Genomic DNA, 45,546 nt, shown 5'->3' with positions numbered 1-45,546 from the left:
GTTGGGCCGCGTCCGCGGCGGTGGTGTGCAGGTCCACCGGGCAGTCCGCGTCCCGGGCGGCCTCCAGCAGCAGCTGTACGTACCCGGCCGGGTCCGGGTCCAGCTCCGGGCAGCCGCCGGCCGCGGTGGCGCCCAGCTTGAGGGCCTCGCGCAGCTGGGCGCGCCCGTCCGCGCCGGCCCGGCCGGTGAGCAGCCGGGGCATCGCCACCGCCTGGAGTTCGGCCAGGCCCCGCAGTGCCTGGCGGGCGGTGAGCACCGCCTCCAGCGGGCGCAGCCCGTGCACGTCGCCGATCCGTACGTGGGTGCGCTGGGCGGTGGCGCCGTAGCCGAGCGAGGTGAGCGCGGCCTCGGTGACCCGGCGGGTGAGGTCGGCGGGGGTGTCCGGCGGCGGGGCGGGCAGGGCGGCGGAGAAGGCGGAGTCGTAGTGGGCGTGCGCCTCGGCGGGGGCCGGGAGCAGCAGGTAGCCCTTGAGGTCGATCCGGGCGCCGGTGGTGACGGTGGGGGTGCCGGGCAGGGCGGGCAGTGGGCCGAGGCTGCCGACGGTGCCGACCGCCTGGATCCGGTCGCCGCTGATCCGGACGTCCACCACCCGCCCGTCGGCCAGTCGGGCTCCGGTGAGCAGCAGGACCGGGCCGTGCCCGAGCGGGTTGGCCGCCGGGCCGGGCCCTGAGTTCGGCCCGTCGGCGGCTGCGCTGTCCATCGCCGGCTCCTTCTCGCGCTGGCCAGTGGGCCCAGTGGGGGGATCGGCCGGTGCCCCGGCCAATGAGCGTCGAGCCTATGGCGCACGGGGGCGGGGTGCCGGGAGGCAAGCAATAGTCGTATCGGCTCGGGGCGCCCGGCTTCGGGGGCGATCGAACGCCCGGCCTTGGATCGTCCGTCCGTGCACCGCGCCGACCTGCGGTCTTCGCCTCGGGATACGGATTTCACCTCTGGGCGCGGAACGTGTAATCTCTTCCTCGTTCGCCCCTATAGCTCAGTCGGTAGAGCGTCTCCATGGTAAGGAGAAGGTCTGCGGTTCGATTCCGCATGGGGGCTCTGGTGAAAGGCAGTCAGCTTCGGCTGTGCTGCTGATCACTGTGGCGGTGTAGCTCAGTTGGTAGAGCAAGCGGCTCATAATCGCTGTGTCACCGGTTCAAGTCCGGTCACCGCTACCCCGCGTAGTCGGTCGGGAGATCGCACTCCCGGTCGGCTACTCTTGTTGTGTTCTTATTCGTTGTCCAAGGAAGGCACTCCCGTGGCTGCCACCGACGTCCGCCCGAAGATCACGCTGGCCTGCGTGGAGTGCAAGGAGCGGAACTACATCACCAAGAAGAACCGGCGTAATGACCCGGACCGTCTTGAGATGAAGAAGCACTGCCCCCGCTGCAACTCGCACACCGCTCACCGCGAGACCCGCTGACCCTGTCGCAGGGCGCCGGGCCTGTGTGAATCAGGTCTTCGACTCCGGGCCGCATCCCTCAACAGGGGGTGTGGCCCGGAGTCTTTTTCGTATCCGTCCGTGTTTCCATCCCGCGTTTCCATCCGCGTTCCGAGGAGCTGCCATGGCGCTCGACCCCTCCTTCATCGGGCGTAGTTACCCGCCCACCGAGCCGTACGAGGTCGGCCGGGAGAAGATCCGCGAGTTCGCGGTCGCGATCGGGGACGCCAACCCGGCGTACACCGACGCGGAGGCCGCGAAGGCGCTGGGCCACCGGGACGTGATCGCCCCGCCGACCTTCCCGTTCGCGATCGCCTTCCAGGCGGCCGGCCAGGTCGTCGAGGACCCGGAGCTGGGCCTCGACTACAGCCGGGTGGTGCACGGTGACCAGAAGTTCCGCTACAGCCGCCCGGTGCAGGCCGGCGACCGGCTGACGGTCGCGGTGACCATCGACAACATCAAGTCGCTGGCGGGCAACGACGTGCTCACCGTGCGCGGCGAGGTGGCGGACGAGAGCGGCGAGCACGTGGTGACGGCGATCATGACGCTGGTGGCCCGGGCCGCCGACGAGACGGGGGAGTGAGCGCGATGGCGATCGACTACGACGAGGTCGAGGTCGGCACCGAGCTGCCGGCGCAGTCCTTCCCGGTGACCCGCGCCACACTGGTGCGCTACGCGGGCGCCTCCGGCGACTTCAACCCGATCCACTGGAACGAGAAGTTCGCGCTGGAGGTCGGTCTGCCGGACGTCATCGCGCACGGCATGTTCACCATGGCCGAGGCGATCCGGGTGGTCACCGACTGGGTCGGCGACCCGGCCGCGGTGGTCGAGTACGGCGTGCGCTTCACCCGGCCGGTGCCGGTGCCGAACGACGGGGTCGGCGCGGTGATCGAGGTCTCGGCCAAGGTCGCCAAGAAGCTGGACGACCGCAAGGTGCAGGTCGACCTGCTGGCCACCTCGGGCGGGCAGAAGGTGCTGGGGATGTCCCGGGCGGTCGTCCGGCTCGCCTGAGTCACCCGCTTTCCGGCGCGGACCGCCCGGCAGCCCGTTCCGCGGGCCGCCGGGCGGTCCGTCGTTCGGGGCGGTTCGGGCGAAGGCCTTGCGGAGATAGTGATTGGTCACTAACTTTGATCCCGTGGCGAAGACGAGCATGCGGATGAGTGCGGAGGAGCGGCGCGAGAGCGTCATCCGGGCCGCGATGATCGAGTTCGCCAGGAACGGCTACCGGGGGACGTCCACCGAGGCGATCGCCCGCCGGGTGGGCGTCTCGCAACCGTACCTGTTCCGGCTGTTTCCGGGCAAGCAGGCGATCTTCACGGCCGCCGCCGAGCGCTGCATCGAGGAGACCTGGAAGGTCTTCGACGTGGCGTCGGCCGGGCTGACCGGCGAGGAGGCCGCCGCCAAGATGTCCGAGGCGTACATGGGCCTGGTCGAGGACGGTGAGCAGCTCATGATGCAGATGCAGCTCTACGTCTCGGTGTTCGCCTCCCGGATGGCCGGCGAGGACGAGATCGGCGAGACCGCCCGGCGGCTGTGGGGGGAGCTGTTCGAGCGGGTCCGGGAGCGGGTCGGCGGCGATGTGCAGGGAACCACGGAGTTCTTCGCCTACGGGATGCTGATCAACACGCTGGTGGCGTTGGGCTTCCCCCGGGAGCACCGGATCTGGGACGGCTTCGGCGAGCACGAGGAAGCCGAGTAGCGGGTCGCACGGCGGAGTCCGTGCGGCCTTTTCTCGGCCCGTGAAAGTTAGTGATCAATAACTATTCAGGAACCCTGGGGGACGTCATGACGGAGAAAACGGCGGAGAACACAGCCGGGAGCACGACCGGGAAGGCGATATCGACGGCGGCCGGGGCCTCGGCCGCCGTCGCGACGGAGAAGCCGGGCCTCGGCCGCACCGGCGTCTGGACCCTGGTGATCACCGCCCTCGCGGGCTTCATGGCCGCGCTGGACAACCTGGTCGTCACCACCGCGCTGCCGTCCATCCGCGAGGAGCTCGGCGGCGGACTGTCCGACCTGGAGTGGACGGTCAGCGCCTACACCCTCTCCTTCGCCGTGCTGCTGATGTTCGGCGCGGCGCTCGGCGACCGCTTCGGCCGCCGCCGGATGTTCCTGATCGGGCTCACGCTCTTCACCGCCGGCTCGGCCGCGGCGGCGCTCTCGCCCGGCATCGGCGAGCTGATCGCCGCCCGCGCCGTCCAGGGCGTCGGGGCCGCGGTGTCGATGCCGCTCACCCTCACCCTGCTGACCGCCGCCATCCCGGCGGCCAAGCGCGGGATGGCCTTCGGCATCTGGGCAGGCGTCAACGGCCTGGCCATCGCCACCGGCCCGCTGGTCGGCGGCACCCTGACCGAGAACTTCTCCTGGCAGTGGATCTTCTGGGTGAACGTCCCGGTCGGCATCGTGCTGGTGCCGCTGGCCGCCCTGAAGCTGCGTGAGAGCCGGGGCGCCAACCCGGCCCTGGACGTGGTCGGCACCGTCCTGGTCAGCCTCGGCCTGTTCGGCGTGGTGCTCGGCCTGATCCGCGGCAACCCGGACGGCTGGACCAGCCCGCTGGTGCTGGCCGCGCTGGCCGGCGGCGTGGTGCTGCTGATCGCCTTCGTGCGGTACGAGCAGCGCGGTGCCCGGCACCCGATGCTGCCGATGCGGCTGTTCCGCAACCGGACGTTCACCGCCGTCAACGCCTCCGGCCTGCTGATGTCCCTCGGGATGTTCGGCTCGATCTTCCTGATCAGCCAGCACCTGCAGACCGTCGGCGGCTACACCCCGGAGGAGGCCGGCATCCGGATGCTCCCGTGGACCGGGGTCGGGCTGATCGTCGCGCCGCTCGCCGGCATCCTGGCCGACCGCTTCGGCGGCCGGCTGATCGTGGTCCTCGGACTGGTGCTGCAGGGCGTCGGCCTGGCGCTGTACGCGGCGATCAACGCCGGACTCGGGCACTACGCGTACGGCCCGGTGGTGCCCGCCGTGGTGATGTGCGGGATCGGCATGTCGATGTACTTCGCGCCGACCGCCGCGATGGTGATGGACAGCGTCCGGCCCGAGGAGCAGGGCATCGCCTCCGGGGCCAACAACGCGCTGCGCGAGGTCGGCGGCGCGCTCGGGGTGGCCGTGCTGGCGGCGGTCTTCTCCGAGCAGGGCGGCGACGGCTCGGTCGGGACCTTCGTGGACGCGATGGTGCCCGCGCTGTACGTCGGCGCCGCGGTGGTGCTGGCGGCCGGGGCCTGCGCGCTGCTGCTGCCGAGCCGGTCGAAGCCGGTCGGGTCGGTTGGGTCGGTCGAGTCGGTCGAGTCGGTCGCGGTGGTCGAAGCCGAGCAGGCCGCGGCGATCGAGCGGGCCGTCGAGGCCGAGGAAGCGGCGGCGGGCGTCACGGCGGGCGTGGCGGCCGGCCAGGACGGGGCGGTCACCGGGCCCGAGGACGGGCAGCCCGTCCCGGTCGAGGCCGCGAAGGCCTGAACGGCGGGCGCGGGTCACGGGGGCGGCCGGGCGGTTGCCCCCGTCCCCGTACGCTGGTGGGCGTGCTGGTAGAAAACGACGCCCCCCTCGCCCCGCTGACCACGCTCCGGCTCGGCGGCCCGGCCCGCCGGCTGGTGACCGCCCACACCGACGACGAGGTGATCGCCGCCGTCCGCGAGGCCGACGCGGCCGGCGAGCCGCTGCTGGTCCTCGGCGGCGGCTCCAACCTGGTGATCGGCGACGCCGGCTTCCCCGGCACGGTGCTGCGGATCGCCACCACCGGCTTCGCCATGGCGGGCACGGTGCTGGAACTGGCGGCCGGCGAGGTGTGGTCGGAGGCGGTCGCCCGTACGGTGCGCGAGCACGGCCTGGCCGGGATCGAGTTCCTGGCCGGCATCCCCGGCTCGGCCGGCGCGACCCCGGTGCAGAACGTCGGCGCGTACGGCCAGGAGGTGGCCCAGACGGTCACCGAGGTGGTCGCGTACGACCGCACGGCGGGCGAGGTGGTCACGCTCGACAACGCCGGCTGCCGCTTCTCCTACCGGCACAGCCGCTTCAAGGCCGAGCCGGACCGCTACGTGGTGCTGCGGGTGCGGTTCGCGCTGGCGGACCACGCGGGGCTCTCCACCCCGGTCAAGTACGCGGAGGTGGCCAGGCACTTCGGCGTCGAGCAGGGCGAGCGGGTGCCGCTGGCCGAGGCGTACGAGGCGGTGCTGGGGCTGCGTTCCGGCAAGGGCATGGTGCTGGACCCGGCGGACCACGACACCTGGTCGGCCGGCTCCTTCTTCACCAACCCGGTGCTCACGGCGGCGCAGTACGAGTCCTTCCGTACCCGCCCGGGGGCCGAGAACGCCCCCGCCTATCCGGCCCCGGAGGGCTGTACCAAGACCTCGGCGGCCTGGCTGATCGACCGGGCGGGCTTCGGCAAGGGCTACGGCGACGGCCCGGCGACGCTCTCCACCAAGCACACCCTGGCGCTCACCAACCGCGGCGCGGCCACCGCCGAGGACCTGCTGGCCCTGGCCCGGGAGATCCGGGACGGGGTCCGCGAGGCCTTCGGGGTGGAGCTGGTGAACGAGCCCGTGATGGTGGGCGTCAAGCTCTAGGTCCGTCTTCGGACCCTAGGCGGTGCTCCCGGCCGGCACCGGGGTGCCCACCAGCCAGGCGTCGATGTCCGCCAGCAGCTCCTTGCGGACGGCCTCCGGCGCGCACGAGCCGCGCACCGACTGCCGTGCCAGCTCGGCGAGTTCGGCGTCGCTGAAGCCCAGGGCGTCCCGGGCCAGGTCGTACTGGGCGGCCAGCCGGCTGCCGAACAGCAGCGGGTCGTCCGCGCCGAGCGCCAGCGGCACCCCGGCGTCGAACAGCCGGCGCAGCGGCACCTCCTCGGGGCGCTCGTAGACGCCGAGCGAGACGTTGGAGGCCGGGCAGACCTCGCAGGTGATCTGGCGGTCCGCCAGCCGGGCCATCAGCCTGGGGTCCTCGGCGGCCCGGACGCCGTGGCCGATCCGGCCGGCGCCCAGGTCGTCCAGGCAGTCCCGGACGGACTCCGGGCCGGCCAGTTCGCCGCCGTGCGGGGCGGCCAGCAGCCCGCCCTTGCGGGCGATCTCGAAGGCCCGGTCGAAGTCCCGGGCCAGGCCGCGGCGCTCGTCGTTGGAGAGGCCGAAGCCGACAACACCGTGGTCGGCGTAGCGGACGGCGAGCCGGGCGAGCGTCCGGGCGTCCATCGGGGACTTCATCCGGTTCGCCGCGACCAGCACCCGGATGCCCACCCCGGTGGCCGCCGCGGCGTGCTCCACCGCGTCCAGGATCAGCTCCAGCGCGGGGATCAGTCCGCCGAGCCGGGGCGCGTAGGAGGTCGGGTCGACCTGGATCTCCAGCCAGCGGGAGCCCTCCCGCCGCTCGTCCTGGGCGGTCTCCAGGACCAGCCGCCGGATGTCCGACTCGTCCCGGAGCACCGAGCGGGCGGTGTCGTAGAGACGCTGGAAGCGGAACCAGCCGCGCTCGTCGGTGGCGCGCAGTTTGGGCGGCTCGGCGGAGCTGAGGGCCTCCGGCAGCCGGACGCCGTGCTTGTCGGCCAGCTCCAGGAGGGTGGCGGGCCGCATCGAGCCGGTGAAGTGCAGGTGCAGGTGGGCCTTCGGGAGGCCCCTGACGTCTCGCGGGTTCAACAGGCGTTCCATTCGCCGATACTGCCGTATCCGACCCCCAAACGGGAACCGCCCCCTTTCCGTCCCCCGAAGGGGTGAAAGAGGGCGGTGCGGCCATGCGCCCGCTCGCCGGTGCGGCGGGTGAATCCCGGGTGCCGGGTTGACCGGTGAGGTCAGTCGCGGGCCTCGCCGAGCAGCTTCTGGACCCGGCCGACGCCCTCGATCAGGTCGGCGTCACCGAGCGCGTAGGAGAGCCGCAGGTAGCCGGGGGTGCCGAAGGCCTCGCCCGGGACGACCGCGACCTCGGCCTCGTCCAGGATCAGGGTGGCCAGCTCGCCGGAGGTCTGCGGGCGCCTGCCGCGGATCTCCTTGCCCAGCAGGCCCTTGACCGACGGGTAGACGTAGAACGCGCCCTCGGGCTCGGGGCACAGGACGCCCTCGATCTCGTTGAGCATCCGCACGATGGTCTTGCGGCGGCGGTCGAAGGCCTCCCGCATCTCGGCCACGGCGTCCAGGTCGCCCGCGACGGCGGCCAGCGCGGCGCGCTGGGCGACGTTGGAGACGTTGGAGGTCGCGTGCGACTGCAGGTTGGTCGCGGCCTTGATCACGTCCTTGGGGCCGATCACCCAGCCCACCCGCCAGCCGGTCATCGCGTAGGTCTTGGCGACGCCGTTGACGACGATGCACTTGTCGGCCAGCTCGGGCAGCAGGGCCGGCAGCGAGGTGAAGGTCGCGTCGCCGTAGACCAGGTGCTCGTAGATCTCGTCGGTGAGCACCCACAGGCCGTGCTCCAGCGCCCAGCGGCCGATCGCCTCGGCCTCGGCCTTGGTGTACACCGCGCCGGTCGGGTTGGACGGCGAGACGAACAGCACCACCTTGGAGTTCTCGGTGCGGGCGGCCTCCAGCTGCTCGACCGAGACCTTGTAGCCGGTGGTCTCGTCGGAGAGGACCTCCACCGGGACGCCGCCGGCCAGCTGGACCGACTCCGGGTAGGTGGTCCAGTACGGGGCCGGGATGATGACCTCGTCGCCCGGGTCGAGGATCGCGGCGAAGGCCTCGTAGATCGCCTGCTTGCCACCGTTGGTGACCAGCACCTGGGAGGCGTCCACCTGGTAGCCGGAGTCGCGCAGCGTCTTGGCGGCGATCGCGGCCTTCAGCTCGGGCAGGCCACCCGCCGGGGTGTAGCGGTGGTTCTTCGGGTCGCGGCAGGCTTCGACGGCCGCCTCGACGATGTAGTCCGGCGTGGGGAAGTCGGGCTCGCCGGCTCCGAAGCCGATCACCGGCCGGCCGGCGGCCTTGAGGGCCTTGGCCTTGGCGTCCACGGCGAGGGTCGCGGACTCGGCGATCGCGCCGATCCGGGCGGAGACCCGGCGGTCGGCGGGGCGGATGGACTGGTCGGGCTGCGGGGTGGAAGCGCTCATGCCTGCATCGTCGCAGAATCGGGACGGACCGGGCAGGGCGGTTTCATCATCCGTACGGCTCCGTCCGCATCGCGGTCCCCGGCGATCCGCCGGTGACCGCCCCACCGGGCCGGAGATCCGCCGGGCGGTCGTCGGCTCCGGAAGAAGAGGTTCGACCAAACACCCCTCGACCACGTACACTCGCTCCTCGACGGCCCACCGGAAAAGACCGGAGCTTTCACCGCCTGTACAGACAGCGGGGGGAGATGCGGTAGGTTGGTCGCCACCAGGAGCCGCGAGGTTCTGTAGGGCAATAGCTCAATTGGTAGAGCACCGGTCTCCAAAACCGGCGGTTGGGGGTTCGAGTCCCTCTTGCCCTGCTGCTTGACCCGTATTCAGCCCGTTCGCTCCACAGAGCGAGCGGGCTTGATGCGGAGAGGGCACCGATCAGCACCGCTTAAGCCGACCGCTCGTGCCTGAAACGGGTACGCAGGTGATGTTCGGCCGGACCCGGATTCAGGTGAGGACGAGTGACGGAGACCACGGGCTCCACCGCAACGCCTGAGAGCGGCAACCCCGAGGGGGCCGACGGCGCTGCCGAGACCACGTCTGCCGAGGGCGACAAGAAGTCCGGCAAGCAGAAGAAGTCCGGCAAGCGGGCCAAGATGGGTCCGTTCGCGCGGATGGGCCTCTTCTACCGCCAGATCATCGCCGAGCTGCGCAAGGTCGTCTGGCCCACTCGGAGCGAGCTCACCAACTACACCACGGTCGTGGTGACCTTCGTCGTGGTCATGATGGGCTTCGTCGCCGGCCTCGACTACGGCCTCTCCAAGCTGAGCTTCCTCGTCTTCGGCTGATCGAGCCCGCACCTCCGAACCACCCCCCCGACCCGGGCCGAATCATCGGTCCGGGTCGAGCTGTCGGCGGCGGACGTACGCGCGCGTACCGTGGACTCGGTACTGTTGAAGTCTCCGAGACCTCTCCTGGCGCCCGCGCGAGCGGCCGCGCGCCGGTCCGGTTTCGGAGCGCGCCACCTTCACCATCTCCAGGAAAGAAGCAGCCACCGTGTCTGAGTCCCCCCTGTACGACGCCGACGAGACCGTCCGCGAGGCGGATGTCGCCGCCGAGCTGGACGCGGCCGAGCTGGCTGACGACACCGAGTCCGCCGAGCAGATCGTCGACGCCGCGGACGGCGACGAGGACGAGGTCGAGGCGTACGACGAGGCCGAGGCGGGTGAGCCGGCCGAGGAGGCCGCTCTGCACGTGGAGGGCGAGGAGGAGCCCGTCGCCGAGGAGTCGGCCGACGAGGAGCCCGCCGAGGACGAGACCGCTGAGGACGAGGCCGCCGAGGAGGAGGCCGAGGTCGACCCGGTCGCCAAGTTCCGCGAGGACCTGCGCTTCATGCCGGGTGAGTGGTACGTGATCCACACCTACGCCGGCTACGAGAACCGGGTGAAGCAGAACCTGGAGCAGCGCGCCGTCTCGCTGAACGTCGAGGAGTACATCTTCCAGGCCGAGGTGCCGCAGGAGGAGGTCGTCCAGATCAAGAACGGCGACCGCAAGACCATCCGCCAGAACAAGCTCCCCGGCTACGTCCTGGTGCGCATGGACCTCACTCCCGAGTCCTGGGGCGTCGTGCGCAACACCCCCGGTGTCACCGGCTTCGTGGGCAACGCCTACGACCCGTACCCGCTGACCCTGGACGAGGTCGTCAAGATGCTCGCCCCGGACGTCGAGCGCCAGGCGGCCAAGGAGGCCGGCAAGCCCTCGCCGGTCAAGCCCAGCGAGATCCAGGTCCTGGACTTCGAGGTCGGCGACTCGGTCACCGTCACCGACGGCCCGTTCGCGACCCTCCAGGCGACCATCAACGAGATCAACCCGGACTCGAAGAAGGTCAAGGGCCTGGTCGAGATCTTCGGCCGGGAGACCCCGGTCGAGCTCTCCTTCGACCAGATCCAGAAGAACTAGTCCCACGGTCTTCGGATTCGGGGCAGGGCTGAGGCCCTGCCCCGAATCCGTTTTGGTCCAGCGGCGCGGACGCGTTAGCCTGGTCTGATGTGTGTGCTGGCGGCCGGGAGTCGCCCCGGTTCCGCACGCACCAGCAATCACCTCTCGGAAGGACCCGGAGAGACATGCCTCCCAAGAAGAAGAAGATCACGGGGCTTATCAAGCTCCAGATCAACGCCGGTGCGGCCAACCCGGCGCCGCCGGTCGGCCCCGCGCTGGGCCAGCACGGCGTCAACATCATGGAGTTCTGCAAGGCCTACAACGCTGCGACCGAGTCGCAGCGCGGCATGATCGTGCCGGTGGAGATCACGGTCTACGACGACCGTTCCTTCACCTTCATCACGAAGACGCCGCCGGCCGCGCGCCTCATCCTGAAGGCTGCGGGCGTCGACAAGGGCTCCAGCGAGCCGCACAAGACCAAGGTCGCCAAGCTCACGAGCGCCCAGGTCCGCGAGATCGCCACGACCAAGATGCCCGACCTGAACGCCAACGACCTGGACGCCGCGGCGAAGATCATCGCCGGCACCGCCCGGTCGATGGGCATCACCGTCGAGGGCTGACAGCCCCTTCGTCCTCTGTGGTAGGGCCCGCGCAGGCCCGGGACACCACAACTCCATTCACCATTCAGGAGCAGCTATGAAGCGCAGCAAGGCCCTGAAGGCCGCGGACGCCCAGGTCGACCGCGAGCGCCTTTACGCCCCCCTCGAGGCCGTCCGCCTCGCCAAGGCGACCAGCACCACCAAGTTCGACGGCACCGTCGAGGTCGCCATGCGTCTGGGCGTCGACCCGCGCAAGGCCGACCAGATGGTCCGCAGCACCGTGATCCTCCCGCACGGCACCGGTAAGACCGCTCGGGTCCTGGTCTTCGCGACCGGCGAGCGTGCCGAGGCCGCGCGTGCTGCGGGCGCCGACATCGTCGGCTCCGACGAGCTCATCGACGAGGTCGCCAAGGGCCGCCTCGACTTCGACGCCGTCGTCGCCACCCCGGACCTCATGGGCAAGGTCGGCCGCCTGGGCCGCGTGCTCGGTCCCCGTGGCCTGATGCCGAACCCGAAGACCGGCACCGTGACCCCGGACGTGGCCAAGGCCGTGAACGAGATCAAGGGCGGCAAGATCGAGTTCCGCGTCGACAAGCACTCGAACCTGCACTTCATCATCGGTAAGGCCTCCTTCACCGACGAGCAGCTGGTCGAGAACTACGCCGCCGCGCTGGACGAGGTGCTCCGCGCCAAGCCGTCCGCCGCCAAGGGCCGCTACATCAAGAAGACCGCGTTCTCGACCACCATGGGCCCCGGCATCCAGGTGGACCCGAGCCGCACCCGCAACCTCCTCACCGAGGAGGACCCGGCCGCGGTCTGAGCCCCAGTGCTCTAGAGCTGTCCGCACGGCGGGCCCGTACCCCCTTCACCGGGGGTGCGGGCCCGCCGTCGTTCGTTCTCCGGGGCCGCCCGAACGGTTGCCGGATCGGGACACGGAGGAATGGGAACGCGTGCCCGAGTCGTCGTACGCTCTGCCGGTCAGATCATGTGGAGAACCTGTGACCGCCGGAGTGTGCCGTGCCGCCCGCCCTTCGCCCCGCCGCGCTCGCGGCGGCCCTGCTGCTGCTCGGCGCCTCCACCGGATGCAGCGTGCTGGCCGCCCCGGGCACCCGCGTTCCCGGTGCGCCGGCGCCGATCCCGCCCAAGCAGGTGGTGCTCGCGGCCGCCCAGGCCCTGGACGACACCGGCGGCGCCCGGATCGACCTGGTACGGGAGGGCCCGGACGGCCGCCGCACCGCCGACGGCACCCTGGTCTGGGGCGACCGGGACGAGGCCGCGCTGACCGTCACCGACGAACTGGGCACCGCGCGGCTGGCCCTCCGGGACGGCGGGCTCGACCTCGCCTACCAGGGGGGCGCGGCCAAGCACGCGGAACGCGCCACCGCGGAGTCGCTCGACCCGGCGGCCGGCACCGACCCGGCCGGCTACGCGGGCGGCTGGATGACCGCGCTGGTCACCAATCCGGGCAGCCGGGCGTACGCGATGGCGCAGACCGACCGGCTCGGCTCGCTCGGCGGCGAGCAGCTCGACGGGACGACCGTCGCGCACTACCGGGGCACCGCCCCGGTGGCCGACTACTTCGGCGCGGACCGGGAGTTGACCCCCCAGCAGCTGGCCGTGGTGGTCGGCTGGTACCGGCAGCGCGGGGTCACCGAGATCGGCTACGACGTCTGGGTCGGCCCCGGTCAGCGGCTGCTGAGGCTGCGTGAGAGCGCCCGGGGAAGCGCCGGAACCACGGTGACCACAACGGATGTCTCAGCCGCCGGGGAGGGGGAGACGACACCCGCCGCCGCCGGGTGACGGGAGCGGGATATCCGGTGCGGGCCGGACTTGGCGATCCGTTAGAGTCCGGCTGAGAAGAAGCTGAGGATCGGCTCTTCCGAAGAACTTACGGGGGTACCTCCATGCGTGCTGTCCGCCTCGCCTCGACCGTCGCGACCGCCGCCGTCCTGCTGGCCGCCCTCACCGCCTGCGGCAGCAAGGGCGGCGACAGCAAGGCCACCGCCAACGACGCCAAGGACGCCGGCGCGGCCGCCGCCGCGGCCGGGCTGAGCGCGGACCCGAAGGCCGCGCTCGCCGCCGCCGCCCTGGTGATGCAGAAGGCCGGCAACGGCAAGGTCGCCATGACCTCGCCGGACGCCTCCAGCCCGGGCGGCAGCGGCACCGCCGACTGGAAGGACCCGGGCAAGGTCGCCCTGGACGTGGCCAGCGACATGGACGGCAAGAAGCTCAAGATCCGGGTGATCGGGGCGGACGCCTACGTCGGCGGCGACGACGCCACGACCGCGGCCCTGCAGGGCAAGCACTGGGTCAAGGTGCCCTCCTCGGAGGAGATGGGCGGCGCCTTCGTGGTGATGGGCCAGATGATGAACCCGGTCGCCCAGCTCACCATCGCGGCCGGCAGCGGCAAGCTCAGCAAGGTCGGCCAGGAGAGCGTGGACGGCGTCCAGACCACCCACCTGCGGGCGGTCGAGGACACCGCCACCCTGGTGGCCGGGATGACCTCGCTGACGGCCGAGCAGCGCCAGTCCGTCCAGAAGACGCTGGAGGAGGACGGCAAGACCCTCACCATCGACTTCTGGCTGAACGGCAAGCAGGAGCTCGTCAAGTACCAGGAGTACGGCGACACCAACGGCGAGCAGAAGGCCGTCACCGTCAAGTACTCCGACCTCGGCAAGGGCACCAAGATCGAGGCGCCCGCCGCGGGCGACCTCGGCTCCCAGGCCGACCTCCTCAAGCTGTTCGGCTGATCCGGCCGAACGCTCGAACCGGAGCCCCGCCGGCTCCACCCGCCGCAACACCGGCTACCACCCCGGGCGCGTCGCGCGCCCGGGGGTTCTCAAGGGGGGAACACCATGGCTGGAACCCAGAAGACCGCCGTCGCCGTCGTCCTCGCCGCTCTGGCGCTGACCGCGACCGCCTGCGACAACAACGACTCCGGCGGCAAGAACGCCGCCCCGGCCGCGCCGGCCGGTGCCGCCGCCGCGACCTCCGCCGCCGCCCCGGCCGCCCCGCCGGCCAAGGTGAGCCCGGCGGTCTTCCTGGAGCAGGTCACCAAGAAGACCGGCGCCGCCAAGTCGGCCAAGGTCGCCGAGGAGATCACGATCGGCTCCGTCTCGATGAAGGCCGGCGGCGCGCTGGCCTGGGGCGACGGTCTCCAGGGCGACATGACGATGGACATGTCCGGCACCCCGGGCGCCGAGAAGATGGCCGGCAGCATCGGTGGCACGGCGTTCGTGTACCGGTTCGTCCAGGACGGCATGTACATGAAGCTCGGTGGCGACGCCCTGAAGGCCTCCGACGGGCGGCACTGGGTGCACGTCGGCTACGACGACATGGCCAAGCTGCAGGGCGGTGCCGGCGGCGCGGGCAGCGCCGACCAGCTGAAGAAGGCCGACCCGGTGGAGGCGGTGCGCTCGGTGATCGCCTCCGGCAGCGTGACCGAGGTCGGCCAGGAGACGGTGAACGGCACGCCGGCCACCCACTACACCGGCACCTTGAAGGTGTCCGACCTGGCCGCGGCCAACGCCAACCAGCTGACCCCGGAGCAGCTCGACCACGTGAAGAAGTCGATGACCGCCGCGGGGGTCACCAGCGAGACCGTCGACATCTGGGTGGACGCCGACCAGCTGGTGCTCAAGCAGGCCGCGCAGGCCGACACCAAGGCCGGCGCGATGAAGTTCGCCGTCACCTACTCCGACTACGGCACCCCGGTCGCCACGACCGCGCCGGCCAAGTCCGACACGATCGAGATCGCCGAGCTGGCGCAGCTCGGCAAGAACGCCGCCGGCAGCTGACCCGGCTGCCCGGTCCGGTGCCCGACTCGTCCGTCCCGGTGGACGGGCCGGGCCCGGTGGGGCTCGGCCAGGGGGCCGCCACCGGCCGAGCCCGGTCCGGATGGCAAGGTGGCCCGGTGAGAGAGGAACGGACGATGGCGGGACGGCAGCGGCTGGCGGCACTGGCCGTCGTCGCCGTGCTCGCGGGCGGGCTGACCGGCTGCGGCGGGGGCGAGGACGCGCCCGCCTCGCCGTCCACCGGCTCCAGCGCGAGCAGCGCCCCCGCGACCGCCGCCACCCCGACCGGGCCGGCCAAGCCCACCGACCGCTCGCCGCACGGGGTGCTGCTCTCCGCCCAGCTGGCCATGCAGACCGCCCGCCGGGCCAAGGTCAGCTACCGGCTGGGCGCGGACGCCGGGTCCGGTCCGCTGTTCTGGTCGCCCAAGACGGCGCTGCAGATCAAGCGCTCCACCCCGGGCGACGCCGAACAGCTGATCGTCGTGGACACCGTCGCCTACCAGGGCGGCGACGCCGCCACCGCGGCCAAGCACGGCGGCAAGCACTGGGAGCGCTTCTCCGTCCCGCCCGACCCGGACGGCCACAAGGACGTCCCGTACGCGGGGCTGATCGACCTGCTGAACCCGGTCGAGGCGCTGGCCGCGGCCACCGCCGACGGGGTCGACCCGGCCTTCGTCGGCGAGGAGAAGTACGAGGACTCGACGGTCGAGCACTACCGGGTGACCACCACCGCCGAGCGGTACGCGGCCGCCCAGACCCAGCTGACCCAGTCCCGCCGGGACGGCCTGCGGGCCGCACTGGCCCCCGGCGGCTCGATCTCGCTCACCGTGGACCTCTGGCTGAACGACAAGGACCAGCTGGTCCGGCTCCAGCGCACCGGCAACGGGGACAGCGGCCGGGCGGACGACTCGGTGCTCTACGCCGACCTCGCCGGTCCGCTGCTCTCGGCCCAGGCCCCGGCCGAGACGGACACCGTGGACACCGGGGTCCGGACGGTCTCCCCGCTGGCCCGCTGAGCCCGGTCCGGGCCCGGCGGTTCACCCGTCCGAGGGCGATTTGCTTCGTACGGACGGGTCCGGTTACTGTTGCGGAAGCCAAAGACCGCTGGTTGTCGCCCCGCCCCCGTCAGGGAGTTGGGTGGCCGAAGGATCTGCGATTCGTCGCAGGCAGCCCGCGCAGGTGTGTCTGGAGCTTCGACTTCCGGGTGCCGCGTTCGCGCGAATGCCCGTTGAGGTCGTTTCGAGCCCCGTGCGCCTGCGCACCGGGGCTCATTGCATTTCGCAAGGGCTTTCCTTCCGTCCGGCCGGTTCGAGGCGTGAATGGTCGACTTTCGCGGTCGGCCGGACTTCGACATCACGGAAGGAGGCGTAAGCCTATGGCCAGGCCCGACAAGGCTGCCGCCGTCGCCGAGATCACGGACAAGTTCCGTGGCTCCTCCGCGGCGCTGCTCACCGAGTACCGCGGTCTCTCGGTGAAGCAGGTCAAGACTCTGCGTCGCTCGCTCGGCGAGAACGCCGAGTACGCCGTGGTGAAGAACACGCTGACCAAGATCGCGGCCAATGAGGCCGGGATCTCCGAGCTCGACGACCTGTTCAACGGTCCGACGGCTGTTGCCTTCGTCACCGGTGACCCGGTGGAGTCGGCGAAGGCTCTGCGTGACTTCGCCAAGGAGAACCCCGCTCTCATCATCAAGGGCGGTGTCCTTGACGGTAAGGCGCTGTCCGCCGATGAGATCAAGAAGCTCGCGGACCTCGAGTCCCGCGAGGTGCTGCTCGCCAAGCTGGCGGGTGCCCTGAAGGCCAAGCAGTCCCAGGCTGCCGCGCTCTTCCAGGCCCTGCCGTCGAAGCTCGTCCGCACTGTGGACGCGCTGCGCGACAAGGTCGAGCAGGGCGGTGCCGGTACGCCGGCTCCCGCCGCCGAGGACGAGGCCGCCGAGTAATTCGGCAGGCTCACGCCTCGCTGCGGGCCCGTACGCCCGCCAACCCGTACATCCGGCACCACCTGCCGATTTAGTGGAAGGACGCCAATCATGGCGAAGCTGACCCAGGACGAGCTGCTCGCGCAGTTCGAGGAGCTCACCCTCATCGAGCTCGCTGCCTTCGTGAAGGCCTTCGAGGACAAGTTCGACGTCACCGCTGCCGCTCCGGTCGCCGTTGCCGGCATCGCCGGTCCGGGCGCCGTGGCCGAGGCCGTTGAGGAGCAGGACGAGTTCGACGTCATCCTCGACGGTGCCGGCGACAAGAAGATCCAGGTCATCAAGGAGGTGCGCACCCTGACCTCCCTCGGCCTGAAGGAGGCCAAGGACCTCGTTGACACCGCTGGTGCCAAGGTCCTGGAGAAGGTTGCCAAGGACGTTGCCGAGAAGGCCAAGGCCGCCCTCGAGGGTGCCGGCGCCAAGGTCACCGTCAAGTGACTTCTCGCCCCCTCTGAGGGGGCCTGAGGCCGGGCCGATCACCCATGCGGGTGGTCGGCCCGGCCTTTTGCGTTCCGGGGGCCGGCGGCCTTCGCCCGCCCGGACCAGCGAGGCCACCGGAGTGGCCGATTGCCCACTCGGTACTGTCGGCCACGAGGAGTATGGTGATCACCGTCATCGACGGTGGCCCCCACCACGGCTTCTGTAACGCGGAGGGGCTTCGGTCCGATGAACGGGTCGAGGTCCGCCCCCGTCGGCGGGCCCTTGACGAACCCGGCGAGGCGCGCGATTCTCAAGGCGCGAGTCCGCCCCGGTTGGTCTGCTGCTGGATGCATAACCAGCGGCTCCGGCGGGAAATGACTCCACGTGAGTTAGAGCAGTACCCGGTGGGCGTCCGCGCCCCCGGCTACCGGGAGGAGTCTCCGATTCGGTTTCCGAATCAGAGCTGGACAGCAGTGTGGCCTTTGGCTACACTGTCCCTTTGCGCTGCCTGTTAGCTGCTCCGTGACTCGTCGCCCGGAGTTTGCGTTGCCCTGAAGGGGTCTGGCACCGCCTCCGCAAAGCGGCTCTGACCTGGGGTTTCGACCCCGGCGGAGGCCAGTGGCGAGGGAGACGGAATCCAGGCTCAAGCAGGCCCGGCTGGTACGCGCGTAGTGAGCTCCGAGCCCTCGGAAGGACCCCCCTCTTGGCCGCGCCGCGCAACGCCTCGAACAATTCCGCCGCATCCACCGCCCCGCTCCGCGTCTCGTTCGCGAAGATCAAGGAGCCCCTCGAGGTCCCCAACCTCCTGGCCCTGCAGACCGAGAGCTTTGACTGGCTGCTCGGCAACGCGGCCTGGAAGTCCCGGGTCGAGCAGGCGTTGGAGTCTGGTCAGGACGTCCCCACCAAGTCCGGTCTGGAGGAGATCTTCGAGGAGATCTCCCCGATCGAGGACTTCAGCGGGTCGATGTCCCTGACCTTCCGCGACCACCGTTTCGAGCCGCCGAAGAACTCGATTGACGAGTGCAAGGACCGCGACTTCACGTTCGCGGCTCCGCTCTTCGTCACGGCCGAGTTCACCAACAACGAGACCGGTGAGATCAAGTCTCAGACGGTCTTCATGGGCGACTTCCCGCTCATGACCCACAAGGGCACGTTCGTGATCAACGGCACCGAGCGTGTCGTCGTGTCGCAGCTCGTCCGCTCTCCGGGCGTGTACTTCGACTCCACCCTGGACAAGGTGTCCGACAAGGACATCTACTCCTGCAAGGTCATCCCCTCGCGTGGTGCCTGGCTGGAGATGGAGATCGACAAGCGCGACATGGTCGGCGTCCGCATCGACCGCAAGCGCAAGCAGTCCGTCACCGTGCTGCTGAAGGCTCTCGGCTGGACCAACGAGATGATTCTCGAGGAGTTCGGCGAGTACGAGTCCATGCGCAACACCCTGGAGAAGGACCACACCCAGGGCCAGGACGACGCGCTGCTGGACATCTACCGCAAGCTGCGTCCGGGCGAGCCGCCCACGCGCGAGGCCGCGCAGACGCTTCTGGAGAACCTGTACTTCAACCCGAAGCGCTACGACCTGGCCAAGGTCGGCCGGTACAAGCTCAACCGCAAGCTGGGCAACGCCGAGTCCCTGGACTCCGGCGTGCTCACCGAGCCCGACATCATCGGTGCGATCAAGTACCTGGTGAAGCTGCACGCGGGCGAGACCGAGTGGCGTGACGAGACCGGCCGCGACATCGTGGTCGAGGTCGACGACATCGACCACTTCGGCAACCGCCGCCTGCGCAACGTCGGCGAGCTCATCCAGAACCAGGTCCGTACGGGTCTCGCCCGTATGGAGCGCGTCGTGCGCGAGCGCATGACCACCCAGGACGTCGAGGCGATCACGCCGCAGACCCTGATCAACATCCGGCCGGTCGTCGCCTCCATCAAGGAGTTCTTCGGCACCAGCCAGCTGTCGCAGTTCATGGACCAGACGAACCCGCTGTCGGGCCTGACCCACAAGCGTCGTCTGTCCGCCCTCGGTCCCGGTGGTCTCTCCCGTGAGCGCGCCGGCTTCGAGGTCCGTGACGTGCACCCCTCGCACTACGGCCGCATGTGTCCGATCGAGACCCCGGAAGGCCCGAACATCGGTCTGATCGGGTCGCTGGCCTCGTACGGCCGGGTCAACGCCTTCGGCTTCATCGAGACCCCGTACCGCAAGGTCGTCGACGGTGTCGTCACCGAGAAGGTGGACTACCTCACCGCCGACGAGGAGGACCGCTACGTCATCGCCCAGGCGAACGCCCCGCTGACCGCGGACCTGCACTTCGCCGAGCCGCGTGTCCTGGTCCGCCGCCGTGGTGGCGAGATCGACTACATCCCGGGCTCCGAGATCGACTACATGGACGTCTCGCCGCGCCAGATGGTGTCGGTCGCGACCGCCATGATCCCGTTCCTCGAGCACGACGACGCCAACCGCGCGCTCATGGGCTCGAACATGATGCGCCAGGCGGTGCCGCTGCTGAAGAGCGAGGCCCCGCTGGTCGGTACCGGCATGGAGTACCGCTGCGCCGTCGACGCCGCCGACGTCATCACCGCCGAGAAGTCGGGCGTGGTGCAGGAGGTCTCGGCCGACTACGTCACCGTGGCCAACGACGACGGCACGTACACCACGTACCGCGCCGCCAAGTTCACCCGCTCCAACCAGGGCACCGCCTTCAACCAGAAGGTGCTCGTGGACGAGGGCGCCCGGGTCGAGGTCAACCAGGTGCTGGCCGACGGCCCGTGCACCGACGAGGGCGAGATGGCCCTCGGCAAGAACCTGCTCGTGGCGTTCATGTCGTGGGAGGGTCACAACTACGAGGACGCGATCATCCTGTCGCAGCGCCTCGTGCAGGACGACGTCCTCTCCTCGATCCACATCGAGGAGCACGAGGTCGACGCCCGTGACACCAAGCTCGGCCCCGAGGAGATCACCCGGGACATCCCGAACGTCTCCGAGGAGGTCCTCGCGGACCTGGACGAGCGCGGCATCATCCGGATCGGCGCCGACGTCGTCACCGGTGACATCCTCGTCGGCAAGGTCACCCCGAAGGGTGAGACCGAGCTGACCCCCGAGGAGCGCCTGCTCCGCGCGATCTTCGGCGAGAAGGCCCGTGAGGTCCGCGACACCTCGCTGAAGGTCCCGCACGGTGAGTCCGGCAAGGTCATCGGCGTCCGCGTCTTCGACCGCGAAGAGGGCGACGAGCTGCCCCCGGGCGTGAACCAGCTGGTCCGCGTCTACGTGGCCCAGAAGCGCAAGATCACCAACGGTGACAAGCTCGCCGGCCGTCACGGCAACAAGGGCGTCATCTCGAAGATCCTGCCGGTCGAGGACATGCCGTTCCTGGAGGACGGCACCCCGGTCGACATCATCCTCAACCCGCTGGGTGTCCCGTCCCGAATGAACCCGGGACAGGTCCTGGAGATCCACCTCGGGTGGCTCGCCAAGCAGGGCTGGGACGTCTCCGGTCTCGCCGACGAGTGGGCCCAGCGCCTGCAGGCGATCGGCGCCGACCAGGTCGAGGGCGGCACCAACCTCGCCACCCCGGTCTTCGACGGCGCCCGCGAGGACGAGATCACCGGCCTGCTGGACAACACCACCCTCACCCGTGACGGTGAGCGCCTGGTGAACTCCACCGGCAAGGCCCGCCTGTTCGACGGCCGCTCCGGCGAGCCGTTCCCGATGCCGGTCTCGGTCGGCTACATGTACATCCTCAAGCTGCACCACCTGGTCGACGACAAGCTGCACGCCCGTTCGACCGGTCCGTACTCGATGATCACCCAGCAGCCGCTCGGTGGTAAGGCGCAGTTCGGTGGTCAGCGCTTCGGTGAGATGGAGGTGTGGGCCCTCGAGGCGTACGGCGCTGCGTACGCCCTGCAGGAGCTGCTCACCATCAAGTCCGACGACGTGCTCGGCCGCGTGAAGGTCTACGAGGCCATCGTCAAGGGCGAGAACATCCCCGAGCCCGGCATTCCCGAGTCCTTCAAGGTTCTCATCAAGGAAATGCAGTCGCTCTGCCTCAACGTGGAGGTGCTGTCCTCGGACGGCCAGTCCATCGAGATGCGGGACTCCGACGAGGACGTCTTCCGCGCCGCCGAGGAGCTCGGCATCGACCTGTCCCGGCGCGAGCCGAGCAGCGTCGAAGAGGTCTGACGGAGGTCGGGCCGGCTCGCGCTTCTGAATCCAGCAGAGCGTGCGGCCGGCCCGCCCCCAGGCCCCCCTCAGACCAACAGACAAACTCTCGAATCACGAAAGAGGGCTTGACGACCAGTGCTTGACGTCAACTTCTTCGACGAGCTCCGCATCGGCCTGGCCACCGCCGACGACATCCGCCAGTGGTCCCACGGCGAGGTCAAGAAGCCGGAGACCATCAACTACCGCACCCTGAAGCCCGAAAAGGACGGACTCTTCTGCGAGAAGATCTTCGGCCCCACCCGGGACTGGGAGTGCTACTGCGGCAAGTACAAGCGCGTCCGCTTCAAGGGCATCATCTGCGAGCGCTGCGGCGTCGAGGTGACCCGCGCCAAGGTGCGCCGTGAGCGGATGGGCCACATCGAGCTGGCCGCCCCGGTCACCCACATCTGGTACTTCAAGGGTGTGCCGTCCCGCCTCGGCTACCTGCTCGACCTGGCGCCGAAGGACCTCGAGAAGGTCATCTACTTCGCCGCCTACATGATCACCTGGGTCGACGACGAGCGCCGCCAGCGCGACCTGCCGTCCCTGGAGGCGCACGTCTCGGTCGAGCGCCAGCAGATCGAGAACCGTCGCGACTCCGACCTCGAAGGCCGTGCCAAGAAGGCCGAGACCGACCTGGCCGAGCTGGAGGCCGAGGGCGCCAAGGCCGACGTGCGCCGCAAGGTGCGCGAGGGCGCCGAGCGCGAGATGAAGCAGCTGCGCGACCGTGCGCAGCGCGAGCTCGACCGCCTCGACGAGGTGTGGGCCCGCTTCAAGAACCTCAAGGTCCAGGACCTCGAGGGCGACGAGCTGCTCTACCGCGAGCTGCGCGACCGCTTCGGCACCTACTTCTCCGGCTCGATGGGCGCGGCGGCCCTCAAGGACCGCCTCGAGACCTTCGACCTGGCGGAGGAGGCCGAGCGTCTCCGCGAGATCATCCGCACCGGCAAGGGCCAGAAGAAGACCCGTGCGCTCAAGCGCCTCAAGGTCGTCTCCGCGTTCCTGCAGACCAGCAACAAGCCCAACGGCATGGTCCTGGACTGCGTCCCGGTCATCCCGCCGGACCTGCGTCCGATGGTGCAGCTGGACGGTGGCCGTTTCGCGACCTCCGACCTGAACGACCTGTACCGCCGCGTCATCAACCGCAACAACCGCCTGAAGCGCCTGCTCGACCTCGGTGCCCCCGAGATCATCGTGAACAACGAGAAGCGCATGCTCCAGGAGGCCGTCGACGCGCTGTTCGACAACGGCCGCCGCGGCCGTCCGGTCACCGGCCCGGGCAACCGGCCCCTGAAGTCCCTCAGCGACATGCTGAAGGGCAAGCAGGGTCGCTTCCGCCAGAACCTGCTCGGCAAGCGAGTCGACTACTCGGCCCGTTCGGTCATCGTCGTCGGCCCGCAGCTCAAGCTGCACCAGTGCGGTCTGCCCAAGGCCATGGCGCTGGAGCTCTTCAAGCCGTTCGTGATGAAGCGCCTGGTCGACCTGAACCACGCGCAGAACATCAAGTCGGCCAAGCGCATGGTCGAGCGTGCCCGCCCGGTCGTGTGGGACGTGCTCGAAGAGGTCATCGCCGAGCACCCCGTCCTGCTGAACCGTGCGCCCACCCTGCACCGCCTCGGCATCCAGGCCTTCGAGCCGCAGCTGGTCGAGGGCAAGGCCATCCAGATCCACCCGCTCGTCTGCACCGCGTTCAACGCGGACTTCGACGGTGACCAGATGGCCGTCCACCTGCCGCTCTCCGCGGAGGCGCAGGCCGAGGCCCGCATCCTGATGCTGTCCTCGAACAACATCCTGAAGCCGGCCGACGGTCGCCCCGTCACCATGCCGACCCAGGACATGGTGCTCGGTCTGTTCTTCCTGACCTCGGACCGCGACAACGTGAAGGGCGCCGGCCGCACCTTCTCGTCGACCGCCGAGGCGATCATGGCCTTCGACGCCCGCGAGCTGGACGTCCAGGCCCCGATCGAGCTGCGCCTCGGCGCCGGCACCGTCCCGCCCCGCGGCTGGACCCCGCCGGTGGACGAGGATGGCCAGTCGAACTGGTTCGACGGCGAGCCCTTCCGCCTCGGCACCACCCTGGGCCGCGCGCTCTTCAACGAGCTGCTGCCCGAGGACTACCCGTTCGTCGACTACGAGGTGGGCAAGAAGCAGCTCTCCGCGATCGTCAACGACCTGGCGGAGCGCTACCCCAAGGTCGTCGTCGCGGCGACCCTGGACAACCTGAAGGCGGCCGGCTTCCACTGGTCGACCCGCTCGGGTGTCACCGTCTCCATCTCGGACGTCGTCGTCCCGCCGAACAAGCCCCAGATCCTGGAGGGCTACGAGGCGAAGGCGGAGAAGGTCCAGCGTCAGTACGAGCGCGGCCTGATCACCAACGACGAGCGCAAGCAGGAGCTCATCGGCATCTGGACCCAGGCGACCAACGAGGTCGCCGAGGCCATGAACGAGAACTTCCCGAAGACGAACCCCATCTTCATGATGGTCGACTCGGGTGCTCGTGGAAACATGATGCAGATGCGCCAGATCGCCGGTATGCGTGGTCTGGTGTCGAACGCCAAGAACGAGACCATCCCGCGACCCATCAAGGCGTCGTTCCGTGAGGGTCTCACCGTGCTGGAGTACTTCATCTCCACCCACGGTGCCCGTAAGGGTCTGGCCGACACCGCCCTCCGTACCGCCGACTCCGGCTACCTCACCCGTCGTCTGGTCGACGTCTCCCAGGACGTCATCATTCGCGAGGAGGACTGCGGCACCGAGCGCGGCCTGAAGCTGGCGATCGGTTCCGTGGGCGCCGACGGCGTGCTGCGCAAGGCCGACGACGTCGAGACCAGCGTCTACGCCCGCATGCTCGCCGAGGACATCACCGTCGACGGCAAGCTGCTGGCCACCGCGAACACCGACCTCGGTGACGTGCTGATCGACGAGCTGATCCGCCACGGCATCGGCGAGGTCAAGACCCGCTCGATCCTGACCTGTGAGTCGGCCGTCGGCACCTGCGCCATGTGCTACGGGCGCTCGCTGGCCACCGGCAAGCTGGTCGACATCGGTGAGGCGGTCGGCATCATCGCCGCCCAGTCCATCGGTGAGCCCGGCACCCAGCTGACCATGCGTACCTTCCACACCGGTGGTGTGGCCGGTGACGACATCACCCAGGGTCTGCCGCGTGTCGTCGAGCTCTTCGAGGCCCGTACCCCCAAGGGTGTGGCCCCGATCTCCGAGGCCACCGGCCGGGCGCGGATCGAGGACACCGAGAAGACCCGCAAGATCGTCGTCACGCCGGACGACGGCAGCGAGGAGATCGCCTACCCGGTCTCCAAGCGCGTCAAGCTGCTCGTCAGCGAGGGCGAGGCGGTCGAGGTCGGCCAGAAGCTGACCATGGGTGCCACCAACCCGCACGACGTGCTGCGCATCATGGGCCAGCGTGCCGTCCAGATCCACCTGGTCGCCGAAGTCCAGAAGGTCTACAACTCGCAGGGCGTGTCGATCCACGACAAGCACATCGAGATCATCATCCGGCAGATGCTCCGCCGCGTGACGATCATCGAGTCGGGCGACGCCGAGCTGCTCCCGGGCGAGCTCGTCGAGCGCGGCCGCTTCGAGACCGAGAACCGTCGTGTGGTCGCCGAGGGCGGTCACCCCGCCTCCGGCCGTCCGCAGCTGATGGGTATCACCAAGGCCTCGCTGGCCACCGAGTCCTGGCTGTCGGCCGCCTCCTTCCAGGAGACGACCCGGGTGCTCACCGACGCGGCGATCCACGCCAAGTCGGACCCGCTGCTGGGCCTCAAGGAGAACGTCATCCTCGGTAAGCTCATCCCGGCCGGTACGGGTCTGCCCCGCTACCGCAACATCCGGGTCGAGCCGACCGAGGAGGCCAAGGCCGCCATGTACTCGGCCGTCGGCTACGACGACTACGACCTGTCGCCCTTCGGCGCCGGCTCCGGCCAGGCGGTTCCGCTGGACGACTACGACTACGGCCCGTACACCGGCTGAGTCGAGCGTCACTGATCGCAGGGCGGTCACCCCTCACGGGGTGGCCGCCCTGCGGCGTTTTCGCGCCGGTCTGCTCGGCGCTGTTGGAGCTCGGCTCGGCTCGGCTTGGCTCAGCTTGGCTCGGCTCGGCTCGGCTCAGCGATGGGTGGCGGCGGCCGTGGCCGCGCGCCAGTCCTCCAGGCGGCGGATCCGGGTGTGGGTGTCCGGGTGGCTGGACAGCAGCCGCTGGCCGAGGCCCGGCCGGACGGCGCGGCCCCCGTTCTCCCGCGCCGCGATCGCCAGGGCCTGCTCCTCGTCCCGCAGGAAGCCGTGGAAGACCTCGATCATGGCGTCGGCGAACCCCAGCTCGGCGGCCTGGACGTCCGCCCGCAGCTCGGAGCGGCGGCCGACCGCGGCGAGCAGGTACGGCGTGACCACGACCAGCAGCAGCGGCGGGAAGGACACGGCCACGGCCACCACCAGGACGATCGCGACCAGCCCGACCACGAGGGCGCCGAGCAGCGAGAACACCGAGGCGATCCGGAACGCGATCACCGCCGCGATCCGGAAGACCGCCCAGGCGATCCGGGCCGGCATCGAGTACCAGTAGCCGAGCAGGGTCGCCCAGGCGTGCCCGCCGCGGTGGTGGCCGAGCTCATGGGCGAGCACGGCGGCCAGCTGGGCGTCGGGGAGGGTCTCCAGCGCGTACCGGGTGACCCCGACGATGTGCCCGGCGGCCGCGGTGGCGTTGACGGCCTTGTGGTCCTCGATCCACAGGTCGTACGCCTCCGGGTTCACCCCCGCCTTGGCGGTCACCTGGTGCCAGATCGGCTCCAGCCTGGTCAGCTCCGAGTGCAGCGCCGGACGCATCCGGAACAGGTAGCGGGCGAGGACCTTCTCCGTCGGGCGGTGGAAGACCAGCGCGCCGGAGGCGATCCAGAGGCCGATCAGCACCAGGTTCAGCGGCTCGGGGAGGAACAGCGAGACCAGCGTGACGACCAGCAGGCTGCACAGGAAGTGCGGGAGCTGCAGCAGCAGTTGGCCGACCGCGGTCGCGTCGGCGCCGCGCTGGCGGGCGGCCAGGTGGATCCGGCCGGTGTGCGGGTCGATGTCGACGGTGGGGTCGAGGAGCGGCGGCCGCGGTGGGGCGGGCGGCGGGGCGAAGCCCTGGGCGGGGACGTGGGGTGGCTGCTTCGGGGGGTGTTGGGGGTGCTGCCGGGGGTGGGCGGGGGGTGCGTACTGGGGCGGGACGGGGGTGCTGGGGTACTGGGGCGGGGGCGTGGTCGGGTACTGCGGAGCGGCGCTGGGGTACTGCGGCGGGACCGTGGTCGGGTACGGCGGAGCGGCCTGCGGGTGCTGCGGCGGGACGGTCGGGTACTGGGGCGGGGGACCGGCGGGGTACTGCGGCGGCGGGGTGTCCGGGTAGGTCGGTTCGGTCATGGCGAGGTCCTCGGGGCCGGGACGCGCGCGGCGGCGGCGTCCGTACGGTGATGAGCGGTGCTGGACGGAGCGGGACGGTGCTGGACGGAGCGGGACGGTGCAGGACGGTGCGGGACGGGTGGTGCGGGAGCCGGGTCAGCCCAGGAACAGGGCGGTGACCAGCGGGAACAGGCCGACGCCGAAGGCGAGGATGCCGATCCGGACCCAGGAGTGCTTCCGCGAGGCGATCAGGCTGTTCTCCGCGAGCGCGGCGCGGACGGCCTCGGCGGCCAACTCCTCGGTGTCGGCCAGCGCGTCGGCGAGCAGGCCCTGCTCGGCGGCCAGCCGGATGTCCCCGAAGTAGCCGAGCGGGCGGCCCGGGCGCCAGGTGCTGCGCCGGAACCGGGGCAGCACCGCGAACAGCAGCGCGACCAGCGAGACGGCGATGCCGAGGCCGCCGAGCGCCAGCAACACCTCGGCGGCGCCGGAGAGTCGCTGCGGCGCCCAGCCGGTGCTGGTGAGCAGGCCGCCGAGCACCCCGACGATGACGCCGAGGGCGGCGACCAGGACGGCGGCCTTGCTGTCCGCGCGGGCGATCTCGGTGCGCAGCTCGGCGAGCAGCGCGGTGCCGGGCGGTGGCGGTATCGGGCCGGTGGCGGGAGGGGCGGGCACGGTGGGGCTCCTCGGGTTCACTGCGACAGCGGAGGGTTCGGGCCCTTGTCGAGCCGGGGTGCGTCCGGGCCGGCGGGCCGGTGGCGCAGGATGGCTTCGAGCGCGGCCTTCGCGTCCCGGCGCGGGCCCTCCAACTCGAAGTCCTCCAGGGCGTTCTGGTCGAGCAGCCGCTGGATCACGTGGAGCTGGCCCTGGACCAGCTCCTGCTGCTCGTCCTTGAGGTAGCCGAGGGCCCGCGGCAGGTCCTCGGGGTGGGCGGCCACCTGGAGGGCCCAGGCGGTCACCCCGCCCTGCTCCAGGTGGTACTGGTAGAACGTCGCCTTCGCGGCGAGGATCTCGTTCGCCTCCTGGACCTGCCGGAGGGCGTGCGGGTGGGCCTGGGTGTCGAAGTGGTAGCCGCGCAGCCGCTCCTTCTGGTCGCGGGCGGCCTGGTCGATGTCCAACTGGACGGCGCAGCGCACCCGCAGGCCCTCGGCCTCGGCGACCGGGTACTCGTCCAGCGCCTGCTGGACGGCGGTCTCGGCCTCGCCGCTCCGGTCGGTGGTGAGGCCGCGGGTGACCGCCCGCATCCGCTGCCGGATGCGGGGGACGAGGAGGGCCGGGACGTCACCGATCCGGCCGGCCACCACCAGCTCCGGGGCCGCGACCTGCCAGTCGACCTCCACCACGGCCTCGAAGGCGCCGACGTCGTCCCGGCCGGGCAGCCGCTCCGTCATCCGCAGGTGGTGCAGGCCGAGGTCGATCTCGAACGCGGCCTGGTAGCCCCGGCCGACCAGATCGCTGAAGCCCGGGCGGTGCGGCGGCAGGAAGACCTGGTGCTCGCCGGACGGGGTGGTCAGGACCAGGGCGGAGTCGGCCCGGGCGTCCGGCCGCTTGGGCAGGCCGAGCGCGCGGCCCAGCGGGTGGACCTTCAGGACCGGGTCGATGAGGTCGCCGGCGGGGAGGTCGGGGCGGTGTCGTGCCGACATGCGCGGGTGCTCCAGGATCGGGACGGGTCGTCGGTTCGGGTGGTGCGGCCTCAGCCGCCGGGCAGGGCCGGCGCGGCAGGGCCGCCGGTGGGGCCTCGACGGACGGTGCGGACCAGGTGGTCCAGCCGCTGGCGGTCGCGCTCGGTGACGGCCAGGTCGTCGAACAGTTCGGTGAGCCGGGCGGTGGTCTCCGGCTGGTCGGCGGCACCGGTCAGCCAGCCGCGCAGCACGCCCAGGGCGGCGTCGCGGTAGAGGCGGTCGTCGAGTGCCGTGCGCCACAGGGCGACCAGCAGTGAGCGGACCGGCGCGGACTCCTCGGGGCCGGGCAGCAGCGTGACGCTGACCACGCCCCCCGGCTCGGGGCGCGGGCTGCGGGCGTACCAGTCGAGCAGCAGCGGCCGGCCCAGCGCACCGTCCTCGGTGCGCCGGGCGGCGGTCAGGAAGGTCGCCAGGGCCAGCTGCCGCAGCTGACCCGACCCGGAGAGCCAGCGGACCAGAGCGCGCAGAGCCTGCTCCGCCTCGGCGGAGAGCAGCAGCAGTTCGGCCGCTTCGAGCAGGCCGAGCACCTGGAAGCGGTCGGGCTGCTCCGGAGCGTGCGGGTCGAGCTGGAACCTGGCCGCGAGCTGGTCCAGCTCCTCGGCGCTCAGCCGTTCGGCGGCCAGCGCGAAGGCCTCCAGGGCCTGGGCCGGCAGCAGCGGGCCGAGCAGGGCGTAGCAGCGGATGGCCGTCCAGCGGCGGCGGGCGCTGTCGTCACCGGCCCAGCCGCGCAGGATGCGAGGGACGGCCGCGGTGCCCGCGTGGTAGGCCAGGGCGAGGCTGTTGGCGGCCTGGAGGCAGAGCCGGAAGTCCTTGGCGCCGGACCAGGGACCGAGCAGGCCGCTCATGGTGGCGGAGAGGTCGACGGAGGCCAGCAGGGCGGTGGTGGAGGCCACCCGGGCCCGGACCAGGGCGCGGGAGTCGGTGGCCAGCGCGTTCAGCCAACCGGTGATCGCGGGGCGGGCCGAGGGGTGGCTCGTCCAGACCTCGCGCAGCAGGGTGGGGGAGGTGCGGGGGTCCTGGAAGGACGCCATCCGCTGGGGGACCGGGCCCCAGGGGGTCTGCTCGGTCTCCTCGGTGAGTTCGGCCCGGGCGAGGGCCATCCGCTCCTCGATCGAGCTGCCGAAGGGCGGGATGCCGTCGGGCCGTCCGGGGGTGCGGATCGTCTCCAGTCGGCGGAACAGCTTGTCGGCGCACTCGGCGGCCAGGGTGTAGGGGGCGTGGTCGAAGACGGCCAGGGAGATCAGGAACGCCTTCTCCCGGAGGTGGAGTCCGTCGTCGCCGAACCAGCGGCCGACCTGGTCCTGGATGATGCCGTGGCCGAACTTGGCGATGTCCGATGGTTGGTCCGTCGTGGACGAGTACGCGGCCAGCGCGCCGGCGAACTCGGCGATCTCCCGCATCGGCCGGTTCTGTGCCAGGAACACCCGAACGGGGTCAAGGGCGAGCAGCTCGTCGACCAACGGGGTCAGGGCGAGCTGTCGCAGTCGGGCTACGTGCCTGAACAGCACGTCCCGGGGGTCGGGCGGTTGCCAGTCGACGGTGGGGAGTTCGCGGATCGCGTCGGACCGGATGGTGGTGATGACCAGGTAGCCGTCCTGTTTGGCAAGGATCTCGCGGAGGCGGTCGAGGTCGGATCGGAGCAGAGGGCGGGTGCGGGACGGCGTGTAGTCGGTGAGCAGGTAGCCCTGGGACGGTTCCGCGCCGGTCAGCAGAGCGGTGGGGGAGACATCGGGGTCGAGGTTGCGGATCCGATCGGCGCCCGTTCCTCGAAGCAGCATCAGAGCGGCGGAGCGGCGGCCGGTGTCGGCCCGCCCGGTGAGGATCAGGACCCGCTGCTCCTCCAGTACGCATACGGCCTCGTGGAAGTGCGGTCCGGGGCGGAAGACCTTGTCCAGAGCGTCCAGCTCTTCCGCCGGCACCTCGCCGGAGGCGTGCAGCGGAGCACCGAAGGCGGCGCCGAGCTGGTACACGGTGGTCTTGTGGCCGGTGACGACGTCGCCGTGGACCTGGCCGCCGGAGACGACGTGCTCGTCACCGCCGACGAGGTTGCCGCCGAAGCTGGGATCGCCGCCGGCGAAGAGGTAGTTGCGGCCGGCGAAGGAGTCCGGGACGTGTTCCAGCAGTTCCTGGACGGCCTCGTAGGCGTTCTGGGGCTCCTCGGGTGGGGCCTCCTGGCGGTCGTCCTCGTCGGGGACGGCGGCGTCCGCCTCGGCGGTGGCGGTCATCGGTCGCCGCCGACGGTGTTGCCGGTGTTGACGTCGCCGTGGACCTGGCCGCCGGAGACGATGTGCTGGTCGCCGCCGATCAGGTTGCCGCCGAAGGTCGGGGTGCCGCCGAGGAACTGGAAGGTGGCGGGGGCCTGCTGGGCCTGCTGGGCCTGCTGGGCCTGTTGGGGTTCCTGGATCCCTTGGGGTTCCTGGACCCCCTGGGGGACCGGGGCGGCGGCCGGGATCGGGTCGTCGGCCGGGGCGGGTACGGCGTGCAGCCAGGCCGGGAAGTCGCCCTCCTTGCCCCGGACGGTGACCCGGTGGAACGCCTCCGGCGCCAGGCCGCCGTGGCCGTGCCGGACGATGCCCTGGTAGAGCGGGTCGGACACGGCGAGCACGCAGGGCTCGTCCAGGGCCCGCAGGGTGGCGCGCAGGGGGGTCGAATCGAGCAGCCGGAAGGCCTGGTTGAGGTCCCAGCCGACGGCGCCGCCGAGGGCTCCGCCGAGTTCCTGGACGGCGACCTCGCCGGAGGCGAGCACGATCCGCAGCCGTACCCGGGCGCTGTCGGCGGCGAGGCGGTTGTTGGCGTGCAGCAGGACGGGGGTCTCGTTGATCAGTGCGTGCAGCAGCCGGGGTTTGGGAACGGTGGGGCTGATCAGGACCATCACGCCGTCGCCACGGTCCTCCAGGCGCTGGTCGGCGGGTTCGACCCCTGCGCTGCGCAGCGTCTCGTGCAGGACGGAGTAGAGCATGCGGCGCATGAAGGCCTGCTCGACGTCGTCCCGCCGGCCGAACTGTTCGATGTCCAGCAGCAGGATGGTGTGGTTCACCGGATCGGTCATGGTCGCCTCTCGGTTGGTCTTCGCGGCTCAGCCTGCCCGTTGCGGGCGTCCCGGCGTGAGCGCCGTTGAGGTACTCGCTCTGTGACGGTGTGCACAGAACCCCTGTGCGGATCAGCGGAGTTGACCGGGCCTCCGGAGCAGGTCGGGGCGCGCGATGACCAGGGAGCGGCGGCTGGTGGCGACGATGCCGCGCTCCCGCAGGGACTTGAGCAGCCGGGCGACGGCCTCCCGGGAGGCGCCGACCGAGCCGGCCAGCTCCTGTTGGCTGAGCGGGACGGAGACGACGATGCCCGCGTCGGTGCGGCGGCCGTGGGTGCGGGCGAGTTCCAGCAGGAGGTCGGCGAGCCGTTCGCTGACGCTCAGCGAGGCGAACTTGAGCCGGTGGTGGTCGGCGGCGCGCAGCCGGTCGGTGGAGAGGGCCAGCAGCTGCATCGAGGCGGCGGGGGTGCGCTGGAGGTAGGCGGTGAAGGCGGCGCGGTCGACGGCGGCGGCCTCGACCCGTTCCAGCGCGGTGACGGTGGCGGCCCGGGGCCGGCCGCTGAGGGCGGCGGACTCGCCGACGATGTCGCCCGGTCCGCGCAGGGCGAGCAGCGCCTCGTACCCGTTCTCGGCGAGGGCGGTCACCTTGAGCCAGCCGTGCAGGACGAGCAGGACGTGGTCGGAGGGTTCGCCCTCGCGCAGCGTGGTGGAGCGTGCGGGGTAGGTGAGCCGGTGGCCGAGGGCGAGCAGGGCGGCGCGGTCGGCGGGGTCGAGCCGGGCCAGGAAGGGCACGCGGTCGTCGAGGCCGTGACCGGTCGCGGGACCTGGTCCGCCCGGCGGCGTGTTGGCCATTCCTGATCAGCCCTCGTTGTCTTCGCCTCGGCGCGGTGGGGCCGGGGAGGTCGAGCTCGGGGAGGTTGAGCCCTTGGGAGGCTGAGCTCCGTGAGGTTGAGCCTTGGGAGGTTGAGCCTTGGGGGGTGAGCCCCTGGGAGGTTGAGCGCGGGCAAACAAGCTACCGGCGGAGCGGCCGCCGCGCCGGTGAATCCGCGAATTGCCCGTCATCCCCCTCGCGGGGGAGCCGGGGGAACCGCTCCGGCGAGGGAGGTGCGGCGGGGGCCGGTCGCGGGAGGGTTCTCGGTGTCGGGATGACGGGGCTTGCGAAGGGGGCCGGACATGAAGCGGGTGCTGGGCGCGGTGGCGATCACGGCGGCGGTGGTGCTGGGGATGCAGGGGTGTCTGCCGTTCTGGGGCGACGACGAGCACCGGACGGTCGACTACGGGGTGGCCGGGCAGGTCAAGGAGCTGGTGGTCGAGGCGGAGAACGGCGGCGTGGTGGTGACCGGCACCGGGGACTCGGTGCGGGTCGTCGAGCGGCAGAGCTACCGGGGGAGCGCGCCGAAGACCACCCACGAGGTGAAGGACGGCGTGCTGCGGCTGGGGTACTCGTGCGACTCCTGCGGGGTCGGCTACACGGTGCAGGTGCCGGCCGGCACCAAGGTGCGGATCAAGGAGGAGAACGGCGGGGTGCGGCTGGTCGGGCTGGCGGCCGAGGTGGACGCCGCGGTGGAGAACGGCGGGGTCGAGGCGACCGGGCTGACCTCCCCCACAGCGCACCTGAGCGCCACCAACGGCGGGGTGCGGGCCGACTTCGCGGCGGCGCCGACGACCCTGGACGCCGAGGTCGGCAACGGCGGGGTGCGGCTGAAGGTGCCGTCCGGGGAGGCGTACGCGGTGAACGCCCGGGCGCAGGAGGGCGGCGCGGACGTGGGTGTCCCCTCGCAGGCGGACGCGGCGCACACCATCACCGCCCGGGCGGAGACCGGCGGTGTGACGGTCAGCGGTGTCTGACCGGGCGGTGCCGGACGTTCTGCCGGTAGGGCATGATCTTCTCCGCGGGGGCGGGTTCCCCGGGTACGGGGGAGGTACGACGGTGGAGCGCGCGGTGCGTTGGCGGAGCCGCACGGCCGGGCTGAGCCCGTACGTGCTGGACACCTTCCTGGCGGTCTGCTCGGCGGCGGTGTCGCTCTGGTCGGTCTACAACGACGACACGGACTGGCCCTGGTGGGTGTACATGCTGGCGGGGTCCACCGCGCTGTTCCTGCCGTGGCGGCGCCGTGCCACGCTGACCGCGCTGATCGTGGGCAGCGCGCCCTCGCTGGTGCTGTCGGTGGTGGCGCACTCGGCGAATCCGCAGGTGCCGCTGTACGCGGTGATCGGGATGTACACGGTGGCGGAGCGCTTCCCGGACCGGCAGCGCTGGTCGGTGCTGGCGGTGGTGGTGGCCGCCAACGTGGTCGGCACCCACTCGCCGAACGGCGCCCTGTTCAGCGTGCTCACCTCGGGCGGTTCCTTCGTCTTCGGGGCCCTGGTGCGCACCCAGCGGGAGCTGGCCCGGATGCAGGCGGAGCGGGCGCGGGAGGCCGGGGTGCGGGCGGCCAGCGAGGCGGCCCGGGCGGTCGCCGAGGAGCGGGCCCGGATCGCCCGGGAGATGCACGACATCCTGGCGCACGCGGTGTCGCTGATGGTCATCCAGGCCGAGGCGGGGCCGCTGGTGGTGCGCGGCAACCCGGACCGGGCGATCCGCGCCTTCGACACGATCGCCGACGCGGGCCGGGACGCGATGGTCCAACTGCGGCGGGTGCTCGGGGTGTTGAAGGACCCGGACGCCGAGCGGGAGCTGGCGCCGCAGCCCCGGCTGGCCGAACTCGCCGACGTGGCCGAGCGGGTGCGCCAGGCCGGTTTGCGGGTGGACCTCGAACTCGCGGACGGGCTGGGCGGGTTGCCGGTGGACGTGGAGGCGGCCGCGTTCCGGATCGTGCAGGAGGCGTTGACCAACACCGTCAAGCACGCCGGGGCCGACCGGGTCGCGATCCGGGTGCGGCGCGCCGGAGAGGTGCTGGAGGTGGTGGTCTCCGACAACGGCCGCGGGGTGCCGCTGACCGCCGATCGCATGGTGGCCGGCTGGTCCGGCGGGCGCGGGCTGGTCGGCATCCGTGAGCGGGCGACGGCCTGCGGCGGCCGGGCCGAGGCCGGTCCGGGGCCGGAGGGCAGGGGTTTCCTGGTGAGTGCCCGGCTGCCGCTGGGGCCGGCGGGTGTGGTGGAGAGGGTGGGCGGATGACGCCGATACGGGTGGTGGTCGCGGACGACCAGGAGCTGGTGCGGGCCGGGTTCGGGATGATCCTGGACGCCCAGCCGGACATCGAGGTGGTGGCCGAGGCCTGCGACGGCGCCGAGGCCGTCGAGGCGGTGCGCGCGCACAAGCCGGACGTGCTGCTGCTGGACGTCCGGATGCCGGTGATGGACGGCCTGGAGGCGGCCCGCCGGGTGTGCGAGGAGTTCCCGGCCACCAAGGTGATCATGCTGACCACCTTCGACATCGACGACTACGTCTTCGACGCGCTGTACGCGGGTGCCAGCGGCTTCCTGCTGAAGGACGTCCGGCGGGACGACCTGGCGCACGGGGTGCGGATGGTGGCCTCGGGGGAGGCGCTGCTGGCGCCCTCGGTGACCAAGCGGCTGATCGGCGAGTTCGCCGCCCGCCGGCCGGGCGGCCGGGAGCGGGCGGTGCGGCCGCCGTCCAGGCTGCTGGAGCAGCTGACGGCGCGCGAACAGGAGACGCTGCGGCTGATCGCGCGCGGGCTGTCCAACGCGGAGATCGCGGCCGAACTGGTGGTCAGCGAGCACACCGTGAAGACGCACGTCAGCAATGTGCTGAGCAAGCTCGGGCTGCGCGACCGGGTGCACGCGGTGGTGTTCGCGTACGAGGCCGGGGCGGTGGTGGCGGGGGATTCCTGAGGCACTCCCCCGCGCGGGGGAGGGGCCGGATTCGCCGGTGCGGGCGATCCGCGACGAGGGGCCCGGCCGGGAGGCTCTGGGGTGTCGGAACGGGACACGGGCCACGGACTCGGGCCACGGACACCACGGGAGAACCTCGTATGAACGCCAGCCGCACCAGCCGCGCCAACCGCACCAGCCGCGCCGCCTGCTACGCCGCCGTCGGCGCCCCGGCGCTGATGGCCCTCTACGGCGGCATCCGCCTGGTGCCCGGCTCCCGCGAGCCCGGCCTCGGCTGGACCACCGGGCACACCGCGATGTTCGCCGGCCTGCTGCTGTTCGCCCCGGTGCTGCTGGCCCTGCGCCGGCTGCTCGCCCCGCGCGGCACCACCGGCGGGCGGCTGGCCGCGAACGCCGCGCTGGGGACGGCCTTCGCGGGCCTGGCGGCCTCGCTGGTGCAGATCGGGATCGACCTGTGCGTCGGCCTGGCCGCGGCGGACAAGGGCGAGCAGGTGCGGCTGTTCCAGCGGGTGCAGGACGTCCCCGGGGTGCTCCCGGCCGTCTACCAGGTCGGCCCGCTGCTGTTCTACGTCGGTCTGCTGGCGCTGCTGGTCGCGGCCTCGGTGGGCGCGGGCCGGGCGCTGCGCTGGTGGAGCCCGGTGCTGATGCTGCTCGGGACCGTCGCCTCGGGGGCCGACCTGGCCTTCATCCCGCTGGCCGCCGCCTGCTACCTGGTGGCCCTGTCCCCGCTGGTCCGGCTCGGCGCGGCGCCCCGTACGGCGCTGGCCTGACGACGGGCCTGACGAAGGCTCTGGCGAGGGCTCTGGCGAGGGCCCTGGTGAAGGCCTTGGCGACGGGCCTAGGTCATCCGGAACACCGGCCCGCGCGGGGTGAACGGCAGTCCGGCTCCGCGCGGGACGAGGAAGGCGTGCTCGCGGCGCAGCCGCAGCACGTCGCACTCGCCGTCGGTGATCACCAGGACGGGCGCCCCGGGCGGGAAGTCCTCGGCCCGTTCCAGCAGGTCGATGCCCGGCTGGAGGACGGTGCCGCCGCGCCCGTGCACCCGCAGCCGCCCGGCGATCTCCTCGACCGGGAGGTACCCGGCGTCGTGCGGGGCGGCGTCGCAGTGCACCACCCGGGCGGCCGGGACGTCCCGGGCGGCGGCGTAGGAGGCGATCGCGCCGAGCGCCTTGCCGAGCAGCGTGCGGTCCATCGAGCCCGAGGTGTCCAGGACGACCCCGAAGGTGCAGCGCGGCACCTCCTCCTCGGGGTGGTAGCGGCCGGCCCGGGGGATGTCCGGGGTGGCGGACTGCCGCCGGGCCGGGCGGGAGTAGCTGCGCACCGGTTCCGGCCGGGGCACGAACTCGTCGAACCAGCGGGCGAGTCGAGCGTCCCAGGGCAGCGGCGGGTGGGCGAGTGCGCGGATCTCCTCGACCAGCCCGGCCGGGAGCAGGCCGCGTTCGCGCTGGTGCAGTTCGAAGCCCTGTTGGAGGCCGCGCCGGTAGAAGTCGTCGAGGTCCACGTAGTCCCGGGGCGCTCCCAGCTGCTCGCCGAGGATGTCCGGGCGGTTCTTCCCGGCGAGGGTGGCGAGGCGGCGGATCCGGCGCTGGTCGCGGGCGATCCGGTCGTACACCTCCTCGGCCGACAGGCCCTTCAGCTGCGGGTCGTGCAGCAGCCCGTCGGGCATCTCGCCGACGCCCATCTCCAGCAGCCAGCCGTTGATGACGTAGTCGGCGGCGACGTTGAACAGGAACGGGTCCCGCCCGCCGCGGCGCTCGCCGTGCCGCAGGGCGGCGTGCAGGATCTCGTGGCCGAGGATGAACCGCCACTCCTCGTCGGAGTAGTGGCGCAGCGGGTTGACGTAGATCTCGGCGGCCTCGGCGTTGACGGCGGCCACGGCGATGTCGTGGGCCCGGGCGAGTTCGGCGTCGGCGACCACGGTGAGGCCGGCCGCGATGCCGCCGAGCAGCGGGTACGAGGAGACGAACCAGTTGAGCGCCCGGTTCCAGGGCCGCTGGGGCAGGCGTTCGCCGGTGGCGGCGTCGATCCGGCCGCCGGCCCGGTCCATCGCGGCGGACATGGTGCGGGTGAGCGCGGCGGCGAAGGCCGCCGACCAGTCGTCGGGCTGCCCGTAGCCGCGCCACTCGACCAGCAGTTGGTCGCGCTCGGCGGTGCCGGCCGTCCCGGCGGCGTCGACCGCGGGCAGGCCGTCGCGGCGCCAGCGGGCGGCCAGTTCCTCTTCGTCGCCGCCCGGGTACTCCTGGGGGAGGGCGACCGGGGCGCGGCCGACCGGGAAGGTGGCGAGGAAGCGGTTGACCACCGCGCAGCGGGCGGCGGCCTGGTACGCGTCGGGCTGGGTCCGGGTGCCGCCGGCGCTCGGGAGGTGGCCGAAGCCGAGGTGCAGCAGGCAGTGCGCCAGCGCCCAGGCCCACTCCTCGGGTTCGGCCCGGCGGCGCGGGTTGACGTGCAGGGTGCCGTTGGAGTCGGCCACCGCCCAGCCGTCCGGCGGGGCGGTGGTGCACTCCTCGGTGCGGCAGACGTCGGCGCGCAGGGCGGCGAAGGCCGGGTTGCGGCGCAGCAGCCGGACGCCCTCGGCGAAGGCCTCGGCGCCCGGGTCGGGCTTCTTCCGGTCGGCCTGGGCGCGCTTCACCGGCGGGCCTCGACCAGCCGGGGCATGTCCCGGGCGGCCTCGATCAGGAACCAGGAGGGCAGCACCGGGTTGCCGTCCGAGCCGTCGGCGATCACCGTCTGGGCGACCTCCACCGAGATCTCGGCCAGTTGCACCAGCAGCGACTTGGCGCGGAAGGCGGTCTGCCGCTGCGCCCCGGAGGCGTGCTCCTTGCCGGCGGGCAGTTCCTTGACCAGCCGGCCGCGGAAGGCGTCGGCCAGGTAGTAGAGCAGGTCGCGGTCCTCCAGCCGGTGCGGCCAGCGGGCGTCGCCCTTGAGGATGGCCTCCAGGCCGTAGGAGTTGCGGACGATCTTCGCGTAGCCGCAGAAGGCGATCGCGTGCTGCGGGGTGAGCAGCCCGTAGGCGACGACCTTGAGGGTCGCCTCGTCCAGGGTGGGGCCGAAGGAGTGCAGCGCGTCGGAGAGCATGTGCCAGGCGCGCGGGGTGGAGAACGGCTCCTCGGTCTTGGGCGGGGCGGACCACAGGTGGTCGGGCCGGTCGGTGAGGTGGTCGACGATCCAGGGGTGGATCCCGGCGCCGGCCGCCCAGCGCAGCCAGTCCTCGGCACTGGCCCGCAGATGGACGTGGACCATGCGGTTGACCAGCGCGGACGCCATCGGGCGGGCGAGCGCGCCGTCGGTGGCGCGGTTCCCGGCGCCGATCACGATGGAGCCGGGCGGCAGCTCGTAGGAGCCGATCCGGCGGTCCAGGATCAGCGAGTAGAAGGCCTTCTGGACGTCCGGCGAGGCCGCGTTGAGCTCGTCCAGGAACAGCAGGTACGGCTCGTCGCGGGCGATCTGCTCGGGCGGGCAGAACCGGGAGCGGCCCTCGGGGGTGAGCTGGGGGACGCCGATCAGGTCCTCCGGGGCGAGCTGGGTGCCGACCAGGCTCACGCAGTCCAGGCCGAGCGACTCGGCGAACGCCCTGACCAGGGAGGACTTCCCGATCCCGGGGGCGCCCCAGAGGAACACCGGGCGGACGGTGGCCAGGCCGAGCAGCAGCTCGGGGATCTGGGCGGGCGAGACGCTGACTGCTCCCTGCACGGGGCTCCTTCGCGGCGACGGTGCGTGACCGGCCCAGTGTGCGGCCGGAGTTGGCCGGGCGCACCCGGATTTTCGGTGGCCCGGGTGGCCCGGCGCCCGTACCGTCCGGGGTATGAACGCGAAGCGCCCCCTGATCGCCGTGCTCACCGGCGCGGGCATCTCGACCGACTCCGGCATCCCCGACTACCGCGGCCCGCAGGGACTTTGGCGCAAGGACCCGTCGGCCGAGGAGCTGGTCACCATCGGCCCGTACCGGGACGACCGGGCGGTGCGCGAGCGGGCCTGGCGGATGCGGCTGGAGACCGGCGCGCTGGCGGCCGAGCCGAACGCCGGGCACCGGGCGCTGGTCGACCTGGAGCGTTCCGGGCTGCCGCTGCGGGTGCTCACCCAGAACATCGACGGGCTGCACCAGCGGGCCGGCCTGACCGCCCGCAAGGTGCTCGAACTGCACGGCAACGTCCGGGAGACCCAGTGCCTGAGCTGCCGGGTGGTCGGCTCGATGGCGGACGCGCTGGCGCGGATCGAGGCGGGGGAGCCGGATCCGCACTGCCGGGCGTGCGGGGGGATCCTGAAGCCGCGGATCGTGATGTTCGGCGAGAACCTGGACCAGGAGGTGCTCGGCCAGGCCGACTCGATCGCCCGGGCCTGCGACCTGTTCATCGCGGTCGGCACCAGCCTCCAGGTGTTCCCGGTGGCCGGGCTGCCGTACAACGCGGTGAGGAGCGGGGCGAAGCTGATCATCGTGAACGGCGAGGAGACGCCGTACGACGTGGCCGCGACCGAGGTGATCCGGGAGCCGATCTCCACCGCGCTGCCGAAGCTGGTGCGGCGGCTGGTGCTGGAAGGGGTCTGAGGGGCGGCGGTCGGACGGGTCGGAAGGGTCTCTTTACGGATGTACCGCGTGCGTACGATGATCCTTCCGGCGTCCCCTCACGGCCTGGAGTGATCGAGCGATGACGACGACGGCGAAGTTCGACCCCTGGTCGGCGGCGTTCGTGGCCCACCCGTACGACGCGTACGCCGAGCTGCGCGAGCACGCGCCGGTGACGTACCACGAGCCGACGAACCAGTGGCTGGTCTCACGCCACGAGGACGTCAGCGCCCTGCTGCGCGACCGGCGGCTCGGCCGCACCTACACCCACCGGTTCAGCCACCAGGAGTTCGGCCGCCCCGAGCCCGATCCGGCGCACGAGCCCTTCCACACCCTCAACGACCACGGGCTGCTCGACCTGGAGGCGCCCGACCACACCCGGATCCGCCGGCTGGTCTCCAAGGCCTTCACCCCGCGCATGGTCGAGGGGCTGCGGCCCACCGTCCGGCGCCTCGCCGGCGAACTGGTCGACGGGCTGCTCGCGGCCGGCGGCGGCGACCTCATCTCCGCCGTCGCCGAACCGCTGCCGGTCGCCGTGATCGCCGAGATGCTCGGCGTGCCGGAGGCCGACCGGCACCTGCTGCGCCCCTGGTCCGCCGACATCACCGGGATGTTCGAGCTCAACCCGAGCGAGGAGACCGCCCGCCGGGCCGTCACCGCCAGCATCGAGTTCTCCGACTACCTGCGCGCCCTCATCCGCGAGCGCCGGGCGGCCCCCGGCGAGGACCTGATCAGCGCGCTCATCCAGGCCCAGGAAGGCTCCGACGCGCTCAGCGAGCAGGAGATGGTCTCCACCTGCGTGCTGCTGCTCAACGCCGGCCACGAGGCGACCGTCAACACCACCGGCAACGGCTGGTGGGCGCTGTTCCGCCACCCCGGCGAACTCGCCCGGCTGCGCGGCTCGGTGGACGGACTGCTGCCCACCGCCGTCGAGGAGCTGATGCGCTGGGACACCCCGCTGCAGATGTTCGAACGCTGGGTGCTGGAGGACGTCGAGGTCCGCGGCGTCACCATCCCGCGCGGCGCCGAGATCGCCCTGCTCTTCGGCTCCGCCAACCGCGACCCGGAGCGCTTCGCCAACCCCGACCGCCTCGACCTCGGCCGCACCGACAACCCGCACATCACCTTCGGCGCCGGAATCCACTTCTGTCTGGGCGCTCCTCTTGCCAGACTGGAACTCACCGAGTCCTACGGCACGTTGCTGCGCCGGGCCCCGGGCCTGCGGCTGGTCCGCGAGCCCGAGTGGAACCCGGGCTACGTGATCCGCGGGCTCAGCGAACTGCTGGTCGAGGTCTAGACGGGGGAGAAGGCCGTGGGCAAGGCGACGGGCGCGCTGCTGGGGCTGGCGATCGGCGACGCGATGGGCCGGGTGACCGAGTTCAGGAGCGTCGAGCAGATCGCCGCCGACCACCCGGACTGGCGGCGACTCCCGCTGCCGGCGAAGGCGTTGGTCACCGACGACACCCAGATGACGCTCGCCCTCGGCCGCGGCCTGCGCACCGCCCTGGCGCGTGGGCCGCTCACCCCGCAGCGCCTGGAACGGCCGGTCCGGGAGGAGTTCGTCGACTGGTGGCGCTCCCCGGAGAACAACCGCGCCCCCGGCATGACCTGCCTGCGCGCCTGCGAGCGGCTCAGCCACGACGCGTACCGCTGGCAGCAGGCCAGCGACGTCGGCTCCAAGGGCTGCGGCGCCAACATGCGGGTCGCCCCGGTCGGCCTGATCCGCGAACTGGACGCCCGGCAGCTCTCCGGCGCCGCCCAGCTGCAGTCCGCGCTCACCCACGGCCACCCGACCGCGCTCGCCGCCAGCGACCTCACCGCGTACGCCGTGCGCGAGCTCGCCGACGGCCTCCCGCCCGCCGCCCTGCCCGCGGTGCTGCGGGCGTACGCGCTGGCGGGCCGTGAGCGGTACGACGCGTTCTGGCTCGGCGACCTCGCCGAGCGCTGGTACGGCACCTCCCCGCAGGCCGTCCTCGCCCGCGGCTGGGACGACTGCCTCAAGGTGCTCGACCAGCTGGAGGCCGCGCTCGCCGCACCCGACGTCGAGGCCGACCCCTGCCTGGCCACCGGCGAGGGCTGGGTCGCCGAGGAGGCCTTCGGCACCGGCCTGCTCTGCTTCCTGCTGCTGCCCGACGACCCGGTGGCCGCCGTCCGCCGGGCCGCCTACTCCAGCGGCGACTCCGACTCGCTCGCCTGTCTGACCGGCGCCTTCGCCGGCGCCCACCACGGCGAGGCGGTCTGGCCCGCGGAGTGGGTCGAGCGGATCGAGTACCGGGACGAGCTGCTGGAACTCGGCGCGCTCTGGGACTGACCCGGAACCCCGGGCGGGGCGCCCCGGAACCCGATTCCGGGGCGCCGCGTCGAAGGGCCATGACGAAAAGCCGCACCGGAACCCGTCGTCGCCCGCCCCGCCGCCCCGCGGCGCTGCTCCTCGCCGCCGCCCTCGCCGCGCCGCTGATCGGCGGCTGCGGCAGCACCGGAGCCGCCGCCACCGGAGAACTGCGGGCCTCCGCGCCGGCCGGTCGGCCCCCCGTGGACCCGGCCCAGGTGGCCGCCACCGCCAAGGCCACCGACGCCTTCGGCCTGGACCTCCTGCACACCCTCGCCGCCGACCCGGCCGGCGCCGGCCACAACCTGGTGGTCTCGCCCGCCGGCCTGGCCACCCTGCTCGGGATGCTGCTGCCCGGCGCGCGCGGCGCCACCGCCGAGGAACTGGCCAAGGCCCTGCACACCGACCTCGACCCGAAGCAGTACGCCTTCGCCGCCGGCGCGCTGAACCGCCCCGGCCCGGCCACCGACGGGCTCACCCTGCGCCAGAGCGACCAGGCCTGGACGAAGCAGGGCGCGGCCGTCGCACCGGACTACCTGGCCACCCTGGCCGGCGCCTTCGACGCCGGGGTGCACACCACCGACTTCGCGAAGAACCCGGAGGACGTCCGCAAGGCGATCAACGCGGCCGTGGAGAAGACCACCGACGGCCGGATCAAGGACCTCGTCCCGCCGAACGCGATCACCGCCGACACCCGGCTGGTCCTCACCGACGCGCTCTACCTCAAGGCCGAGTGGGCCACCGAGTTCAAGCCCGCGAACACCGCCGACCGCCCCTTCCACCGGCTCGACGGCTCCACCCCGGCCGTCCCGACCATGAGCCGGCACGACGACCTCAAGTACGCCGACGGCTCCGGCGGGATCGCCGGCGAGCCCTGGCAGGCCGTCGAACTACCGTACGCGGGCGGCACCCTGGCGATGGATCTGATCGTCCCCGCGCAGGGCGGCTTCGCGGCCTTCACCAAGGGGCTGGACCAGCCCCAGCTCGACCGGATCCTCGGCGCCCTCGCCGAGCAGCCCGTCGACCTCCAGCTGCCCCGCTTCCACTTCGACACCTCGAACGAGCTGAGCCCCGCGCTGCGCTCGCTCGGTGTCCACGCGGCCTTCGCGAAGGCCGACTTCGGCGGCATCGCCCCGGATCCGCTGGTCCTGGGCCCGGTGCTGCAGAAGGCCACCATCGAGGTCGACGAGGGCGGTACGGTCGCGGCGGCCGGCAGCGGCGCCGTGGTCTCCGGGGCGGCGGCGCCGTCCCCGCGCCAGCCCGCCGAGCTGCACATCGACCGGCCGTTCCTGTTCCTGATCCGGGACACCGCCACCGGGCGGCCGCTGTTCCTCGGTCAGGTCACCGACCCGCAGGCGAAGTAGCCACCACCCGGCCGGGCAGCCGCCCCCGGACACCCGCCCCCGGCAGCCGCCCCCGGACACCCGCCCCGAGGCGGGCAGGCGCGGGCGGGAGCTACCAGGCCGGGTAACGCCCGCCGAGCGCCGGGTGGCCCGGATCGCGGCTGCCGAACAGCACCAGCAGGTCGTCCGCGACCGTCAGCAGCTCGGCCCGGCCCTCGACCGCCCCCGCCCAGTCGGCGGGCAGCGCCGAGGCGCCGTACGCGGCCCCGACCAGGTTGCCGCAGACCGCGCCGGTGGAGTCGCTGTCCCCGGAGTGGTTCACCGACAGTAGCAGCGCGGTGCGCACCGGGTCGGGGTCGAGGGTGGCCGCCAGCAGCGAGTGCACCGCGATGGCCAGGCACTCCTCGGCGATCCAGCCGAGCCCGACCCGCTCCACCGTCTCCGCCGAGGGCTCGGCCTCCTGGGCCAGCCGCACCGCCCGGGCCAGCGCCTGGACGGTCTCCTTGGACTTCGGCAGTTCGCGGATCTGCTCCACCGTCTCGCCGACCGCCGCCCACGGCTCCGTCCCGCCCGCCAGCCGCTCGATCAGCGCCGCGAAGGCGCCGGCCGCCAGGTAGCCGGTCGGGTGCCCGTGGGTGAGCTGGGCGCACTGCACGGCCAGCCCGAAGGACTGCTCGACGCCGAGCCGGGCCAGCCCGAACGGCGCCGAGCGCATCACCGAACCGCAGCCCTTGGAGCCGGGGTTGATCGGCCCCGGACTCCCGATCGGGGACGGCGCCTCGAACACCGGGTGCTCGGACACCCCGCTGAGGCAGGCGTTGCCCGGCGCCCGCCGCGCGTACAGGAACGGCCGGCCGAGCAGCCAGCCGTCGTACGGGTGCGGCTGCGGTCCGGTGTCCGGCTCGGGCTGGTACTGGGTCCGCAGCCAGCGCCGGTAGGCGCCGTGCACGGCCTCCGGCACCGAGCCGCCGCCGCCCGACCAGCCTCGGACGAATCCACGGATCAGGCCCTCGGCGGTGAACAGCGTCATCTGGGTGTCGTCGGTGACCTCCACCGGCCCGGTGCTTCCGGACGGCAGCGCGGTCACGCCCTGTGGACCGAAGCGGTCCTGGATCTGGTGGAGCTGTTGGAACTCCACCGGCCAGCCCAGTGCGTCGCCGATCGCGCCGCCGAGCAGCGCACCGCGCACCCGGTCCCGGTATCCCGACTCCGCCGCCGACTCCGTCACGTCGAATCCCCCTTCGTTCGTGGCGGGGTCGTTTCTATCAGGCGCGGCGTCAGTTGTGGATCTCGCCCCGCCCGTGCAGCGCCGCGCGGTCGGCCGCGGCCCGCCCGGCCGCCCAGCCCTCGCCGTCGCTGACCCGGACCCGCTGCGAGACCAGCTTCGGGAACAGCCGGCCGACCTCGTCGTCCACCGCGGCCGAGCGGGCGGCCAGCGCGGGCAGCAGCCGCTCGTCCGGCCGCAACTGCTCCTCGGTGCCGTCCTCGCGCAGGTGCCGGCCGGCCGCGGCGGCGCTGGTGGCCCGCTCGGTGGCGGCGGTCAGCCGTTCGCGGATCCGCGCCGCGTAGGCGACCAGGAAGGACTGCCGGAAGGCCTTGCTGCGCGAGTCCTTGCGGGAGCCGGCCTTGTTGAGCGCGTGGGTGGCCTGCACCAGCAGCGAGGTGTAGAGCAGCTCGACGCCGTCGAGGTCCCCGTCGAAGCCGATCACGGTGCAGAAGCCGAACTCCTTCGCCCACACCACCCGGCACCGGTTCGCGGCCGCGACGGCGTCCAGCAGCATCGTCTTGGGGCCCTCGTACGGGTTGTCCACGCCGATCCGCAGCGCCGCCGGGGTGTTCCGGTCGGCCCCGGCGGCGGCCAGCAGCGCCTCGTCGATGCTGTGCTGGGCCATCAGCTGCTGGGCCTTGGCGGTCAGCGCCTCGGCCTCCTCCGGGAACTCGGTGGACTCGGCCTTGGCCAGCAGCGCCCGGATCCTGGCCAGCATCCGCGGCTCGCCGGCCAAAGCCCCGGGACGCTGCGGCCCGGCGGCGCGCCGCGTGGGCCCCGGCTGCCCCGGTGCGGGGCCGACC

General features: G+C 72.0%; 38 protein-coding genes, 3 tRNA genes and 1 pseudogene. 29 read left to right on the top strand and 13 right to left on the bottom strand.

What is annotated here, in order from left to right:
* Positions 1–700: pseudogene (locus tag BG452_RS34515) on the bottom strand (hydrolase); the annotation flags it as partial.
* 262 nt (positions 701–962) lie between these two features.
* On the opposite strand from BG452_RS34515, the gene BG452_RS34510 reads away from it, so the two are divergent.
* The 8 genes from BG452_RS34510 (at position 963) to BG452_RS34475 (ending at position 5,979) form a co-directional block, all read left to right on the top strand.
* Positions 963–1,035: transfer RNA gene (locus BG452_RS34510), tRNA-Thr, on the top strand.
* A gap of 43 nt (positions 1,036–1,078) precedes the next feature.
* Positions 1,079–1,151: transfer RNA gene (locus BG452_RS34505), tRNA-Met, on the top strand.
* A gap of 83 nt (positions 1,152–1,234) precedes the next feature.
* Entirely contained in the window at positions 1,235–1,399 is a 165-nt protein-coding gene (gene rpmG, locus BG452_RS34500; protein ID WP_006604855.1) for a 50S ribosomal protein L33, read from the top strand.
* Positions 1,400–1,541: 142 nt separating this feature from the next.
* The gene (locus BG452_RS34495) at positions 1,542–2,000 is read left to right on the top strand and encodes a MaoC family dehydratase N-terminal domain-containing protein (RefSeq protein ID WP_188308290.1); all 459 of its coding nucleotides are present in this window, start codon (positions 1,542–1,544) and stop codon (positions 1,998–2,000) included.
* A 5-nt stretch (positions 2,001–2,005) separates the two neighbouring features.
* Positions 2,006–2,428, top strand: a complete 423-nt coding sequence (locus BG452_RS34490) for a MaoC family dehydratase (protein ID WP_188308289.1) — start codon at positions 2,006–2,008, stop codon at positions 2,426–2,428.
* A gap of 145 nt (positions 2,429–2,573) precedes the next feature.
* Entirely contained in the window at positions 2,574–3,116 is a 543-nt protein-coding gene (locus tag BG452_RS34485; protein ID WP_188308292.1) for a TetR/AcrR family transcriptional regulator, read from the top strand.
* Between the two features lie 239 nt (positions 3,117–3,355).
* Positions 3,356–4,873: an MFS transporter gene (locus BG452_RS34480; RefSeq protein WP_411293068.1), complete on the top strand. Its 1,518-nt coding sequence runs from the start codon at positions 3,356–3,358 to the stop codon at positions 4,871–4,873.
* Between the two features lie 62 nt (positions 4,874–4,935).
* Positions 4,936–5,979: a UDP-N-acetylmuramate dehydrogenase gene (locus BG452_RS34475; RefSeq protein WP_188308287.1), complete on the top strand. Its 1,044-nt coding sequence runs from the start codon at positions 4,936–4,938 to the stop codon at positions 5,977–5,979.
* A gap of 15 nt (positions 5,980–5,994) precedes the next feature.
* On the opposite strand, the gene BG452_RS34470 is transcribed toward BG452_RS34475, so the two are convergent.
* Together BG452_RS34470 and BG452_RS34465 are read right to left on the bottom strand one after the other, a co-directional pair.
* Positions 5,995–7,050 (bottom strand): adenosine deaminase, encoded by a 1,056-nt coding sequence (locus tag BG452_RS34470; RefSeq protein WP_188308286.1) that lies wholly within the window; start codon positions 7,048–7,050, stop codon positions 5,995–5,997.
* Between the two features lie 140 nt (positions 7,051–7,190).
* The gene (locus BG452_RS34465) at positions 7,191–8,438 is read right to left on the bottom strand and encodes a pyridoxal phosphate-dependent aminotransferase (protein ID WP_188308285.1); all 1,248 of its coding nucleotides are present in this window, start codon (positions 8,436–8,438) and stop codon (positions 7,191–7,193) included.
* A 286-nt stretch (positions 8,439–8,724) separates the two neighbouring features.
* Between BG452_RS34465 and BG452_RS34460 the strand changes: the two genes are divergently transcribed.
* The 13 genes from BG452_RS34460 to BG452_RS34400 all read left to right on the top strand — a co-directional run bounded on the left by BG452_RS34460 (position 8,725) and on the right by BG452_RS34400 (position 25,343).
* Positions 8,725–8,797: transfer RNA gene (locus BG452_RS34460), tRNA-Trp, on the top strand.
* Positions 8,798–8,947: 150 nt separating this feature from the next.
* Positions 8,948–9,274, top strand: coding sequence for a preprotein translocase subunit SecE (secE, locus tag BG452_RS34455; RefSeq protein WP_188308284.1), 327 nt, complete (start codon positions 8,948–8,950; stop codon positions 9,272–9,274).
* A 208-nt stretch (positions 9,275–9,482) separates the two neighbouring features.
* Positions 9,483–10,385: a transcription termination/antitermination protein NusG gene (nusG, locus tag BG452_RS34450; RefSeq protein WP_188308283.1), complete on the top strand. Its 903-nt coding sequence runs from the start codon at positions 9,483–9,485 to the stop codon at positions 10,383–10,385.
* Positions 10,386–10,549: 164 nt separating this feature from the next.
* Complete coding sequence (gene rplK, locus BG452_RS34445) at positions 10,550–10,984, top strand: 50S ribosomal protein L11 (RefSeq protein ID WP_188308282.1); 435 nt, start codon at positions 10,550–10,552, stop codon at positions 10,982–10,984.
* Between the two features lie 76 nt (positions 10,985–11,060).
* Complete coding sequence (rplA, locus tag BG452_RS34440; protein WP_188308281.1) at positions 11,061–11,783, top strand: 50S ribosomal protein L1; 723 nt, start codon at positions 11,061–11,063, stop codon at positions 11,781–11,783.
* Between the two features lie 197 nt (positions 11,784–11,980).
* Positions 11,981–12,763, top strand: a complete 783-nt coding sequence (locus tag BG452_RS34435; RefSeq protein WP_188308280.1) for a hypothetical protein — start codon at positions 11,981–11,983, stop codon at positions 12,761–12,763.
* 104 nt (positions 12,764–12,867) lie between these two features.
* Complete coding sequence (locus BG452_RS34430) at positions 12,868–13,713, top strand: hypothetical protein (protein ID WP_188308279.1); 846 nt, start codon at positions 12,868–12,870, stop codon at positions 13,711–13,713.
* A gap of 105 nt (positions 13,714–13,818) precedes the next feature.
* Positions 13,819–14,760 (top strand): hypothetical protein, encoded by a 942-nt coding sequence (locus tag BG452_RS34425; RefSeq protein ID WP_188308278.1) that lies wholly within the window; start codon positions 13,819–13,821, stop codon positions 14,758–14,760.
* 134 nt (positions 14,761–14,894) lie between these two features.
* A complete protein-coding gene (locus tag BG452_RS34420) occupies positions 14,895–15,773 on the top strand; it encodes a hypothetical protein (RefSeq protein WP_188308277.1) in 879 nt (292 codons plus the stop codon).
* A 359-nt stretch (positions 15,774–16,132) separates the two neighbouring features.
* Entirely contained in the window at positions 16,133–16,696 is a 564-nt protein-coding gene (rplJ, locus tag BG452_RS34415; RefSeq protein WP_188308276.1) for a 50S ribosomal protein L10, read from the top strand.
* A 90-nt stretch (positions 16,697–16,786) separates the two neighbouring features.
* Entirely contained in the window at positions 16,787–17,170 is a 384-nt protein-coding gene (rplL, locus tag BG452_RS34410) for a 50S ribosomal protein L7/L12 (RefSeq protein WP_188308275.1), read from the top strand.
* A gap of 685 nt (positions 17,171–17,855) precedes the next feature.
* Positions 17,856–21,332 (top strand): DNA-directed RNA polymerase subunit beta, encoded by a 3,477-nt coding sequence (gene rpoB, locus BG452_RS34405; protein ID WP_188308274.1) that lies wholly within the window; start codon positions 17,856–17,858, stop codon positions 21,330–21,332.
* A 117-nt stretch (positions 21,333–21,449) separates the two neighbouring features.
* On the top strand, positions 21,450–25,343 hold the full coding sequence (locus BG452_RS34400; protein ID WP_188308273.1) for a DNA-directed RNA polymerase subunit beta': 3,894 nt from the start codon (positions 21,450–21,452) through the stop codon (positions 25,341–25,343).
* Positions 25,344–25,478: 135 nt separating this feature from the next.
* On the opposite strand, the gene BG452_RS34395 is transcribed toward BG452_RS34400, so the two are convergent.
* The 6 genes from BG452_RS34395 to BG452_RS34370 all read right to left on the bottom strand — a co-directional run bounded on the left by BG452_RS34395 (position 25,479) and on the right by BG452_RS34370 (position 32,300).
* The gene (locus BG452_RS34395) at positions 25,479–26,762 is read right to left on the bottom strand and encodes a M48 family metalloprotease (protein ID WP_188308272.1); all 1,284 of its coding nucleotides are present in this window, start codon (positions 26,760–26,762) and stop codon (positions 25,479–25,481) included.
* A gap of 135 nt (positions 26,763–26,897) precedes the next feature.
* On the bottom strand, positions 26,898–27,413 hold the full coding sequence (locus tag BG452_RS34390) for a Pycsar system effector family protein (protein WP_317621365.1): 516 nt from the start codon (positions 27,411–27,413) through the stop codon (positions 26,898–26,900).
* Between the two features lie 17 nt (positions 27,414–27,430).
* Positions 27,431–28,381 carry a hypothetical protein gene (locus BG452_RS34385; protein ID WP_188308271.1) on the bottom strand — a complete coding sequence of 317 codons (951 nt, stop codon included), beginning with the start codon at positions 28,379–28,381 and terminating at the stop codon, positions 27,431–27,433.
* Between the two features lie 50 nt (positions 28,382–28,431).
* Positions 28,432–30,645 carry a hypothetical protein gene (locus BG452_RS34380; RefSeq protein WP_188308270.1) on the bottom strand — a complete coding sequence of 738 codons (2,214 nt, stop codon included), beginning with the start codon at positions 30,643–30,645 and terminating at the stop codon, positions 28,432–28,434.
* Positions 30,642–31,469, bottom strand: a complete 828-nt coding sequence (locus tag BG452_RS34375; protein ID WP_188308269.1) for a hypothetical protein — start codon at positions 31,467–31,469, stop codon at positions 30,642–30,644. The genes BG452_RS34380 and BG452_RS34375 overlap by 4 nt, the downstream gene beginning before the upstream one ends.
* A 111-nt stretch (positions 31,470–31,580) precedes the next feature.
* Positions 31,581–32,300: a Crp/Fnr family transcriptional regulator gene (locus BG452_RS34370; RefSeq protein ID WP_188308268.1), complete on the bottom strand. Its 720-nt coding sequence runs from the start codon at positions 32,298–32,300 to the stop codon at positions 31,581–31,583.
* 321 nt (positions 32,301–32,621) lie between these two features.
* Between BG452_RS34370 and BG452_RS34365 the strand changes: the two genes are divergently transcribed.
* From BG452_RS34365 to BG452_RS34350, 4 genes are all read left to right on the top strand, one after another.
* Positions 32,622–33,296 carry a DUF4097 family beta strand repeat-containing protein gene (locus BG452_RS34365; RefSeq protein WP_188308267.1) on the top strand — a complete coding sequence of 225 codons (675 nt, stop codon included), beginning with the start codon at positions 32,622–32,624 and terminating at the stop codon, positions 33,294–33,296.
* Positions 33,297–33,390: 94 nt separating this feature from the next.
* On the top strand, positions 33,391–34,566 hold the full coding sequence (locus tag BG452_RS47885; protein ID WP_188308266.1) for a sensor histidine kinase: 1,176 nt from the start codon (positions 33,391–33,393) through the stop codon (positions 34,564–34,566).
* Positions 34,563–35,243: a response regulator gene (locus tag BG452_RS34355; protein ID WP_188308265.1), complete on the top strand. Its 681-nt coding sequence runs from the start codon at positions 34,563–34,565 to the stop codon at positions 35,241–35,243. Before BG452_RS47885 ends, BG452_RS34355 begins: the two co-directional genes overlap by 4 nt.
* Positions 35,244–35,383: 140 nt before the next feature.
* Positions 35,384–36,013, top strand: a complete 630-nt coding sequence (locus BG452_RS34350) for a hypothetical protein (RefSeq protein WP_188308264.1) — start codon at positions 35,384–35,386, stop codon at positions 36,011–36,013.
* Between the two features lie 68 nt (positions 36,014–36,081).
* On the opposite strand, the gene BG452_RS34345 is transcribed toward BG452_RS34350, so the two are convergent.
* Positions 36,082–37,872, bottom strand: coding sequence for a DUF2201 family putative metallopeptidase (locus tag BG452_RS34345; RefSeq protein ID WP_188308263.1), 1,791 nt, complete (start codon positions 37,870–37,872; stop codon positions 36,082–36,084).
* Positions 37,869–38,933, bottom strand: a complete 1,065-nt coding sequence (locus tag BG452_RS34340) for an ATP-binding protein (protein WP_188308262.1) — start codon at positions 38,931–38,933, stop codon at positions 37,869–37,871. The genes BG452_RS34345 and BG452_RS34340 overlap by 4 nt, the downstream gene beginning before the upstream one ends.
* A 112-nt stretch (positions 38,934–39,045) precedes the next feature.
* Between BG452_RS34340 and BG452_RS34335 the strand changes: the two genes are divergently transcribed.
* The 4 genes from BG452_RS34335 (at position 39,046) to BG452_RS34320 (ending at position 43,497) form a co-directional block, all read left to right on the top strand.
* The gene (locus tag BG452_RS34335; RefSeq protein ID WP_188308261.1) at positions 39,046–39,786 is read left to right on the top strand and encodes an SIR2 family NAD-dependent protein deacylase; all 741 of its coding nucleotides are present in this window, start codon (positions 39,046–39,048) and stop codon (positions 39,784–39,786) included.
* Between the two features lie 100 nt (positions 39,787–39,886).
* Positions 39,887–41,101, top strand: coding sequence for a cytochrome P450 (locus BG452_RS34330; protein ID WP_188308260.1), 1,215 nt, complete (start codon positions 39,887–39,889; stop codon positions 41,099–41,101).
* A 15-nt stretch (positions 41,102–41,116) separates the two neighbouring features.
* A complete protein-coding gene (locus BG452_RS34325; RefSeq protein ID WP_188308259.1) occupies positions 41,117–42,115 on the top strand; it encodes an ADP-ribosylglycohydrolase family protein in 999 nt (332 codons plus the stop codon).
* A gap of 59 nt (positions 42,116–42,174) precedes the next feature.
* Positions 42,175–43,497 carry a serpin family protein gene (locus BG452_RS34320; RefSeq protein WP_188308258.1) on the top strand — a complete coding sequence of 441 codons (1,323 nt, stop codon included), beginning with the start codon at positions 42,175–42,177 and terminating at the stop codon, positions 43,495–43,497.
* A 91-nt stretch (positions 43,498–43,588) separates the two neighbouring features.
* Here the strand turns inward: BG452_RS34320 and BG452_RS34315 are convergent, their stop codons facing one another.
* Both BG452_RS34315 and BG452_RS34310 read right to left on the bottom strand, forming a co-directional pair.
* Positions 43,589–44,704 (bottom strand): ADP-ribosylglycohydrolase family protein, encoded by a 1,116-nt coding sequence (locus tag BG452_RS34315; RefSeq protein WP_188308257.1) that lies wholly within the window; start codon positions 44,702–44,704, stop codon positions 43,589–43,591.
* Positions 44,705–44,753: 49 nt separating this feature from the next.
* The coding region (locus BG452_RS34310; protein WP_188308256.1) for a DUF2786 domain-containing protein at positions 44,754–45,546 on the bottom strand (793 nt) is incomplete at its 5' end.

The organism is Streptomyces sp. CBMA123, from assembly GCF_014596465.1.
In the GTDB taxonomy this organism is placed as follows: domain Bacteria; phylum Actinomycetota; class Actinomycetes; order Streptomycetales; family Streptomycetaceae; genus Kitasatospora.
Note: the sequence above shows the minus strand (reverse complement) of the source record. Positions and strands in the feature narration are given on the sequence as shown.

What these genes read in the sequence shown, in the direction of transcription:
- BG452_RS34350 (WP_188308264.1), top strand. Translation starts at nt 35,384, where the DNA reads ATGAACGCCAGCCGCACCAGCCGCGCCAACCGCACCAGCCGCGCCGCC.
- rplK (WP_188308282.1), top strand. Translation starts at nt 10,550, where the DNA reads ATGCCTCCCAAGAAGAAGAAGATCACGGGGCTTATCAAGCTCCAGATC.
- BG452_RS34395 (WP_188308272.1), bottom strand. Translation starts at nt 26,762, where the DNA reads ATGACCGAACCGACCTACCCGGACACCCCGCCGCCGCAGTACCCCGCC.
- BG452_RS34430 (WP_188308279.1), top strand. Translation starts at nt 12,868, where the DNA reads ATGCGTGCTGTCCGCCTCGCCTCGACCGTCGCGACCGCCGCCGTCCTG.
- BG452_RS34380 (WP_188308270.1), bottom strand. Translation starts at nt 30,645, where the DNA reads ATGACCGCCACCGCCGAGGCGGACGCCGCCGTCCCCGACGAGGACGAC.
- BG452_RS34470 (WP_188308286.1), bottom strand. Translation starts at nt 7,050, where the DNA reads ATGGAACGCCTGTTGAACCCGCGAGACGTCAGGGGCCTCCCGAAGGCC.
- BG452_RS34480 (WP_411293068.1), top strand. Translation starts at nt 3,356, where the DNA reads ATGGCCGCGCTGGACAACCTGGTCGTCACCACCGCGCTGCCGTCCATC.
- BG452_RS34335 (WP_188308261.1), top strand. Translation starts at nt 39,046, where the DNA reads ATGAACGCGAAGCGCCCCCTGATCGCCGTGCTCACCGGCGCGGGCATC.
- rplJ (WP_188308276.1), top strand. Translation starts at nt 16,133, where the DNA reads ATGGCCAGGCCCGACAAGGCTGCCGCCGTCGCCGAGATCACGGACAAG.
- BG452_RS34495 (WP_188308290.1), top strand. Translation starts at nt 1,542, where the DNA reads ATGGCGCTCGACCCCTCCTTCATCGGGCGTAGTTACCCGCCCACCGAG.
- BG452_RS34385 (WP_188308271.1), bottom strand. Translation starts at nt 28,381, where the DNA reads ATGTCGGCACGACACCGCCCCGACCTCCCCGCCGGCGACCTCATCGAC.
- BG452_RS34425 (WP_188308278.1), top strand. Translation starts at nt 13,819, where the DNA reads ATGGCTGGAACCCAGAAGACCGCCGTCGCCGTCGTCCTCGCCGCTCTG.
- BG452_RS34490 (WP_188308289.1), top strand. Translation starts at nt 2,006, where the DNA reads ATGGCGATCGACTACGACGAGGTCGAGGTCGGCACCGAGCTGCCGGCG.
- rplA (WP_188308281.1), top strand. Translation starts at nt 11,061, where the DNA reads ATGAAGCGCAGCAAGGCCCTGAAGGCCGCGGACGCCCAGGTCGACCGC.
- BG452_RS34465 (WP_188308285.1), bottom strand. Translation starts at nt 8,438, where the DNA reads ATGAGCGCTTCCACCCCGCAGCCCGACCAGTCCATCCGCCCCGCCGAC.
- rplL (WP_188308275.1), top strand. Translation starts at nt 16,787, where the DNA reads ATGGCGAAGCTGACCCAGGACGAGCTGCTCGCGCAGTTCGAGGAGCTC.
- BG452_RS34485 (WP_188308292.1), top strand. Translation starts at nt 2,574, where the DNA reads ATGAGTGCGGAGGAGCGGCGCGAGAGCGTCATCCGGGCCGCGATGATC.
- BG452_RS34370 (WP_188308268.1), bottom strand. Translation starts at nt 32,300, where the DNA reads ATGGCCAACACGCCGCCGGGCGGACCAGGTCCCGCGACCGGTCACGGC.
- BG452_RS34330 (WP_188308260.1), top strand. Translation starts at nt 39,887, where the DNA reads ATGACGACGACGGCGAAGTTCGACCCCTGGTCGGCGGCGTTCGTGGCC.
- BG452_RS34375 (WP_188308269.1), bottom strand. Translation starts at nt 31,469, where the DNA reads ATGACCGATCCGGTGAACCACACCATCCTGCTGCTGGACATCGAACAG.
- BG452_RS34320 (WP_188308258.1), top strand. Translation starts at nt 42,175, where the DNA reads ATGACGAAAAGCCGCACCGGAACCCGTCGTCGCCCGCCCCGCCGCCCC.
- BG452_RS34365 (WP_188308267.1), top strand. Translation starts at nt 32,622, where the DNA reads ATGAAGCGGGTGCTGGGCGCGGTGGCGATCACGGCGGCGGTGGTGCTG.
- BG452_RS34420 (WP_188308277.1), top strand. Translation starts at nt 14,895, where the DNA reads ATGGCGGGACGGCAGCGGCTGGCGGCACTGGCCGTCGTCGCCGTGCTC.
- BG452_RS34355 (WP_188308265.1), top strand. Translation starts at nt 34,563, where the DNA reads ATGACGCCGATACGGGTGGTGGTCGCGGACGACCAGGAGCTGGTGCGG.